Consider the following 57,671-nt stretch of genomic DNA (forward strand, 5'->3'; position numbering starts at 1 on the left):
AGATATCCCATTCTTAGTGAAGTAAACCCCCTTGAAGACGACGAGGTAGATAGGGCAGAGGTGGAAGTGTGGTAACACATGGAGCTGACTGTTACTAATCGGGTGAGGGCTTGACCAACAAGCCGAGGAAGCGGACAGGATGTAACAGAAATGGGGCGGAACAAGCTTGCTTGTGGAGAACCATTTATGGTACAGACTGAACATTTGCGAAGCAAATGACATCGAACGACGGAGTCGTGAGATGACCACCGCTGGAGTATCGGTACGCAGGTTAGAATTGATTCAAAGAGTTTGATTAACGATCAACAGGCATGTATGTAGTTTTTAAGGTACAAACCTTAATTAAATATTTAAGTAATCCTCCTTAGCTCAGTCGGTAGAGCATGCGGCTGTTAACCGCAGTGTCGTTGGTTCGAGTCCAACAGGGGGAGTTTTTTTATGCCTGTAAACAAGGAATTGTTTACAGGCACTTTTTATATGTTTGTATAAATATCCGTTATATATATCGTAATATTTGACCGAATCAAGTAATCCCCTATAGAATGTTTTCTGATAACAGACTGGAAACTATTTCGAAATCATGCTAGAATGAAATTGGTTTGGTTAAGAAAGAATAATTTATGAGAAAGAAGCAGAAAAATGGAATTATTTGATATCATAGATGAAAACGGAAATCCCACTGGAAAGATCGTAGAACGGAGTATTGCTCACGCAGAAGGAATCCCTCATCGTACTGCTCATATCTGGATCATCCGTCGGAGGAATGAAAAAACAGAGATCCTTCTTCAGAAAAGATCCAGAAACAAGGACTCCTTTCCTGGAAAATTTGATACTTCATCTGCAGGTCACATACAGGCGGGAGATGAACCAATGGAATCGGCATTACGGGAACTGAAAGAAGAACTGGGAATCCATGCGGAATCAGCTGATCTGCAGTTTGCAGGAAAATTCCCCATATCTTTTGCCAGAGAATTTCATGGAAAAATATTCCGGGATGAAGAAATCGCTTTTGTTTATATCTACGATCACCCGGTAGAGATCAATCATCTTACACTTCAAAAGGAAGAAGTAGAAGAGGTACAGTGGTTTGATCTGGAAGAAACGTATCAGCAATGCAGTCAGCACAGAGATAAATTCTGTGTTCCGCTGGGAGGTCTGCAGCTTGTACGTCAATTTATAAAAAGTAACGGCAATACAATAAAGGAGTGAAAGATCATGAGAAAAGATTTCGGAGCAAAGCCTTACACTTATCCACAGCCGGTATTAATGATCGCTACATATGGTGAGGATGGAAAACCGGATGTTATGAATGCAGCCTGGGGAGGAATCAGCGATGATAAGGAAATTTCCATCTGTGTCAGTGAAAATCATAAAACAACTGAAAACATCCTGAAAAAAGGCGCTTTTACAGTAAGTATGGCAGATGTGGAGCATATGACAGCCTGCGACTATGTAGGAATTGTTTCCGGAAACAAAGAGCCGGATAAATTTGTAAAAGCCGGATTTACAGCAGAAAAATCTGAAAAAGTAGATGCACCTATTATCAAAGAGCTTCCAATCTGTATAGAATGTAAGCTGAAAAGCTATGACAAAGACACCTGCCGGCTGATCGGTGAGATCGTAAATGTCAGCGTGGATGAGAGCGTTCTGGATGAAAATGGAAACGTAGATGTTGCAAAAGCAGCACCGATCACTTTTGATCCGTTCAACAATGCATATATCCGTCTTGGCGAAAAAGTCGGCGATGCTTTTAAAGCCGGAACGGCACTGAAATAAATAATATCTACTGAAATACAGAAAGTCTCTTTCACAGGTACAGATAAAAAATTATCTTCTGGAAGAGACTTTCTATTTGTTATAAATATTCTTTAATTCAGAACTCCCAATTCTTTAAAGGCCTGAAAAATCCCGTCCTGATCATTACTCTTTGTTACAAAAGAGAAATGTTTTTGCAGCTCAGAAGGTGCATTTCCCATCAAAACTCCACATCCTACTGCCTCCAGCATTTCCAGATCATTATAATTATCTCCGAATGCAATAGTACTGGTAAGAGGGATTTTTCGAAGATCACAAAGATATTTTACAGCTTCCGCTTTGTTTATGCCGCCAGCCATGATCTCCAGAAGAGAATCGGAAGATCTTGCAATAGATAATTCCGGAAAATATTTGCGAAGAAGTGTTTCTGACGGTGACATATATTCAGAATCGCACATACACAGGATTTTATCTACCATAAGCGTATCTGAGAGAGACTGAAGGGATCCCTCTATAGAGGTAGTTTCCACAACCGTTTCTTCATGGATCACATGAGGGTCTGTCCGGTCTTTTACGATCCAGTCTTCTGAGGTAAAAACATTCCAGGTCACGTGAGGACATTTTTTTTCGATCACATCAATGATTTTGGAAGCGTCAGAAATGCTTATTCCTTTTTCGTAAAGGATATTTTGATCTTCATCCAGGATTAGTGCACCACTGAATGCAATGGTACAACAATGGAAATCATTTTTTTTAATAATAGGACGGATGCCGGAAGGGCTTCGTGCTGAAGAAATAGTAAATAGAACGCCCTGATCTGTCAAAGTATGAATGGCGGAACTAGTCAGCGGAGATACCACATGTTCTGAGGTTAGTAAAGTGCCGTCAATATCGCTGAAAACAGCCTGTGGCTTAAATGAAGATAATGGTTTCATATTCGAGATCCTTTCTGTAAAAGATGAGTATAGGTGTTTCTGTATATAAAATAGCACATAAATAACAAAATAAAAATATATCCAGATTTCATTATGACAAAGCTTTTTTTGGAGCCAGTGCAGTAGATGCCTCTTTTGGAGCATCGGCCACTAGAGAGATCGAAGCAGCTGTGAAACGCTGCGTGTATGCCAATGCAGAGGAAAGCTATCTTCTGGCGGACCATACCAAGTTTGGCAAAAAAAATCTCATAAAATATAATGATGTCAGTGAGTACCAGTTGATCTTTACCGACGAAGAATTGGAAACGGAGCAGAAAAATAAAGTGATCCGACAGGGTGGAAGATTTTGTGAATAGCAAAAATACAGAAATCTGTTGACAGAAGATAAATCTGCAGATTATATATAAATATAACAGATTCACGAAAAAACCTCGGATTATTCAGAAAATTCATGCTTGTAGGTGAATATAGGATATGATAACATAAAAAATATCATTTTTGTAAAAACGCAAAAAAGGAGGTGCTGACATGCGCTCAATGAGAAAAAATGCATATAGGAGAGCTATATCTTCCTAATGATGATGAGATCATCCAGGATCAGATCAAAAAGCTGGATCGACTTTATGATTTCAATATGACACGTCCCACACAGTTGGATAAAAGAAATGCTGAAAGAGATACTACACTATGATATAAGAGTGGAAGGAATGTCCGGCTTTTGAAAAATCAAAAAGAAGCAGGTTGATAGGAACAGGAATGGATGAGGACCTGTCTGATGCTGAAAGAAAAGAGGATAAATTATGGGAATGAATGAAACACCGTCAGCAGACCGTGTACATATCGGTTTTTTTGGCAGAAGAAATGCAGGAAAATCCAGTATCGTAAATAAGGTGACAGGCCAGGAGCTGGCTGTGGTATCCGATGTAAAGGGAACTACTACAGATCCGGTAAGTAAGGCCATGGAACTACTCCCTATGGGCCCGGTGGTGATCATAGATACACCAGGTATTGATGATGAAGGACATCTTGGAGAACTTCGCGTCCGCAAGGCGAAACAGGTGCTGAACAGAGTGGATGTAGCAGTTCTTGTAGTAGATGCCACTGTGGGAAAAACCAGTGTGGATGAAGAATTGATCCATATTTTTAAAGAGAAGGAGATTCCATATCTGGTTGTTTATAACAAGGCAGATCTGCTGAAAACAAAAGATGGGAACCGGCTTTCTTCAGATAATAACTTAAACCGGAATACCCATGGTGCGGTCAAAGAGAGCAATGTCAGCCAGAAACAGGATCATGAAAACCAGAACACAGAGCAATCTATTTATGCCAGCGCCGCCACCGGTCAGAATATCTACGAATTGAAAGAAAAGATCGCTTCTCTGGCAGTAACGGATGAACTGAAATTGCGTCTGGTAGGGGATCTCCTTGAACCATCAGATTTTGCGATTCTTGTAGTTCCCATAGATAAAGCTGCACCAAAAGGGCGTCTGATCCTTCCGCAGCAGCAGACGATCCGTGATGTGCTGGAAGCCGGAGCAGCAGCCATCGTGATCAAAGAGGATGAGCTTTCCAATACACTGGAAACCCTGGGGAAAAAACCAAAGCTTGTGATCACAGACAGCCAGGTCTTTGCCAGAGTCAGTGAAGAAACTCCAGAAGACATCTGGCTTACTTCATTCTCTATTCTGTTTGCCAGATTTAAAGGAAATCTAAAGACAGCGGCAGCTGGGGCAGCAGCACTGGACCGGCTGAAAGACGGTGACAAGATCCTGATCTCAGAGGGATGTACCCACCACAGGCAGTGTGATGATATCGGAACAGTCAAGCTTCCACGCTGGATCCGTAATTATACGGGGAAAGAGCTGGAATTTGAGTATTCCTCCGGAAGAGATTTCCCGGAGGATGTGACGAAGTACAGTCTGATCGTGCATTGTGGCGGATGTATGCTTAATGAGAGAGAAATGCGTTACCGTCAGAAATGTGCATTGGATCAGGAGATTCCTATCACCAATTACGGAATTGCCATTGCCTACATGCAGGGAATCCTGAAACGTTGTGTGGAAATGTTCCCGGATGTGAGGAAAGAACTGGAACAGTAATTTTTTTCAGGTGTTTACATTTTTTCCGAAAAATGATATAGTAGCGATTGTTCATTTTATAAATTTGCAAAAGGTGACGATAAGGAGTTGCAGATACAATGATCGATCAGACACTTTCACAGGCCCTGCAGAAAGAAATTCCAATACTTACAGCTCAGATCCGAAGTCTCTATGCAGAATTCGATAAAAAATTTCATCTTAACGGAGCAAAGATCCCTATAACTTTTGGCATGGAGCCGGATCTGCTGGGATCTTATACAAGAGGCAGCTGCCACGAAAAAGAGCATTTCCATTTTTCTCTGCTGTTTATTGGCTATGCGGTAAAAAATCCTCTGAAAAAAGAAGACCGACTGGATCTTTACAAACATGAATATGCCCACTATATGCAGTATAATTTTCACATTCCCTCAGAGTATCAGTGGCAGCACGGAACCCACGGAAGCGCCTGGAAATACTGCTGTTCCCTGACTGGTGCGGCACCAACGCCATATTATAAGGCAGGGGAAGCTCTGATGAAACACAACTATGAGAAAAAACTCCGAAGCCCGATCCATGACCGTACTGTAACGGTGCGGGATACTTACAGAAGAGAGCAGCAGCACAGGAATACTCAGAACAGTATTGTACGCTATGAGATCGGAGAGGATGTCAGTCATCCGAAATTCGGAACCGGAAATATTGAGCATGTAGAGCAGCTTCCGGGTTCTGTAAGGCTTCACATCCGTTTTGGAGAAGAACTGAAAGTGATCGATCAGAAATGGCTTCTTCGGACAAAATATAAAAAGAGCTGAATATAGTTTTATAAAAATAGACATCATCCTGGATATCAAAATAGATATCATATGGAGATGTTTATTTTTTTTATATCATTGATACAGTATAAAAAAATTCTCCGGTACAGAAAATCTGTGTTCCGGAGAATTTTAAGTCAGGCGGATATTTGCGATCCGCATTTAGCCAGTTGCCTGATTCGGTTAAAATCAGCTTATATTACTCAGAAACCTTCACAAACTGGCTGTTATAAAGCTTCTGATAGAATCCGCCTTTTGCCATAAGCTCTTCATGGCCTCCCTGCTCGATGATGCTTCCGTCTTTCATGACAAGAATCTCATCTGCATTGCGGATGGTAGAAAGACGGTGTGCAACGATAAAGCTTGTTCGCCCCTGCATCATCCGGTCAAATGCCTCCTGGATCAGCATTTCTGTTCGGGTATCAATACTGGAGGTTGCCTCGTCAAGGATCAGCATTGGCGGCAGACACAGCATGACACGGGTGATGCAGAGAAGCTGCTTTTGTCCTTGACTTAAGCTGTCTTCATAAAGAATGGTATCCAGGCCATTTGGAAGACGGCGGATAAATTCCCAGCTGTGGGACATTTTAGCTGCCTGGATCACGTCCTCATCAGAAGAATCCGGCTTTCCGATACAGATGTTGTCACGGACAGTTCCATGCTTGATCCAGGTATCCTGGAGAACCATGCCATAGCTTCCGCGGAGGGCATGTCTGGAAACATCGGTGATGGGGGTTCCGTCCACGGAAATACTTCCACCGGTGACGTCATAGAACCGCATCAGCAAGTTGATAAAAGTTGTCTTGCCACAACCGGTAGGGCCTACGATGGCAATACGTCTGCCTGGTTCTGTATGAAGATTAAAGTTTTTAATGAGAGGTTTGTCCGCTTCGTAGCGGAAGGAAACATTCTGGATATCCACTGCACCTTTTACATCGACAAGAGTTCCGGACGGATCCGGGCTTTCTGGCTCTTCCTCCAGAAGATCAAAGATCCTGGTAGCGCATGCCAGAGCGTTCTGAAGCTCTGTGATCACGGAGCTGATATCGTTGAAGGGCTTCATATACTGGTTTGCATAAGCCAGCAGTACGGAAAGTCCACCGACAGTCAGATGACCGCCCGGGATCAGAAAGGCACCTGCAAGAGCTACACCTGCGTAAATGATGTTGTTGACACATCGTGTGGACGGGTTGGTGAGGCTGCTGTAAAAAACAGCCTTCTGGCTGGCATCACGGAGTTCTTCATTGATCGCAGCAAAACGTTCGGAAGAACGATTTTCGTAACCAAAGGCCTGAACCACTTTCTGATTTCCGATCATTTCCTCGATCAGTGCAGTCTGACGTCCACGGGCATCACTCTGCGCACGGAACATCTGGAAGGAATGGGAGGAGATGAATTTCGCCACAAAAAAGCTTACAGGTGTCAGGACAATGATCATCAGAGTGATCCACACATTTTTGGAGAACATGAAGAGCAGGGTTCCGATGATGGTGATGACACCGGAAAACAGCTGTGTAAATCCAAGGAGCATACCATCGGAAAGAATATCCGTATCTGCGATGACACGGCTGATGATATCACCGGTGCTGTGTCCGTCCAGGTAGGACAGAGGAAGCTTCTGGATATGGCGGATGGATCTTGCACGGATATCCTGTACTGTGCGGTAGGTCATACGGTTGTTGATGACACTCATGATCCAGGTGGCAATGCCGGAAAATACGATCATGACAAGAATACGGGAAAGATAGAATCCCATTCTTGTAAAATTAACTTCGTGGGCAGCAACGACCTCATCAATGGCATAACCAAAAAGTACGGGGACATACAGCTGCAAAATTACAGTGACTGCTGCCAGGATCACACTTAATACGAGAAGAAAACGGTATTTTCCAATGAAACGTAGTACCTTGAAAAAGGTTGCCATGCTGTTTTTGTTTTTGGCGGTTGTATCTGTTTTACTCATGACAGGACCTCCTTTCCAGTCGCTTTTTCATATTTGGTACGCTCTTCCGGGAACTGTGAGAAAAAGATCTCACGGTAGGTTTTACAAGTAGAGATCAGCTCCTGATGGGTTCCTTTTCCGGCAAGCTGACCGTCATCCAGTACCAGGATCAGATCGGCCTGGCGGATGCTGGCGGCTCTCTGGGATACCAGGAAGGTGGTGGTGTTTCCACCAAGCTGGTGAAGGGATTTCCGAAGTGCCGCATCTGTGGCAAAGTCAAGAGCACTGGCACTGTCATCCAGGATCAGGATCTCTGGTTTTTTCACAAGGGCGCGGGCAATGGTAAGTCTCTGACGCTGGCCACCGGAAAGATTCCGGCCGTTCTGTTCCAGACGGAAATCCAGCTGACCGTCCTTTTTCTCTACGATTTCACGAGCCTGAGCGGTGGTAAGTGCTTCCCACATTTCTTCGTCCGTGGCATCTTCCCGTCCCCAGCTTAAGTTATCGCGGATGGTTCCCTGGAAAAGTGCTGCTTTTTGAGGAACTACGCCGATTTTTTCCCTGAGTTCCTGCCTGGAATAGGTCTGTATATTCTGACCATCGAGGGTAATGACTCCGGAGGTTGCGTCGTAGAAACGGGCGATCAGATCCACAAGAGTGGATTTACCGCTTCCGGTACCGCCGATGATTCCGATCGTAGAGCCTTTTTTTGCGGAAAAAGTGATATCAGAAAGGCTAGGTGCGCCAGTTCCTGCATAGGAGAAACTCACATGGTCAAAGGCAACTGCATAGTCACTGTTTTCCGCAGTCGGTAAGGAAGCTTTGTCCGGGTAAGTCATGGTGGAATCGACTTTCAGGATTCCGGCAACGCGATCCGCACAGGCCATGGATTTGTTCAGGGTGATGATCAGGGACGCAAGCTTGATCAGTTCTACGATCATCTGTGCCATATAGTTGTAAAGAGCAACTATTTCACCCTGCTGCATGTTTCCGAGGTTTACCTGTACACCTGCAGTCCGGATCAGGATTACTGTTGCGATATTGATCAGTACATAAGTTGCAGGATTTAAAAGTGCAGAGATTTTTCCGACAAATTCGTTCAGTCTGGTAAGTGCAAGATTGCTTTCGTCAAACTCCGCAACGGCATCAGCTTCACGGCAAAATGCACGGATCACACGGACACCGGTCAGGTTTTCTCTGGTAAGACGGGTGACGGAATCCAGACGTCCCTGTACTTTTTTGAAAAGCGGGATACTTAAAAACATGATCACAAAGACAACCAGGAACAGTACCGGAATGGCAACTGCGAAGATCAGTGCACAGCGCACATTGATGGTAAAAGCCATTACCATAGAGCCTAGAACAATAAACGGGCTTCGAAGAAGAAGACGGAGTCCCATGTTTACTCCGTTCTGTACCTGATTGACATCGTCTGTAAGACGGGTGATCAGCGTGTCAGTGCCAAGGGTGTCCAGCTCCGTATAGGAAAGCTTCTGGATATGGTCAAATACAGCCTGACGCACTTCTGTGGCAAAGCCTACGCTGGCTTTTGCAGCAAAAAACTGTGCAGTAATGCTGACTGCAAGTCCTGCAGCAGCCATCAGTATCAGGATAAAAAACTTCTGAACGATATAGCCGTGGTCATTATTTGCAATTCCCACATCGATGATCTGGGCGATGACGACAGGCACCAGCAGATCAAATACAACTTCCAGAAACTTGAAAAAAGGAGCCAGAACGCTTTCTTTTTTGTAGTTTTGAAGATATTTTGCAAGTGTTCGCATTTCTTTTTCTTCCTCCGTTTCCTTATTTTTCTATAATAAACCTCTGTTATTATACTCCTATGGAGATAATACGTATAATATTGTTTTTAATGTATGATAATATAATTTTGCTATTGCCTGGGACGGAAATCTGTGGGATGATAGAAGTATGGTTTTTCGGATAATTGCGTGGGAAAGATATTCATAGTATTTACAAAGTATTGCAGATATAGTATTTCTTAACCGAATTAAGAAAGTACTCTGTGGGACAGCGAAAAGCAATAAGCAGTAGATGGGTTTTGCCTGTGTTATATATCAGATAAAGAAAGAAGGATTTATATATGGAAATCAGACAGCTGGAATATTTTCATGAGATCGCAGCAACAGGAAGCATCAATGAAGCCGCAAGGAGACTGAACATGTCCCAGCCGCCGCTGAGCTATCAGATCAAGCAGCTGGAAGCAGAGCTGAAGGTGAAGCTTTTTGAGCGGACCAGGGCAGGCGTGACACTGACAGAAGCCGGAAAGCTTCTTTATGACAGGACAGAGAACATTTTGAGCTACGTTCGTTCCACAGAACTGGAAGTATCCAAAGCAGGGAAAAAACAGGTTTTACGTATCGGGATCACGCCAACCACAGTGACCACCATTATGCCTTATATTTCCAGATTTTCCAGGGAAAATTGTGATGTAAACTTTGAGGTAAGGGATGCGATCACCTTTACACTTCTGAATTATCTGATGGATGGGATCATTGATGTTTCGGTAGTGCGTACACCTATCAAGCTGGAAGGTTTAAATTATCTGGAACTGGATGAGGAACCCATGATCGCGGTCCTTCCTCCGGAGATCCCGGAAAATGAGACAAAAAAAGAGGGCATCAGCCTTAAAGAGCTGACCGGACGCCCTCTCATTATTTACCGGCGGTACGAAGAATTTCTGATGAAAGCTTTTGGAGAAAAAAATCTTCAGCCGGATATTTTCTGTGTCTGCGATGATCCCAGAGACGCCATGCTCTGGGTGCAGGAAGGTCTTGCAACCGCCGTTTTTCCAAGATCCATGGAAGATCTCTGTACAGATCTTCCGATCCGGATCATTGAAGAAGAGAAGCTGAAGACCAGGATCCTTCTTGCCTGGAAAAAGGATCGCAGGCCTTCTGCCGTGATGCAGGATTTTATCAATATCTGTGAGAAATATGCAGGAAACCCTGCAATCTGATCATGGACCTGGAAAGGGGATGTACGCAGAAATCAGTCTTTGAGATGCTCTTCCTTCCAGTGCTTCCATTTCTGAACAGCTTCCGGATTCTGCTTTTCCAGCCGTTCTTCCAGCTTTTTCCGGCGCTGTTCCAGCCGTTCTAGGACTTCCGGATGCTCGGCAAGGATTTTTTCTTTCAGCTTGCCACGGCGCTTTTCCAGAAGATGAAGGATCAGTTTCCGGTCGGAAGTTAATTCCTCAGGCAGCTCATCCATATGTAATTCAATTCTTCGAAGCAGTTCATCCTCATCCAGAACACCCAGCCCATGCCAGTTATCCAGAAGCTCTTCCAGACCTTCTTCGGAGAGACGTTGGATATCCGGGATCTGATGCAGCTGTTCAATAATGTGATGGACAGATTCTTCGATCTCTTTTACTGCATCATCACCAAAAGCCCAGGCGAACTCTTCCAGGGTATTTTCTTCCTCTGCCGGAAGAAAAGCGATACTGCGGCGCAGAAGCTTTGTCTCGTCTTCCTTTGGAACATCCAGTTCATAAGGGGCTTCGATCCCTGCGTCATGCAGAGCAGCAAGAATGGTACGGCGGACCATACCGTCCTTGATCATATGACCGATGCCGAACTGACGCAGCTGGTCATTGATCTGGGTGGAATGCTCTGTGAGGTAAAAACGGATCCCACGTTTTTTCAGGCTTGCGGAGATGGCATCCAGACGGTCTGCTGCTGTGACATCAATGCTGTTGATAGCACTGGCATCTACGATCACTACCCTGGTGTCTTTTCGGATGCTGTTCTCAATATCTTCCTGAAAAATCTTTATATTTGCAAAAAACAGGTTTTCACTGAAACGGTAGATCACAACGCCCTTAATAGGGTAGGCGAAACGGTTTTTGGACAGATCAAAATAAGCATCTCTTCCAGGGATCATACCACGGAAGGAGCGCGGCGGGTTGGTGGCCTTCAGGATCACAGCTACGAAAGAGAGCAGGATACCAATGATAACCCCATAAATGGTTCCAAGACAGAGCACACTGAAACCGGCAGCCATGAAGATGTAGAATTCTGTACGGCTTACTTTGAAAAGACGTACAGCCAGATGGGTTTCCACCACATCCATCAGAGCAGAGATCACAATGGCTGTCAGTACAGGAACCGGAAGATATCCGATAAAACCGGTGCCGAAAAGAAGGATCAGAGCCATGGTGATCCCGGCAGTGATGGAAACCGCCTGAGATTTTCCACCGTACTGTTCATTGAGGGAGGTGCGGGAGATACTGCCGTTTACCGGGCAGCAGCCTACTGCGGCGGCAGCAATATTTCCGGCGGCACAGGCCAGGATTTCCTGACGGTCGTTCAGCTTATAATCATTGCGGAACGCAAAGGTATTCTCTGCAAGAAGAGTTTCTGCCATAATGACAACAGCAACCATAAGACCGCGGCCTGCCGCCTGGGTCAGATCAACATTTCCGAAATCCGGGATCACCAGGGAGGGAAGTCCACGTTCTACAGACTGCAGGAGGACTACGCCTTTTTCGTCCACATGAAAAACAACGGTGGAAAGAACACCCAGAGCCATAATAACGATAGCCATGGGGAATTTCGGCGCCAGCTTTTTAAATGTGCGGATCAGCACCAGAGCACCAAGCCCCATGAAGAGGGAAAGCCAGCTGATATTTTTGGCAGCAGCAAAGATATGCTCTGCCAGTTCCAGGAGCTCTCCGGATCCTGCAGGACTTCCCATAAGTTTCGGGATCTGCATCAGGATGATGGTAACTGCGATACCGCTGATAAAACCGCCCATAACAGGTGTGGAGATAAAGTCCACGATCTTATCTGCGTGAAGCAGAAAGAAGATAAACAGCCACAGACCTGCAAAAAGTGCGATGGCAGGAACATAATCCATGGCAGCTTCTGACTCTGCAGCAATGCCAAGAGTAGACAGTGCACCACCTACAATGGCAGCAGGTGCCGCATCAACTCCAAAGATAAACTGTCTTGAAGTGGAAAATAGAGCAAACAAAAGGATCGGCAGAACAGAACCGTACAGTCCGTATACCGCCGGGATCCCGGAAATCTGGGCATATCCCATGGAGATAGGGATGGAAACAGCTGCTATGATGATGCCGGAGAAAATATCTTTGGGAAGGTATTCCTTCCGATATCCTCGCAGCGTGGAAAACAGGGAAAGCTTCATATAGTCACATCCTTTTCTGAAAAATATTTTCTATTATATACCAAAGAGAGCCTGCAGGAAAGAAGCAAAGCAAAGGTTCCGGGTGAAAAATCGTGGACAAAGAATAACTGCCATATTATAATAAATGCGAAATTGCAGTAACCGTAAGAGAATACAGGCTGCAAAGCTGAGAAATCATCAATCATCAGGAAAGGTTAAGATATAAATGAAAAAAGCGATCATAGCAATGAGCGGCGGTGTAGACAGCTCCGTGGCAGCTCTTTTGACAAAGGAATCCGGTGACGAGTGCATCGGCGCTACCATGAAACTTTACAACAACGAAGATATCGGTGTCCACAGGGAAAAGACCTGCTGTTCCCTGGACGATGTTGAGGATGCCAGAAGCGTAGCCTATCAGATGGATATGCCTTACTACGTGTTTAATTTTACCGCAGATTTCCATACAGAGGTTATGGACAGGTTTGTAGATGCCTACGAAAACGGCTGCACCCCTAATCCATGTATCGACTGTAACCGATATCTGAAATTTGATAAAATGTTTCACCGCATGCAGGAGATCGGCTACGATTATATTGTAACCGGACATTATGCAAGAGTGGAGTACGATGAGAAACGGGACCGCTACCTTCTGAAAAAAGCAGCGGACGATACAAAGGATCAGTCATACGTTCTCTATATGCTGACCCAGGAACAGCTGGCACATGTAAAGCTTCCGCTTGGAGGTCTCCGGAAGGACCAGGTTCGTGTCATTGCCGAAAAACATGGCTTTATCAATGCCAGAAAGCATGACAGTCAGGATATCTGCTTTGTGCCGGACGGCGACTATGCGAAATTTATTGAGAAGTACACAGGCAAAAAAACACCGGAGGGTGATTTTGTAGATAAAGAGGGAAACTATATCGGACGCCATAAGGGGATCATCCATTACACGATCGGCCAGCGCCGCGGCCTTGGCATTCCGGCGGCCAGCCGTCTTTATGTCTGTGAGATCTCTCCGAAGACCAATACGGTAGTTCTCGGGGACAACGCAGATCTTTTCAGTAGTGAACTGGAGGCAGACAGTGTAAATCTGATCTCTGTGGACTGCTTAGCTGAGCCGAAAAGAGTGACTGCCAAGATCCGTTACCGTCACAAAGAGCAGCCTGCCACTGCATGGCAGACACCGGATGGCATCCTTCATGTGAAATTTGATGAACCGCAGAGAGCTATCACAAAAGGTCAGGCTGTGGTGATGTATGACGGAGATGAGGTTGTAGGCGGTGGCGTTATAAATAAAATCTATAGCCAGTCATAAATAAAGGTGAGAACCTAAATAGATAAACCCCATTGACATACTAGGAAAAGGGTGATATGATTGCATCATCAAAAAACGGAGCACACAAAACAAGGTGAGCAACGTGATGATTAGGAGGAAATCATGAAGGTTTTACAGAAGTCAACAAGGGTGTTTATCGAAGAAAAGCGAATGTGTTGTTGTCGCTGATAAGCAGATGATTATAAGATAAGCAATTACTATTTTACCGAATATAAGAATAAAAGAAAAGAGGACAAACACATGAGCAAAATTACAAGAGATCAGAGAAAATTCAAATTTGAGACATTACAGCTTCACGTAGGACAGGAACAGCCGGATCCGGTTACAGATGCAAGAGCAGTACCAATCTACCAGACATCTTCCTATGTATTCCGCAACTGCGATCATGCAGCAGCACGTTTCGGACTTGCAGATGCCGGTAACATTTACGGACGTCTTACAAACCCGACAGAGGACGTATTTGAGAAGAGGATCGCAGCACTTGAGGGTGGCTCCGCAGCACTTGCAGTAGCATCCGGTGCAGCAGCTATCACATACACGATCGAGAACCTTGCACAGCAGGGAGATCACATTGTAGCAGCCAAAAATATTTACGGCGGTACAACAAACCTTCTGGAGCATACGCTTCCGGCATACGGAATCACAACAACATTTGTTGATGTATTCAATCTCGAGGAAGTGGAGAATGCGATCCGGGAGAACACAAAAGCTGTTTATATTGAGACTCTTGGAAATCCAAATTCTGATGTTGTAGATATTGAGGCTCTTGCAAAAATCGCTCACAAACATAAAATTCCGCTTGTTGTAGATAATACATTTGCAACACCATACCTCGTAAGACCAATTGAGTACGGCGCAGATATCGTTGTTCATTCCGCAACAAAATTCATCGGTGGCCACGGAACTACTATCGGTGGTGTGATCGTAGAGAGTGGTAAGTTCGACTGGGAGGCATCCGGCAAATTTGCATCTCTTACAGAGCCAAACCCAAGCTATCATGGCGTAAGCTTCACAAAAGCATGCGGACCGGCTGCATTTGTTACAAAGATCCGTGCGATCCTTCTTCGTGACACAGGAGCAACAATTTCTCCGGTGAGCTCCTTTATTTTCCTTCAGGGACTTGAGACACTGTCTCTCCGTGTAGAGCGTCATGTTGAGAACGCACTGAAGGTTGTACAGTATCTGAATGATCATCCGCAGGTAGAGAAGGTTCATCATCCGTCTGTATCCACAGATCCAAGCCAGCAGGAGCTTTATAAGAAATATTTCCCTAACGGCGGCGGTTCCATCTTTACATTCGAGATCAAGGGAGATGCACAGAAGGCAAAAGATTTCATTGATAACCTTGAGCTGTTCTCACTTCTTGCAAACGTTGCAGATGTGAAATCCCTTGTTATCCATCCGGCTACTACAACACACAGCCAGTGCACAGAGGAAGAGCTTCTTGATCAGGGAATCAAGCCAAATACGATCCGTCTTTCCATCGGAACTGAGAATATCGATGATATCATCCAGGATCTTGATGAGGCATTCAAGGCTGTCCAGTAAATAAGACAATTAAATAAGAAGAACACTTTCTGAAATCAATAGCACAGAAAAATCTGCTCCGGAACATATGAGAACATAGTCCCGGGGCAGATTTTTTGTGTGCTTATCTGGAGAATTCAAAAGTGGGAAGATCCGTGTCGATGGCACTGAGGATGCATGGATCATGTGCGATTTTTTTCAGGCGGATTCCGATGCCACAAGTTCTTCTAATGTTCCGAAGGTATATCCCATCTCTTCCCATTTTGTCAGTAGCTCATCCAGAATGGAAGCATTGGTGGAAGAGGTGCTATGCAGCAGCACGATGGCACCCGGATGGATCCGTCCCAGAAGCTTTTCAAAAGCTTCTTTTTTCGAAGGCTGCTTATCCTGATACCAGTCCACATAAGCCAGACTCCAGAAAAAGGTGTGGTATCCCATCTCTTTTGCCATCTCTAAATTTTCCACGCTGTAAATGCCCTGGGGCGGGCGATAAAATTTTGTCATTTCTTTTCCGGTGGTTTCCTTATAAAGAACCTCCACATCTTCAAGCTGCTTTTGAAAGGCTTCCTTTGTGGAGATGCCGGACATATCCGGGTGTGTCATGGTGTGGTTGCCTATGGTATGGCCTGCATCTACGATCTCACGGATCAGTTCCGGTTTTTCACGGATCAGAGTCCCCACAACAAAAAATGTGGCATGTACCTGATGCTTATGTAAGGCATTCAGAATGGCAGGCATATTTCCATTGTCATAGCCTGCGTCAAAGGTAAGATAGATTTTTTTCTCATCGCTATCGGCTGCATACCAGGCATTGTATTTTTTTAATTCTTCCATAGAAGCATTTCCTGTGGGCCGTTTGCCTTCTTCCTGAAAACCGAGCCCCCAGTTTTCATTTTGGAATGTCATAGAAGCAGAAGAGGTCTGGCTGTTTTTGGTAGAATTCGGATCGGATCGTGGGTCGGAAGTAAAATGAGAATAGATCTTTCCTACAAGACTGCCAAGAGCAAAAGCCATGACAAAGAAAAAAATAAGACGGTAGATGTGTTTTTGTTTCATGGGAACCTCAGAGAAAATGGAGTTATTAATATGTTTATGAACACGAAGCAGAAGATATGAAAGCAGAAGATCATGAGATCATGTCTGTGAGACAGAGGTCAAAATAAGCAAAAAATAAGAGTCATCAGCGATTGATTTCTTCTGCCGATGACTCTTTTAATTTTCATTATCCAATGGAATATACCTCTCATTTCTTAGATTTAAAACTTATACGGAATTAAAATTTACGTTCTCGGTGGTCCGTACCTCCTTGTTTTAATTATAATGGAAAATCGTTAAATCTTCTGGTGGACTGTACCTCTCTTTCTTAGATTATGGGAAGTAAGTTATGTTTTCGGTGGGTTCACGCTCCTTTTTGATTTAGTTTTTTGTTTTCCGTTTGTTTTATTTGATGGTTAAACTATAACAGATAAAATGGAAAATGTCAACACTAAATTTTAAAAATAATAAAAATATATTTAAAAAGAAAAATAATAAAAATAAAACAACAAAAAAATCAGATAATATCGAAACCAGATAAAAGGTATAGACCAAAACCTTTTCGGACAAGATACCTTTATGAACATAAGAAGAGAATCACAAAGTGCAGGAGATCATAAACAGTATTATTATTTTCAAGGAGGGAAAAACTTATGCTACGTTATCTGCCTGTTCGAAAAGTTCATGCAAGACAGGTCCTTGATTCCAGGGGGAATCCTACAGTGGAAGCGGAAGTGACGGTAGGTGAAGGAATTGTGGGGATTAATGGATACACAGGAAGAGCCATGGTGCCGTCCGGAGCATCCACAGGTAAATTTGAGGCTGTGGAGCTACGGGACGGAAACCGGGAGGAATATCTGGGACAGAGTGTGAAAAAAGCAGTGGAAAATATCAATACACGTCTGGCAGATGCCATTATCGGAGAGAATGCCCTGAACCAGGCATGGATCGATCATCTTTTGATCGAAACCGACGGAACGGAGAACAAAAGCAGTGCAGGAGCCAATGCCACGCTGGCAGTATCTCTGGCAGCAGCCCGCGCAGCAGCCGGGGCCCTTCGGCTTCCTCTTTATCAGTATCTGGGCGGCTGCCATACCATGCAGCTTCCGGTACCGATGATGAATATTTTAAACGGGGGAAAGCATGCGGACAATACGGTAGATCTTCAGGAGTTTATGATCATGCCAACAGGAGCTTGCTGTCTGGAAAAGGGTATCCGTATGTGTGCGGAAGTCTACCAGCACTTAAAGCTTCTTCTCCGGGAAAAAGGACTCTCCACAGCGGTTGGAGATGAAGGCGGCTTTGCTCCGGATCTTTCAGATTCGGAGGAAGTGCTTACCCTGATCGTTCATGCCATAGAAAAAGCAGGATATAAGCCAGGAGAAGAGATCACCATTGCCATTGATGCAGCCTCCAGCGAGCTTTATGATGAGGAAAAGGGCGTATACTTTTTCCCTGGGGAGAGCCGCATGAAAGGAGAAAAGATCTACCGGGATGCCGGTGAGATGACAGAGTATTATGAAAAACTGGTGGAAAAATTTCCCATTGTTTCCATTGAAGATGGTCTCTGGGAGGACGACTGGGAAGGCTGGAAATATCTGACGGAACACCTGGGAAAAAAGATCCAGCTGGTAGGCGACGATCTGTTTGTCACCAATATCAAACGGCTGCACTGTGGCATCGGACTTGATGTTGCCAATGCTATCCTTATTAAAGTAAACCAGATTGGAACTCTCACGGAAACTCTGGATGCGGTGGAGATGGCTCAGCATGCCGGGTATCGTGCAGTGATCTCTCACAGGTCCGGGGAAACAGAGGATTCCTTTATCGCAGATCTTGCAGTTGCCTGTGGGGCGGGACAGATCAAAACAGGCGCACCCTGCCGTTCGGACCGGAACGCCAAGTATAACCAGCTTCTGCGGATCCACGAACAGCTCGGAGCTCTTGGAAGATATAAAGATCCTTTTGCAAAAAAATCTCAGAAAAAGCCCTGCATAAAATAAACGGAAAATGGTTGAAATCCCGGTTTAGCTATGGTAAAATAACCTCTAGTTGATTAGGAGGTGTAACCGCGTGAACATTTTGAAGATTATTCTGACTGTAATTTATGCAATAGATTGTATCGCTCTGACTGTTGTCGTACTGATGCAGGAGGGCAAGCAGCAGGGTCTTGGCTCTATCGCCGGAGTAGCTGATACTTACTGGGGTAAGAATAAGGGCCGTTCCATGGAAGGTGGTCTTGTAAGAGGTACCATTATCATGGGAGTTATTTTCTTTGTACTGTCAATCGTACTGAACATTATCTGATCTGCCAGGGGCAGAACAGAAGTTGGTAACACTCTTGCTGCGTTAGCATGCAGAAGAAACTCGGATGGGGACTTCTTTTGTTAATCAGCAGGAGTGTTTTTGCGTTGATACAGGGGCACGGGTGAGCCTTCCTCCGGAATGATAACAGGCTAAAAATGAAATATAAATATGAAACAGGAGAAAATGTGAAAAAATCGAAAAATTTTGAAAAAAGAAAAAAGTTTATAATGGAGCTTCTGGGAGATCCGCTGTATAAGCCCATGCGCCTGCGTGAGATCGCATCTCTTCTTCAGCTGGATAAGAGTGAGAAAAAAGAGCTTTTTGACGTGCTGGACGAGCTTTGCGCCCAGGGCAAGGCTGAAGTAGATAATAAAGGAAGATACAGCAAGGTTTCCGGCAAGCGCAGAGACAGACGAAAGAATAAAGAAGCTCTGAAGGCAGAAAAGCCGGAGCGTGGCCGTAAGGGAAGAGAACGCAGAGAGAAGAATCATGAGGAATATCGTTTCTCCGAGAAGGACGGAACCCTCATGGAGGGAACTTTTATTGGCCATTACAAGGGCTTTGGCTTTGTGGAAGTGGAGGGTCAGGAACAGGATATTTTTATTCCGGAAAATGACACGGGAAGCGCCATGCATCAGGATAAGGTGCAGATCCTTGTACGGAACGGACATAAAGAGGGAAAACGTCAGGAAGGCGTTGTGCTGAAGATTCTGGAAAGGGGAATGCCTTCAATCGTGGGAACATACCAGAGCAGCCGTGATTATGGCTTTGTGATCAGTGATAACCCCAAATTTTCCAAAGATATCTTTATTTCCAGAAAAAACTCCATGGGAGCAAAGGACGGAGACAAGGTAGTTGCAGAGATCACAGATTACGGCTCCAGAAACCGGAAGCCGGAAGGAAAGATCACGGAGGTGCTGGGAAACTTACGTTCACCTGGAACAGATATCCTTGCTATTGTGAAGAGCTTTAACATACCAAGTGTATTTCCTGACAAAGTACTTCGTCAGGCTGACCGTGTGCCGGATCATGTACAGGAAGCGGATCTGGATGGAAGACTGGATCTCAGAAATCTTGTTACAGTTACCATTGACGGTGAGGATGCAAAGGATCTGGATGATGCCATTTCCCTGACAAAGGAGGATGGAATCTACCATCTGGGTGTGCACATCGCAGACGTGAGCAACTATGTTCAGGGCGGCAGTGCCCTTGACAGAGAGGCACTGAAGCGCGGAACCTCCGTCTATCTTGCAGACCGTGTCATTCCCATGCTCCCGGAGCGGCTTTCCAACGGTATCTGTTCTCTGAACCAGGGACAGGACCGTCTGACCTTAAGCTGTCTGATGGATGTTAATGAAAAAGGAAAGGTGATTTCCCATAAGATTGCAGAAACCGTGATCCGTGTAGATGAGCGTATGTGTTACACAGATGTGAAAAATATTCTGGAGGATACCGACGAGGTGGCGAAGAAACGCTATGAAGCTCTGATCCCCATGTTTTTCCTGATGAAAGAGCTTTCCGGGATCCTGCGCAGCCGTCGTCATACAAGAGGTTCCATTGATTTTGATTTTCCGGAGAGTAAGATCATCCTGAATGCGGCAGGAAGAGCTATTGATGTGCAGCCCTATGAGGCCAATGTGGCAACCAGGATCATTGAGGATTTTATGCTTCTTGCCAATGAAACTGTGGCACAGGAATACTGCACCGGAGATTATCCCTTTGTATACAGAACACATGAAAATCCGGATCCGGAAAAGATTGAAAGTCTTTTGATGCTTCTTCATAATGAAGGAGTCAACATACAGAAATCCGGACAGGAGATCACGCCTGGTGAGATCCAGGAGATCCTGGAAAGTATTGAGGGAATGCCCAATGAGGCACAGATCAGCCGACTGACCTTGCGTACCATGAAACAGGCAAAATATACTACGGAATGCAGCGGACATTTCGGACTTGCAGCGAAGTATTACTGCCACTTTACTTCTCCGATCCGAAGATATCCGGATCTTCAGATCCACAGGATCATCCATGACCGTCTGAGAGGCAGACTGGTAAGGGAAGGACGTACCGAGCATTACAAGGAGATCCTGGATGAAGTGGCGCGTCAGTCCAGTGTGTGCGAACGGCGTGCAGACGAAGCGGAAAGAGAATCCGATAAGCTGAAGAAAGCAGAGTATATGTCCTATCATCTCGGAGAGGAGTATGAGGGGATCATCTCCGGCGTTACAGGATGGGGACTTTATGTGGAGCTTCCGAATACCGTAGAAGGACTGATCCATATCAATACATTACGAGATGACTATTATGTATTTGACCAGGATGCATATGAACTGCGGGGAGACATGACAGGAAAGATCTTCCGTCTTGGGCAGAAGGTCCGTGTCCGTGTGGCAGATGCGGATAAAATGCTGAAAACCGTGGATTTTGTCCTGGCTGAGGAAGACTGAGGGAGCGCGAAATGGCAAAAAAAACAGGAATGAAACTGATCGCAAATAATAAAAAGGCTTTTCATGATTATTTTATCGAGGATACTTATGAGGCCGGGATCGCACTTGCAGGAACCGAGGTGAAATCCTTACGTTCCGGTAAATGCAGCATCAAGGAGGCCTTTGTCCGTGTAGAAAACGGAGAAGTTTATGTATATGGAATGCATATCACTCCTTATGAGAAAGGAAACATTTTTAACAAAGATCCTCTTCGTGTGCGTAAGCTTTTGCTGCATCGTTACGAGATCAATAAGATCGAAGCTAAATTAAAGGAAAAAGGATTGACTTTGGTACCACTGAAGGTTTATTTCAAGGACAGCCTGGTAAAAATAGAGATTGGCATGGCACGTGGTAAAAAGCTTTATGACAAGCGCCAGGATATTGCAAAGAAGGATCAGAGAAGAGAAGCGGAGCGAGACTTTAAAGTAAAAAATCTTTATTGATCGACTGGTTTCAATTGAAAAAGTAAAAGTATGATAAAATGCGGGGAATGAGAAATGACAGAGGTACAGGAAAGACGTAAAAAAACGGTAGAAGCATCGATGACGGAGCAGGTTCATCTGATCATGCAGCAGCATCTGAACGGAGGCGGAAGACTTTTTGGCGGAGCACTGATGCAGTGGCTGGATGAGGTTGCCGGAGTGGTAGCTATGCGTCATGCGGAGACATATCGGGTGGTAACTGCGGCAGTGGACAATCTTCAGTTCAAGCATGCGATCTATGAGGGAGAGATCGTAGTACTTAAGGGATATGTGACTTATGTGGGAAGAACTTCCATGGAGGTCGAGATCGATACGTATGTGGAACAGCCGGATGGCATGCGTCATACTGTAAACCGGGCATTTTTTGTGATGGTGGCTGTAGATGAAGACCAGAAACCGATCCAGGTGCCGGAACTGATCATTACCACAGAAGCGGAAAAAGCCCGGAATGAAGCTGCGAAAATGCGCCGTGATATGCGCAGACAGCGAAGGGAAAACGGGTTCTGACCTCAGCTGTTCCAATTTTTGACATAGTTTAAAATATCTAAAGATTCTGTGAAATTCAGAACGGTCAGGTTGACAAGAAAGTGATACTCTGTAATAATAGAAAAGGAAAACCTGACAGCGAATAGGACCATTTTATATGGAGGAGATATAATGAAAAAACGTTATTTGATTCTTGCCGGAATTCTTGCAGCGAGCATGCTTGCAGCCGGTTGCGGAAAGAAGAACTCTGTGGCACCGGAGCAGAAGGTGGAGGCAACGGCAACCCCGACGGTAACGGAAGCTGCGAAAACGGATGTGGTGGAGATGCAGACCTCTACGGATGAAACAGCAAATATCAAGAACGTAATGGGAACCAAGAGTGAGACCACTACCAGTATTGTATTTACCAATAAGATGAACTCCACGATTTCTGCAATTTATGTCCGTCCTACCAGAGATGATGGCGATGACAGTGATGAGACCTGGGGAAGCGATCTTGTAAATAGTAAATTCACACTGGCTTCCAACGACAAGGCTGTTTATTATATGGAGAAGAGTCAGAAGGACGATAACGGAGATACAGCAACAAGCTTTGATGTAAAGATCACATTTACTGACGAAGAGCAGAATGAATGTTTCTTCCGCCAGCTGCCGCTTCTGACGATCTCACAGCTGAGCCTGTGCATGGATGGTGAGGGTGAAGACGGAATTCCATATGCTACATATCTGGCGAGCGGAAGCACCAAGGAGGTGTCTACCCTGAAGGATGTAAAGGCAAGGCTTGGCATTGAGGATGACAGTGAAAGTGACAGTGACAGTACAGATTCTTCAGACAGTACGGCTGTGACTCCGACTCCGGAGAGTTCTGATGATAATGGAGACAGTACAGACAGCAGTTCGTCCGGCAGTTCGGACTCCACATCCACACCGGATCCAACATCTGCACCAGCTTCCTCTGATTCTTCCGATGCGGATCCTACGGAAGCACCATCCGGCGAGGATGATCCGGCATCTGTAGCAGCAAGATATATCGGTCAGTCCATGTCTGAGCTTGAGAATGCATGTGGCAGCCCAAATGGCAGTGATTATGAGGACGAGCCGGAGTCCGGTAAGACAGGTTATTATTATTATGATACGTTTACGGTATCCACAACTTTTGACAATGACGGCAATGAAGTTGTATCCGGCGTATGGTAAAGGAGAATAAACATATGAAAAGAGTGTTACTGAAATTAAGCGGAGAGGCTCTTGCAGGAGAGCAGAAGAGAGGCTTTGATGAAGCAACTGTTACAGAGGTTGCCAAACAGATCAAGACGATCGTGGATGAAGGACTTCAGGTTGGTATCGTGATCGGAGGTGGAAACTTCTGGAGAGGACGTACCAGCGGAGCCATGGACAGAAGCAAGGCGGATCAGATCGGCATGCTTGCTACTATCATGAACTGTATCTATGTGTCTGACATCTGCAGATATGTGGGACTTAAGACAGAGGTGTTTACCCCGTTTGTATGTGGTGCATTTACCACACTTTATTCCAAGGATGCTGTAGAAGAGAGCTTCGCAGAAGGAAAGGTTGTATTCTTTGCAGGTGGTACCGGCCATCCGTATTTCTCTACAGATACAGCTACTGTACTTCGTGCTGTTGAGATCGGCGCAGATGCCATTCTTCTTGCCAAGGCTGTTGACGGAATCTATGACAGTGATCCGAAGGTAAATCCGGATGCCAAGAAGTATGATGAGATTTCCATCGATGAAGTAGTTGCAAAGAAGCTGGCAGCTATGGATCTTACCGCTTCCATCATGTGTATGGAGCAGAAGATGCCGATGCTGGTATTCGGTCTTGATGAAAAGGATAGCATCGTCAATACCGTACATGGCAAGTTCTCCGGAACAAAGGTAACCGTGTGATCAAAAGGGAATAATAAAAAAAACCATACAGGGAGATATGTGAAATGGATGAGAGAATTCAGGTATACGAAACAAAAATGGGAAAAACACTGAATGCTTTGGAGAGTGAGCTGACAACCATCAGAGCCGGCCGTGCAAACCCGCATATTCTTGACAAACTTACCGTAGATTATTATGGAGCACCGACTCCGCTCCAGCAGGTTGCAAACATTTCTGTACCGGAGGCACGTATGATCCAGATCCAGCCGTGGGAATCCAGCATGATCAAAGCGATCGAGAAAGCGATCCTTTGCTCTGATCTGGGATTAAACCCGAGCAACGATGGAAAAATGATCCGTCTTGTTTTCCCGGAGCTTACCGAGGAGCGTCGTAAAGAGCTGGTGAAGGACGTTAAGAAAAAAGGCGAGGGTGCCAAGGTTGCAGTAAGAAATATCCGTCGTGATGCCAACGATGCATTTAAGAAACTTGCAAAACAGGATGTTTCTGAGGATGAGATCAAAGAGCTTGAGGATCAGATCCAGAAACTTACAGATAAGTACATCAAGGAAGTTGACAAGGCGATCGAGAACAAGTCTAAAGAGATTCTGACTGTATAATTGTAAGAAATACGAGGATAGAGAGGGCTTCTTTGAAGAAGCTCTCTTTCTGTATGGAGGAGATTTATGAACGTACCAAATCATATCGCGATCATTCTGGACGGAAACGGACGTTGGGCAAAGGAACGAGGAATGCCGAGAACCTACGGACATGTAAAGGGATGCGCCAATCTTGAAAACATTTGTTATGATATCAAAGACCTTGGGGTGAAATATCTTACGGTTTACGCTTTTTCCACAGAAAACTGGAAACGCTCCAGAGAAGAAGTGGAAGCACTGATGAAACTGTTCCGCGGTTATCTTAAGAAATGTATCAAGATTTCCAAGAAAAATAATATGAAGATGAAAGTCATCGGAGATGTTACTGCCTTTGCACCGGATATCCAGCAGAGTGTCCGGGAACTGGAGGAATATTCCAAAGATTTTGACGGTATTTATTTTCAGCTGGCATTAAATTACGGAAGCCGTGATGAGATCCGCCGTGGAATGCAGAAGATGGCACAGGATGTAAAAGACGGAAAAGTTGAGCCGGATGGCATTACAGAAGATACGATTGAGAGCTATCTGGATACTGCAGGTGTACCGGATCCGGATCTTTTGATCCGCACAAGCGGTGAGCAGCGGCTTTCCAATTTCCTGCTTTGGCAGCTTGCCTATTCCGAGTTTTATTTTACACCGGTTGCATGGCCGGATTTCAATAAAGAAGAGCTGATCAAAGCCATCGAGAAATACAATCAGAGAGACAGACGCTACGGTGGCGTCAAGGAGGAGTAGATCATGTTTAAGACAAGACTGATAAGTGGTATCGTCCTTGTCATTATTGCCCTGGCAACTATCATTTCCGGAAGCTGGATCTTATTTTTTACACTTCTGGCTGTTTCACTGATCGGAATGAGAGAGCTTTACAAGGTAATGAAGGTAAGCGATGAGCATGTTACTGTGCTGGAACTTGTAGGATATCTTGGAGCAGTGCTTTATTATATTGCCATGAAAGCTGATTTTGGAAATTACGGAACAATGGCGATCATCATCAGTATGATCCTGATCCTGTTTGTTTATGTATTCGGTTATCCGAAATACCATGCAGAACAGGTGATGGCAGCATTTTTTGGAGTTGTATATGTTGCTGTGATGCTTTCCTTTATCTATCTTACCAGAAGCCTTCCGGACGGAAAATTCCTGGTATGGCTGATATTCCTGTGCTCCTGGGGATGTGACACCTGTGCTTACTGTGTGGGAATGCTTATCGGAAAGCATAAAATGGCGCCGGTTTTAAGCCCGAAGAAATCCATCGAGGGAGCTGTAGGAGGCGTTGCGGGAGCGGCGCTTCTTGGAGTGATTTATGCAGCAGCAACACAGGGAAAAATGGCTGAGTATGCCTTGATCTGCGCAGTTGGAGCTCTGATCTCCATGGTGGGTGATCTGGCTGCATCTGCGATCAAAAGAAACCAGAACATCAAGGACTATGGAAAGCTGATCCCGGGCCATGGAGGAATCCTGGACCGTTTTGACAGTGTGATCATCACAGCCCCTGTTATTTACTATCTTGCAAAAATGATTCTTGGAATTTAGGAGACATTAAAATGAAGAATATTGCAATCTTAGGTTCTACCGGCTCCATCGGGACCCAGACACTGGATGTGGCAAGAAAAAACGAAGACCTTCGTGTTGTTGCAGTCAGTGCAGGCAAAAGTGTGGAGAAGCTGGAAGAGCAGATCCGTGAGTTTCATCCGCTTCTGGCAGCAGTCTGGGATGAAGAAGCAGCCCGGGATCTGAAAACGCGTATTGCGGACACGGATACAAAGGTAGTCAGCGGAATGGAAGGACTTCTGGAGCTTGCGTCCATGCCGGAATCAGAAATTCTTGTCACCGCGATCGTGGGAATGATCGGGATCCGTCCTACCATGGAGGGAATCCGTGCCGGAAAGGACATTGCCCTGGCAAATAAGGAAACCCTTGTCACAGCCGGTCATCTGATCATGCCCATGGCAAAGAAATATGGCGTATCTATCCTTCCGGTGGACAGTGAACACAGCGCTATTTTCCAGGCTATCCACGGAGAAGAAAACAAAGAGATCCACAAGCTTCTGATCACGGCATCCGGTGGTCCCTTCCGCGGACGTACCACAGAAGAGCTGCGAAGGGTCACTGTTGCAGATACTCTGAAGCATCCAAACTGGGTAATGGGACGAAAGATCACCGTAGATTCCGCAACCCTGGTAAACAAAGGGCTGGAAGTTATGGAAGCCAAATGGCTGTTTGACATGGATCTGGATCATATTCAGGTGGTGGTGCAGCCGCAGAGTATCATCCATTCCATGGTGGAGTTTAAGGATGGTGCGATCATGGCACAGCTTGGAACTCCGGATATGAGACTTCCGATCCAGTACGCTCTGTACTATCCGCACAGACGATATCTGGATGGAGACCGCCTTGATTTCACGAAGCTTCATGAGATCACATTTGAGGTTCCGGATATGGAGACATTCCGGGGACTTCCTATGGCGATCCAGGCATCCCGGGAGGGCGGAAGTATGCCGACTGTCTTTAATGCAGCCAATGAGCTTGCAGTAAAGAAATTCCTGGAGGAAAAGATCGGCTTTCTGGATATTTATGAGATTATTGCACAGTCTATGGAAAGACATAAAAAAATCGCACATCCGGATCTGGATGAGATCCTTTCTGTAGAGCAGGATACTTATCAGTGGATCGAAAGCAGGTGGTAAATTGAGATTTGTGATTGCTGTAATTATTTTCAGTGTTGTGATACTGATCCATGAGCTGGGACATTTTCTTCTGGCAAAAAAGAACCATATCGAGGTATTGGAATTTTCTCTTGGTATGGGACCCAGGATCATAAGTACGGTAAAGGGCGGCACACGTTATTCCGTGAAACTGTTTCCTCTTGGAGGTTCCTGCGCCATGGCCGGAGAGGATGCGGAAGATGACAGTCCGGGAACCTTTAATTCGGCTCCTGTGTGGGGCAGGATCGCAGTGGTTGCTGCCGGTCCGATATTTAATTTTCTGCTGGCATTTGTTTTGTCTGTGATCATTGTAGGCTGTATGGGCTATGATCCGGCAACCGTATTAGAAGTAACCCAAAATTCTGCTGCGGAAAAGGCCGGATTGAAAAAGGGCGATGTGATCACGGAATATCAGGGCTACCATATTGATCTGGGGAAAGATCTTTATGTATATTCGTATCTCAACGAACTGAAAGAGGGAGATACCATCCGGCTGAAAGTAAAACGTGATGGAAAGGAACAGGAGATTTCCTATAAACCAGATGTAAATGTGCGGTATCTTCTTGGCTTTAACCGTTCCGATGTAAATTCCATGACAGTGGAATCACTGATCAAGGGAATGCCACTGGAAGAGGCAGGTCTGGAAGCAGGCGATGTGATCACGAAGATCAACGGTGTGGAGGTTCCGGATGGAAATGCATATGAAAAATACATCGAGGAGCATCCGTTATCCAAGAAACCTGTGACGATCACCTATGAGCGTAACGGACTGGAATATGAGGCAGAGATAACACCAAGGGAATACAGAACACCGGTTTCCGGTTTCGGATATAACACATACAGTGAAAAAACTTCCGGCTTTAATGTTCTGAAATATGGTGCTGTGGAAGTGAAATACATGATCCGTACTACGATCTTAAGCCTGAAAGAGCTTGTGACCGGTCACCTTGGAATGAAAGACTTAAGTGGTCCTGTGGGTATTGCGGATGCCATTGGCGACACTTACGAACAGTCCAAGAGTGAGGGAACGCTGATGATCTGGATGAATTTGCTGAATATGGCAGTTCTTCTTTCTGCAAACCTGGGAGTGATGAACCTTCTTCCTCTTCCTGCGCTGGATGGAGGAAGGCTGGTATTTCTGGTGGCAGAAGCGATCCGGAGAAAACCGGTAAACCGTCAGGTAGAAGGCATGATCCATTTTGCAGGGCTGATGCTTTTGATGGCGTTGATGGTTATCGTTATGTATAATGATATTCTGAAGATATTCTGATGAGGATTATGAAGTAAAGATATATAAAAGATGGAATGGTCAGGAAGATGTCCGGATTGTTCCATCTTTTTTTAATGAAACATATGAAACCAAGATGAAACACATGAAACAAGATTGACATTCTATTTGTAACTTTGTACAATCAAAAATGTAGATAGCGATATTAAATCGTGCAAAATACTAAAAGAAATAAGGAATAAATCTCAAATAATAAGAAAAAATCACATAAGGAGATGAGACAATGGCAGGTACAATCAGAAAGGTTGCACAAATGGCACATGTGTCTCCAGCAACTGTTTCAAGATATTTTTCAGGACAGAATGTAGTGAGTGATGAATTATCCAGAAGAATTGAGGAGGCAGCTAATACGGTTGGTTATGTGCCAAATCATCCAACACGTAAGTCAGATGGTGTGATCGTAGTTCTGATTCCTAATCTGGAATTTGGATATTTCAGTGAATCTATAAAGGAGATTATCCGGCAGATGCCAAAATACAAATGTAGAGTGATATTTCTTCCTACATTTCCGGGAGATGATAGTTATAAGAGTATCCTGAAGGAATTGTATGTGATGGGAGTTATTTATCTGGAGGAGGAGATTGACCGTGAGGTGATACGATATATCCGGGCAAAGAATATCAAAGTGGTTATGCTGGGAGGCGCAGCTTTTGACAGCAGATGCGATATGGTACACATTAACGATATGATGGCTGCTTACGAGGGAATGAAATATCTTCTTGAAATGGGACACAGGGAGATACTGATTCTGACTGATCTTTCTACAAGCATCAGTTCAGGATTCCAGCGGTTAGTTGGCTGTAAGAAGGCAATGGAGGAATATGGACTTATGTTCAGTGATGACATGGCAGAATACGGTCAGCTTACCTTCGAAAAAGGCTATCGATCTATGAACAGTGCATTGCGAAAGAAAAAGAAGTTCACTGCAGTGTTTGCTTTTTCCGATGAGACTGCGGTAGGAGCAATTACAGCGCTAAATGAACATGGTTTGAAGGTTCCGGAAGATGTATCCGTTTTGGGATTTGATGGATTAAGTATATCAGAGCGGGTGGTTCCTAAACTTACTACGATTTATCAGCCACTGGATAAGATGGTGGAATGGACTCTTGAGATTTTGTGTAACAAAAGTAGAAACAGAGAAGAAAATATAGAGTATACACTACCCTATAAATTATTGGAAAGAGGAACTGTACTCAGAAGGGAGGAAATATAAAATGGGGGGGAAGAGCTTTAAAGATATTCTTTGGAAAATATTTAGATTTGTTTTCCTGGGATTTATGGCACTGATTTCAGTAGGACCATTAGTATGGATCGTGATGTCATCCTTTAAATCCAATAAGGAGATCCTATCATCTGCATTTGCACTGCCTACATCATTAAGCTTTAATGGGTATAAGGCTGCATTGGATTTGGCTCCAATTTTTAAGTTTTATGGAAACAGTGTTGTGATTTCTTTCACAAGTACCCTGCTAAATATCCTGATTGTTTCCATGGCTGCCTATGTGTTGGCCAGATATACGTTTAAGGGAAGTACCTTTATCACATTGCTTTTATCTGCGTCTCTTCTTGTACCTACTTCAGCACTTCTGATGCCAATCTATAAGATCATGATGGGAATCGGAATGTTTGATACAAGGTCAGGGCTTGTACTTGTGTATGCGGCACTGGGACTTCCTACTTCACTTTTCGTATTCAAAAGCTATTTTCAGGGTATCCCCAAGGAACTGGAAGAAGCTGCCTATATTGACGGAGCCGGGTTTTATCGGACATTCTTTGTAATTGTATTTCCATTGGCTAAATCAGGACTTGCAACAGGGGCAATTTTACAGTTCCTGACGTCATGGAATGAGTTCATGTTCGGACTCGTTCTTACCAAAAGCACAGAAGTAAGGACCCTTCCTCTTGCTCTGAATTATTTTACATCTCAGTTTTCGTTTAACTATACAGCGATGTTTGCGGCATTGACTATGGTAATTCTACCAAGTATCGTAATCTATGTATTGCTGCAGGAACAGGTTACTACCAGTATGGTAGCAGGATCTGTCAAAGGTTGAAGATGAAAATTTATAAATTATATAAAAGGAGGCAATTAATATGAAAACAAAAAAGGTGATGGCCACAGTATTGTCAGCAGTGACAGCATTATCCATGGCAGGAGGCATGGCCACAACAGTAAAAGCGGATGATGTGACAGAAATCACATTTCCTACATCCTGGGTTGGTGTCAGTGTTAATACAGAATGGTTCCAGGATCGTCTGGAAGCTTTTAATGAGGAGTACGGTGACAGTATCAAGGTCAATGTGGAAGAAATCGCAGGTGATCAGAACTATGTGGATAAGCTGAAAGTTCTGTATTCTTCCAATTCTCTTCCGGATACATTCAGTACAGGTGGATATAATCTGATTGATTCAATGAAGGATCAACTTGTCGACCTTACTGATTATGTAGATGATGACTGGAAAAAACTTGCAACTGATGCATGCTGGGATGTAAACTCCCGCGATGGTAAGATTTATGGAATTCCTTATACCAGACAGGTAATAGGATACTTCTACAACAAAGATCTCTTTGCTCAGGCAGGAATTGAGAAACCGGCAAAGACATGGGACGAGTTCTTTGAGCAGTGTGACAAGCTTCTGGATGCAGGCATTACACCGCTTTCCATGGATACTGCAGATTCCGGTTGGGTAACTTCACTGATGCTTGGTGCTATGATTGGTGAGAGCGATGAGGGAGAACAGTTTATGAATACCATGCTCCCGACAGATTATAATACAAAAGAATTTATCGATGCAGCAACCAGGATTCAGACCATGTTTCAGAAATATACAACTCCGGATGCAGTTGGTGGAAAATATGAGAATGCTGCAAGCAACTTCTTTATGGGACAGACAGCTATCATTGCAAATGGTCCTTGGATGATTAGCGATTTCTATGATACTTCTATGGTTGAAGATGGATTTGCAGATAAAGTCGGTACTGCAATGTATCCTGGTGATGTTATGTATAACAGTGGAAAAATTGGCTTTAATGTTGCTTCCAAGGATGAGAAAACACTGGATGCAACTCTTACATTTGTAAAATTCCTCACAAATGAGGAGAGCCAGCTTAAAATGCTTGAAATTACAGGCGATATTCCGGCTATGGAGGGTCTTACATCTGATAATGTAAAGCCACTTGTAAATGAAGTCATCGCAAACGGCGATAAAGCAGCGCACAGTATTAATGATTTCCAGAGCCTTTGGTATGCAAATGTAGTGGATGAGATCAGTATTCAGTATCCGCTTCTTGCGCAGGGTGAAATTACTCCGGAAGAGTTCGCACAGGCTCTTACAGACGCTGCACAGAAAAACTGATAATTATATGATTTCCGCGGCTTCGGCAGGACATACCTTCTTCTGAAGTCGCCGGAGGCTAAGAACAGACTGAAACAGGAGAGATGAGAAATGAAAGTTAAAAAATGGAAACTGGCAAGCTTTCTTTTGCCGTGTCTGCTCCTTTTTGCATTGATTTACCTGGCTCCGATGTGTATGGTGTTTGGAAGTTCATTTTTTGAATGGAAAGCAGGCGGTGTATTTAAATTTATTGGACTGGATAATTATATCAATGCTTTCCGGAACGACGCACGAATGCTTACAGCACTGAAGAATACGGGAATCTGGGTTGTGCTTCAGTCTGTTGTGCATGTGATGCTAGGAACTGTGATCGCGTTTATGCTTTCAAAAAGAAAAAAAGGTTGGAAAGTCCTCAGAACTATCTATATGATCCCGAATGTGGTATCTGCAGCGGCACTGGCTGTTATTTTCCTGAATGTATTTAATGCGCAGTATGGTATTATCAATTCTTTTGTAAAAACAGTAACCGGGAAACCATTTATGAAAAACTGGTTCTTTGATCAGAACAGTGCCTTTATCACAGTTACATGGAGCTGGCTTCTGTATACAGGAATGATCATCATTCTTGTGCTTGCAGGTGTTCTGTCCATTCCCGAGGATGTTGTGGAAGCGGCCAAGATCGATGGTGCTACAGACATGCAGATCAATATGAAGATTCGTCTCCCACTGATCCGTACTATTATTGGAACCTGTGAGATTCTGGCGGCAACCAGTATGCTGAGAGAATTTGAACTCATTTATCTGACAACCAACGGAGGGCCGGGAGATACAACACTGAATCTTCCACTATACCTGTACAAAACATCTATGACAGATAATAATTATGGTTATGCCAACATGATGGGAGTAATTCTTATTATTGCAGGGGTAATTGTAGTAAGTGCCATTAATCGGTTGTTTAAGATGAATGAGGCAGACTACTAAAAAGACAGAAAGAGGAGGAATTACAGATGAAAATAGCAGTAATCGGCGGTGGTGGAGTACGTTCCATGTTTTTGGCAAAAAGCCTTGCTCAGAGCAGTTTGGAATTGGGGATCAACCAAGTGATTTTTATGGATAATGATCCAAAGAAGCTTAATATCTATGGTAAAATGGCACAGCAGGTTGCAAAACGTCTGCAGCCAGACTTGCAGCTGGAACTTACCGGCGACCCTGTAGAAGCCATTAAAGATGCAGATTATATCATAACAACGATTCGTGTTGGAGAGGATGATATGCGTATCCAGGATGAACGAGTAGCTCTGAATCTGGGGGTTCTGGGGCAGGAAACTACCGGTGCGGCAGGGTTTTCTTTTGCTATGCGTTCTGTGCCGGCTCTGGTAAAATATTGTGAGCTTGCAAAAAAATACGCTTCTCCGGATGTAAAGATCTTTAACTTTACCAACCCAGCGGGAGTAGTATCTCAGACTCTGCGTGATATGGGATATGATTTTACCTATGGTATCTGCGATGCTCCAAGTAGTCTTCTCCATTCCTTTGCAAAAATGTATAAGGTTCCGCAAAATTCTGTGACGGGAGACTGCTATGGATTGAATCATCTTTCTTTTTTTGACAGTATTAAGCTGGATGGAAAAGAGATTTTGCCGGAGCTTTTAAAAGATGAAAGATTGTATACGGATACAGATATGCGTTTCTTTAAAAAAGATCTGGTAGAGCATATGGGATGTATTCTTAATGAATATTTGTATTATTTTTATTACAGAGAAGAAGCAGTTCAGCATATTTTGGATGCGGGTATCACCAGGGGAGAAGTGATCCGTGATGTGAATATCCATATGACGGAGGAACTGTCACACATGGATGTCGAAAATGATTTTGAAAACTGCCTGAAGGTTTATGATAAGTGGTATGGCAAACGTGAAGATGCTTATATGGCAAATGAGACCGGCGTATCCAGAGCAAAAGAACCCTATCATTTTGATGTTTATGCAAAGGATGATGGAGGCTATGCAGGTGTTGCCCTGAAATATATCCGTTCCAAATTAAGTGGAAAAGACAGTGAGATGATCCTTTGTGTACCGAATAACGGAGCAATTCCGGGACTCCTTAATACAGACATTGTGGAAGTTACATGTGATCTTAAAGATGGTGAGATGATTCCGCATAAAGTCCCAAATCCCGGGGAATTGCAGATGGAACTTATTCGCAGGGTGAAGATTTACGAAAGGCTGGCTTCTGAAGCAATCCGTACAAGAAGCATTAGTAAAGCAATTGACTGCCTTATGGTGCATCCTCTTGTCAATTCCTACTCACTGGCCAAGAAACTGGTGGAAACATATTTAGCCACAAATAAAGACTATATGGAGGAATGGAACTGATATGAGTTTTGTAGGTGGCGTAGGCTATTCCAATATTGATCTGATCTATTCTGGTCTTGATAGACTGCCTGATAAGGGAGAGGAGATTTTCGCCAGAGGATTTTCCATGCAGTTTGGTGGTGGGATTCCGGCTACCATGATCAATCTTTCAAGGCTTGGAGTTGAGTCCAGAATTATTACTTTTGCAGGGCATGATCTTTTTTCGGAATTTGTGAAAAAAACACTGAATAGCTATCCGGTAAAAACTGTGAATCTTTATAAAGGAAACAAGATGCCGGTGGTGCTGTCTTCCACCTTGCTATATTGTGGTGACAGAAGTTTTATTTCATATACAGACGGAATGGATCTTAATGATGCTGTTATGGATGAAGTTTATGAAAATCTGAAAGGTGCATATGTGGTAGATATGCATGTTGGATTTTTAGATGTGTATAAAAGACTGAAAAAAGATGGTTGTATCCAGATTTTTGATACGGGATGGGAAGATGATCTGACATTGGAAAAATACAAGGATTATCTGGAAATTGCAGATTATTATATTCCCAACCAGAAAGAGGCCATGAAGATTACAGGAACGTCCAGTGTGGAAGAGGCTGCTGACATTCTGTCGGAATTTTTTTCTGACGTGACGATCAAAATGGACAAGGAAGGGTGCCTGCTTAAAAATAAGGATGGAATAAAAATCATATCTTCTGTACAAAATGTAAAAGCTATTGATGCAACAGGAGCAGGAGATGCATTTATGAGTGGCTTTATTTATGGACTTTATCATCATTATCCAATTGAACAGTGCATTAAGTTTGGAAATGTAACAGGAAGTGCGTGTGTTCAGGGAATGGGCTGTATCAGCAATTTTGTCAATGAAGAACAGCTCTTGGAAATTGCGGGAACGCTAGAAGTCAGAGAACTTTGAAGAGGTGGAAAAAATTTATAATCTGTAACTGAAAAAGGTGTCTCTTATTTGTATATCAGGTAAGAGACATTTTTTTTATGCAAACATATACTAGCAGAGAACCAGTGTGCTTTCAGGCACAAAAAGGAGCCTCTGTTTATGAAAAATCATTCTTATATTTCCATGCAGCAGGATATGCCGGATCAGGGACAGCTGCAGGTGACGGTGCTGGACAGTGCCAGTAACCGTCCTGTGGAAAATGCTACAGTGCGGATCTCGTACACAGGAGTCCCGGATAATGTGATCGAAGAAATCCGTACGGATTCCTCCGGAAAAACGCCCATGCTGGAGCTGGCAGCTCCTCCACTGGAATACAGCATGAAACCGGTGGAGCAGCAGCCTTATGCAGAATATACAGTTCGGATCAGTGCAGAGGGTTTTACACCAAAAGAAGTTGCCGGGACAGAAGTTCTTCCCCATTCCATTGCCAGGCAGGGAGCATCCCTTAGCAGACAGCAGGGTAGTGGAGAGGACTATCAGCGGATCGTCATCGGACCCCATACGCTTTTTGGGGAATATCCTCCCAAAAATCCGGAAGCAGAGATCAAGCCGATAAATGAAACCGGAGAGATCGTATTAAACAAAGTGGTGATCCCGGAGTATATCGTAGTCCACGACGGGCCAATAGGGGATACCTCTGCACAGGATTATTATGTAAGATATAAGGATTATATCAAAAACGTGGCCAGCAGTGAGATCTACGCAACTTGGCCGGAGGACACGATACGTGCCAATGTTCTGGCAATCATGTCGTTTACTCTGAACAGAGTTTATACAGAGTGGTACCGGAATAAGGGTTATGATTTCACCATTACATCCTCCACAGCATACGACCACAAATGGATCCATGGCAGGAATATTTTTGAGAGTATAGACCGGATCGTGGATGAACTTTTTGAAAACTACCTTTCCAGACCGGATGTACGTCAGCCGATCCTGACCCAGTACTGTGACGGACACCAGGTGCAGTGCAGGAATCGGGGATGGATGACCCAGTGGGGAAGCAAAGCTCTGGGAGATCAGGGATATTCCGCCATTGAGATCCTGCGGAGCTTCTATGGAAACGATATGTATATCAATGTGGCGGAAGCAGTTTCCGGGATTCCCGCATCCTGGCCGGGATATGACCTGACTATCGGTGTTACTGGAGAAAAGGTACAGCAGATCCAGGAACAGCTTAATGCCATAGCAAAAGCCTATCCTGCCATCCCGTCAGTGATCGTGGATGGTATTTATGGTCCGGCTACTGCTGCATCTGTAAAAAAATTCCAGAATATATTCGGGCTTCCTGCATCCGGAGTGGTGGATTATCCAACCTGGTATAAGATACAGGACATTTATGTAGCAGTGACCAGGATAGCGGAGCTGCAGTAAATATAAAAATAATAAAAATGTTCCTGGCCATTTTCGGAGTGATCTGATCGGGGCTGGGAGTGTAATGTGTGAATATGATTTCAGAAAAAAATATTTGACGTTTCAGAATAAACCAAGTATAATGGCTGTTTGTATCTTTGAACGTAAATTGTAAAGAGATTGCGTTTATGAGCATGTGAAAAAAGCGAAATGAGAATGTCTGCTTTACAAAAGGAGTGATGAAAATGACATTTTATCAGGAACTGCAGTTAAGCTCAACCGGATCAAAACAGCTGATCAGAAATACCACAGACAAAAAGGAGAAAAGAAGGCATATTCTGATCTATAATTTTAAAGTGTATCTTGTCATGGCATTTTGTGTGGCGGTTGTGACATTGTACAGTAAGATAACCGGCAATGACAACAGTGTTGTAGGAGTAACCGTACTGCTGGCAGTGCTGGTTTTAAGACAGGCGGATTTCGGGATCCGGACGTCCCACGGATTGTTGTCCATTGCCGGGATTTTCTGTATTCTGATCGCAGGACCGAGATTGTCCAATATGGTTTCACCGGTACCGGCATTTTTTGTTAATGCGATAAGCATCCTGTTACTGATGATCCTGGGATGCCATAATGTAATTATGTATAACCATTCCACATTTGTTCTCGGATATCTGCTTCTGATGGGATATGACGTAACCGGAAAGGCGTATCTGCTTCGTGTAGAGGGGCTTTTGGCCGGAATGGTTCTCTGCATGGTAGTTTTTTATAAGAACCAGAAAAACCGCCCGTATCGCAGGACGTTTCTGGACCTGTTCCGGGAATTTGACCTGCATTCCGCAAGAGGCAGGTGGTATTTAAGACTGACGCTGATCGTTTCCAGCGCTATGCTGATCATGTCTCTTCTAGGACTCCCAAGAGCAATGTGGGCCGGAATTGCTTGTATGTCCGTGTGCTTGCCGTTTACCGAGGACTGCAAGGAAAGAGCCGGAAAAAGGGGGATGTTCAATATCGTTGGCTGTATTTTGTTTGCAGTGCTTTATCTGATACTTCCGGAATCTATGTATCCCTATATTGGAATGATCGGAGGAATCGGTGTGGGATATTCCGCAGGTTATGCGTGGCAGACTGCATTTAATACATTTGGAGCACTGTCCATTGCATCAGGACTGTTTGGAATGCCTGCAGCAGTGCTGCTCCGTATTGGAGCCAATGTATTTAGTTCAATTTATACTATGCTCGCAAATAAGCTTGGGGATAAGCTTGTGCAGCATATGTGGGTACGAAAGAGTGCAGAAATCTGAGATATTGCCCTGAAAAAAGTTTTGCCGTATAATGGGTAATAGCATAACAGCCTGGATATTACCGGGCCGACAGAGGAGAAGATTATGTACGAAGAAACAACAGAAAAACTGCTGGAATTTATCAGTAAAAGTCCTACAGCCTTTCAGGCGGCAGAGGAAACAAGAAGACGTTTTTTGGAGGAAGGCTTTACAGAATTGAAGGAAGAGGAGCGCTGGGAGCTGGAAAAGGGCGGAAAATATTTTGTCATGAGAAATCATTCCGCGATCATCGGATTTTCCATTCCTGTCAATGACTGCAGGAGATATCATATCATTGCAAGTCACAGTGACTCTCCGTCTTTTAAAATAAAAGAAAATCCGGAGATGTCTGTAAACGGAGCTTATGTGAAACTGAATGTGGAGCGGTACGGAGGAATGATCCTTTCTACCTGGTTTGACCGTCCCCTTTCTGTGGCAGGCCGCATGATCGTCCACAAAAACGGAAAAATTCTGGAAAAGCTTGTAGATATTGATAGAGATCTGGTCATGATCCCGAGCCTTGCGATCCATATGAACCGAGATATTAACGGAGGCTATCATTATAATGTCCAGAAGGATATGCTTCCATTGTACAGTGGCAGTGGCGAAAAAGGAAACTTCATGCGGATGCTGGCAGAAGAGGCAGAGATCCGTCCGGAGGATATCCTGGGCCATGATCTGTTTCTCTATAACCGGATGCCCGGAACGATCTGGGGGTCCAGGAATGAGTTTGTTTCCAGTCCAAGATTAGATGATCTGCAGTGTGCTTTCGCTTCACTGGAAGGCTTTCTCCAGGCAGATAAGAAGAAGGTCATTGCAGTCCACTGTGTACTGGATAATGAAGAAGTGGGAAGCACTACCAGGCAGGGAGCTGCATCCACATTTCTTAAAGATGTACTGTTTCGTATCAATCTGGCCCTTGGCGGAGACCAGGAAAGTTATCTGATGGCCCTTGCAGAGAGCTTTATGATCTCTGCGGACAATGCACATGCATTACATCCGAATTATACAGACAAGGCAGATCCTGTAAACCGTCCGGTGATGAATGGTGGAATTGTGATCAAATATAATGCCAATCAGAAATATTGTACTGATGGGATTTCTACAGCAATCTTTAAGGAACTCTGCAGAGAAGCAGATGTGCCATATCAGACATTTGTGAACCGTTCCGATATTGCCGGTGGTTCCACTCTGGGAAATATTTCCAATACCCAGGCGGCCATGAATACGGTCGACATCGGTCTGCCGCAGCTGGCGATGCATTCCGCTTATGAAACAGCCGGAGTGAAAGATACGGAAAGCCTGATCCGTGCGGCAAAGGTATTTTACAGGTGATATCGGAGGACAGGAAAATGAGCAGAAAAGCAGTATTTTTTGATGCGGACGGAACAGTCTGTGATATGAAAAAAGGAGTGCCGGACAGTGCCATAGAAGCCATCCGTGCGCTGGTAGATAACGGACATGAAGCGTGGCTCTGCACAGGAAGAAGTCGTGCGTTTGTATCCTGGTATCTGGAGCAGATCCCTTTTACGGGAATGATCAGTGCCTGCGGATCCACCATTGAGAAGGACGGGAAGAGACTTTTTAATAAAGAGATGACGCCGGAGGTTGCAAAGCTTTCTGTGGAGGTTCTCAGAAAATACGGACTGATCCCGGTAATGGAAGGCGCGGATTTTATGTATTATGACAAAGAGGAGTATACCGATGAAGTGAACTGGTATGCCAGTCTGATCACAGAATCCCTGGGCGATAAATGGAGGCCTATCCGTGGAAATGAGGATTGTATGCGGATCAATAAGATCAGTGCAAAAATGACTGAGGGATGTGATGCGGAGGCAGCGTTATCCATTTTATCAGAATACTATGATATCATCCGCCATGAAGGCAGCAGTTCGTTTGTGGGAAATACCATTGAACTGGTGCCAAAGGGCTTTAACAAGGCTGTTGGGATCGCAGCTGTGATCCGCCTGTTTGATATTCCGTGGGAGAATACCGTTGTTTTTGGAGACAGCAACAATGATCTTGCCATGTTTGAATACGCTGCAACAAAGGTTGCCATGGGAAATGCTTCTCCGAAGATCAAAGATCTGGCAGATTATGTTACGTCTGATATGTTCCACTACGGCATTCGGGATGGCTTGAAATATCTGAAGCTGATCTGAGAGAATGCTTCGTTTGTTTTGTAGGCTATGAGATTGTAAGAACAGAAACATCCACATCAGAAATGATAGCTTTATGTGAATATGCTTTTATAAAAAAATGCTGTAAGAACCAGAAATCGTAGTTCTTACAGCATTTTATGTTACAGATTTTTCCGGGTAGATAATATGCAGAAGCTGCAATATCAGATCAGTCCCAGACCTTTGCAGATAAACAGCCAGAGTGTCAGGGTAAAGGCACTGAATAATGTGGTAAGAAGCACGACTCCCGAAGAAAAGGAGCCCTCATGTCCCATGTTTTTTGCCATGACAAAGCAGGTAACGGTGCTGGCCGACCCCAGCATGATGATGATGGAAACCAGCTTGTCCTTTGTAAAACCGCAACGGATGGCAAGAGGAAGAAAAAGTGCTTCATAACCGACAAGTTTCATAAATGTACAGGCAACAGATGCTTTCAGCCGGGAAAAGGCTTTTCCGAAGTGCAGAGATCCGCCCATAGCCATGAGGCCAAGAGGAGTGGCGGTTTTTGCAAGATTGCCTGCCGTAGAGTCCAGGATCTTCGGAAATGGAAGACGAAGAAGGGACCAGAGTGTACCGGCTGCAATGCCGAGAATGATGGGATTGGTGACAATTCCCTTTAAAGTGTGCTTCAGAACGGTACCATCTATTTTTCCCTGACCTGGTTTAAAGACAGAGAGAACTACAACAGCCATTACATTGTAAAGAGGGACGCTGGCAATGATCATCAGTGGTGTCATACCTGCATTTCCGTAAAGGTTCTGGATAATGGCGATACCAAGGATCGCTGCGCTGCTGCGGTAGGATGCCTGGATAAACTCGCCCCGGATATCGGAAGGGTGGAGAAAACGGGACAGGAGCACGGAGATTATAATACTGAGCGATGTGATCGCAAAACAGAAAAGAACCATCTTGGGATCCCAGGCCTCATAGATATCGATTTTAGCGATGTCCTGAAACAGAAGCACAGGCAGGGGGATGACAAACACAAATTTGTTCATACGATTGACAAATGTTTCATCAAACAGTCCGATCCTCCGGAAAAAATATCCCAGGAGCAGTGTAAGAAAGATGGGCACGGTAACATTCAGACAGAAAATAAGATTGTCCATAAAAGAAAACCTCCCTGTGGTAAAATTTCTCTGTTTATTATATCCAAACTACGAAAATTGTCAAACGAGGTATACGGGACTGGAGATTTCTGGTATGATAAAAAGTGTTGCGAAGAAAGCAGCACAGGGGTTGAGAAGGAGAAAGGAAAGAAAATGAGATACGGAAAAATACGGATCGAAGATGGCTTTTTTGTGTTTACCAGACATATGATGCTCAACAGTCTTCCGTGTAAAGATATTCTCTGGGCGTACATGCGCCGTGAGGGAACCGATAAAACCGGTGAAAAGCAGCTGATCATCAATTATCTGGTGATCATAACCAGACGTCAGAAGCGTTATAAATTTGATATGACAGAGCAGGAGGTACAGGATTGCCTTCAGCTTCTTAAAGTACTGAATCCGGATCTTGCGGTTGGTTTTCCAAAAGGAAGCAGGCTTCCGCTTCAGAATCTTCCGAATACAAGAGATCTGGGTGCATTGATGACAGTAGACGGTTCGCATATTCTTCCCAGAAAGCTTTTGCGCAGCGGAGAAATCTATCATGCTTCTGCTGCAGACAACCGGATCCTTTCAGAAGAATATAATGTAAAAACAGTGATTGATTTCAGGTCAGCTGCAGAAGTAAAGAAAAAACCGGATGATATCATGGCAGGAGTGGAGTATTATCACATTCCAATCCGGGATGAGGACAGCAGTGGAAACAGCTTTTTTGAACATGTGATGTCCTGCTATGGTGATGTAGACCGGTATATGCAGGACTGGTACCGGAATTTCGTTACGGATGAGTATTCTCTGAAGCAGTATGCACGTTTTCTAGATGTCCTGCTTCATGTAAAGAATGGAGCTGTTGTTTTTCACAGTGCCACAGGAGAAGACCGGACAGGAGTCGGAACAGCACTTTTGCTCTTTGCTTTGGGTGTACCTAAGGAAACGATACGAAGGGATTATATGCGGTCAAATCCATGTCTGGAAGATGAACTGAAATATATGCGCAGGCTTTACCGGGCAGACCGGCCGGAAAACAGCCGGAAGCTTGCAGATCTGAAAGCCTTCTATCAGGTGAAGGAGTCCTATATCAATACAGTTTTTGATGTCATCGAAAAAGAAAACGGAGGAATTGAAAGATTCCTTCGGAAAAAACTTTATCTGACACCAAAGGCATCCGAGGAGCTTAAGAAAAAATATCTGATCTGAGGATAAAAACATTTCTTATCATCCTGAAGGAATTTTGCAGGAAATTTTGATTGACAAAATTTTCGAAGTTGTTATAATGGTAAGAAAGCAAGGGTTTATTAGATTAAAGCGTTAACTGACGAAGTCGGTTTTCTATACATAAAAGTGTTGAAAGCAGGTGTATTATGGAAAAGAGAATACTATCCATCCTTGTGGATAATACCTCCGGAGTCCTTAGCCGTGTGGCTGGTCTTTTCAGCCGCCGTGGATATAATATTGACAGCATTACCGCAGGAGTGACTGCAGATCAGAGATATTCCCGTATGACAGTTGTCTGTGAGGGAGATGATCAGATGCTCCAGCAGATCACTAAGCAGCTGGCGAAGCAGGAAGATGTACGGGATGTTAAGGTCCTTGAACAGGACGACAGCGTTGCCCGTGAGCTGATGCTCGTCAAGGTTGCTGTGAAGCCGGAACAGAGACAGGGAGCTCTTTCTGTTGCAGATATCTTCCGTGCCAAGGTGGTGGATGTAAGTAAGGATTCTCTTATTATGGAGATGACCGGAAGCCAGAACAAGCTGCAGGCGTTTGTGGAGCTGATGGCTGACTATGAGATCCTTGAGCTTGCAAGAACAGGAATCACAGGTCTGTCACGAGGCAGTGACGATGTCCGTTACCTGTAAATTTTTTACATATGTTTGCTAGGAGAGCAGCTACTCTCTTAACGATAAATAATTTTTATGAAGAAGATGTTGTAAACATCAGAGGAGGAAAGTAAAATGGCAAATAAGATTTTTTACCAGGAAGACTGTAATCTTGGATTATTAGATGGTAAGACAATTGCGATTATTGGATACGGAAGCCAGGGACATGCACATGCACTGAACCTTAAAGAGTCCGGATGTAATGTAATCATCGGCCTTTACAAAGGAAGCAAATCCTGGAAAAAAGCTGAGGAGCAGGGCTTCGAGGTATATACATCTGCTGAAGCAGCTAAGAAAGCAGATATCATCATGATCCTGATCAACGATGAGAAACAGGCTGCACTTTACAAGAACGATATCGAGCCGAACCTTGAGGAAGGCAACATGCTTATGTTCGCTCATGGCTTCAACATTCATTTCGGATGCATCAAACCACCAGCATATGTTGATGTTACAATGATCGCTCCGAAAGGACCTGGACACACAGTAAGAAGCGAGTATCAGGCTGGTAAAGGTGTTCCTTGTCTGATCGCTGTAGAGCAGGATGCTACAGGTAAAGCTCAGGATATCGCACTTGCATATGCACTTGGAATCGGCGGAGCAAGAGCTGGTGTTCTTGAGACAACATTCCGTACAGAGACAGAGACAGACCTCTTTGGTGAGCAGGCTGTACTTTGCGGTGGTGTTTGCGCACTTATGCAGGCTGGTTTCGAGACACTTGTTGAAGCTGGTTATGACCCAAGAAACGCATACTTCGAGTGTATCCATGAGATGAAACTGATCGTTGACCTGATCTATCAGTCAGGATTCGCAGGAATGAGATATTCTATCTCCAATACAGCTGAGTATGGCGATTACATCACAGGACCGAAGATCATCACAGAGGATACAAAGAAAGCAATGAAGAAAGTTCTTTCCGATATCCAGGATGGTACATTCGCAAAAGAGTTCTTGCTCGACATGTCCGATGCAGGTGCACAGGTACACTTCAAGGCTATGAGAAAATTAGCTTCTGAGCATCAGTCTGAGAAAGTCGGCGAGGAGATCCGTAAACTCTACAGCTGGAACGGCGAGGATAAGCTTATTAATAACTAAGCAAAATTTATTGCAGGTGCAATAAATTTTGCGCTACTCGAACGAAGCGCAGCGAAGTTTGAGTCAAAAAAGTCACACACGTAATACAGTGGTAGGAAACTTTTTTGAAATTTAAAATTCCCATCTGGTCGCAATGATCAGATGGGAATTTTTTTTACATTCCTTTATTTATCCGGATGCTCTGTTTCATCATCAAAAAATGGCGCGATCAAAGCCGAATCAGCATCTTTCTGTCTGCATACAAACCCGATCTCACGCAGCGGAAAAGAAAATCCTACCGGTACTTCCACCAGAGTTCCTTCTTCCAGCTCTTTTTTTACAAAATCACGGATCACACATGCAATCCCAAGACCAATTTCCGCAAACTGGATCAGAAGATCCATAGTTGTTACTTCCAGAATATGACTTAATTCCACATGATGTTCTTTCAGCTGAGTGTTCACGGTCTGACGTGTAATATTGTCCTCATCCAGCATCATGAAAGTTGCTGCCTGGATCAGAGGTTCATCCGGATAGAGCTTTTTCTGATTTTCCAGATACTGCTGTGTACAGACAAAGGTATCCTGGATTTTCAAAAGAGGCTGAAAATAATATCCCCGAAGCTTCTGCGGCCGTCCGATGAGTCCCAGATCGATTTTTTCCTCATCCAGAAGCTGCAGCGTCTGATAAGTAGACTGGCAGGAAATTGTGATACGTACATGAGGAAAACGTGCAATATAGTTTTCCAGGTGGGAGAGCAGTACATATCTGGTAAGAGTAGAACTGGCGCCCAGACGCAGCTTTGGAATGTCCCGGGAACGGTTATGGCGAATGGAATTTTCTCCTTCATCCAGAAGTGAAAGAGCTTCTTTTACTTTTTCAAAAAGAAGCTCACCGTCCGGGGTCAGAGTGACACCCCGAGAACTGCGTTTAAAAAGAACGGTATCCAGATTCTGCTCCAGCTTCTGGATCGCCTTGCTGATAGCAGGCTGACTGATATAAAGGTCCCGGGAACTGTGGGAGATACTGCCGGTACGTGCTACCGTATAAAAAATATGATAAAGAGACAGATTATCCTGCATGCAAAACCTTCCTTTCGAAAAATAGTAAGGTAATAAAGGTAATAAAAAAATCCGAAGTCATCAGACCTCGGAAATCCTTGAATTTGTTAGAAATATCGGGGCAACAGGATTTGAACCTGCGACCTCACGGCCCCCAGCCGTGCGCGCTACCAAGCTACGCCATACCCCGCAACGCATATAACTATAACATAAACGAATTGTAAATGCAACCATTTTTTGAGGAGAAAGATGGTTGTATGGATGATAATAAAGAGTGTAATCCCTTGATACTTTCATAGGCTTCACACTCTTTACATGATATGATCAGGCTGTCTGTATTGTGTTACCTGGGTCAGGTAAAATACCTCTTCCCTGAAGTACAACGACAAGAGTTTCTGTTGTGTCCTGTAAATTCTTGATATCTTTTCGGATATCCCGTTCTGCAAGCTTAACATCCAGTGAAAGATCGTCCAGGCGTTTTCTGTTGGTATCACATTTCAGATCGATCATTTCAAGTCTGTTTTCTACCCGGTTGAAGCGGGCATCTATTTCATCAAAACGAACATCCATAGCATCAAGACGAGCGTCGATACCGTCAAAACGAACATCCATAGCATCGAGACGAGCGTCAATACCGTCGAGACGAGTATCCACTGCATCCAGTCTGGCGTCGATACCATCTAATCGGTTATTTATATTGCCCAGCTGGACATTGATCGGGTTTATCATACCGGCTAATAATTCCAAATCTTTCTGATCTAGCATATGCGCATCCTCCCACAAAAATTGTACCGCATATTTCTCTGTGCGGATATTGTATCATGTTTCGAGTGTGAAGTCTATGAAATTATCAAAGAACAAAATGGACGGGAACAATAAGTTCTTGACTAGTATAATATATATAATAAGAAAAAACAAGACATATTTTTATATCTTTAATAATAATAGAAAATGCAGGCGAACTACCTGAAGAATAAAAAAGGAGGCCGGGAGTTGTGCTGACTCCCGGCAAAAAAGTATGAAAAAGAAAAAGATTGTTTAGCATTTGCTATCTACAGTTAATAATATAGTAAAAAAATGTGTGCATTGTGTGAAAGGAAAATGAAGAGAATGTGAAAACTGCCGCTTAATGTTAGATTAAGCGACAGTAATTTTTTCGGATTATTCTGTTGTTTGATCCAAGATTTTGAACCATATGTAATGATAACATCCGCTTTAATGCTTGTCAAGCGATCTGAAACTGCCATAGCGGTCCAATTATGTCGCTTTTTGTGCCGTTTTATGCAGCTTTTTATGTAAGTATAATTCGTTCGGCGGAGGATGTCCTGTGAAATTATATCAGTTTATTTAATTTTTCAATAATTTCTGTAAGTTCTTCTCTGGAATATCCGCCGAAGCTTACCAGCGCACGTAATGGCATGGAGTCGGTCATGGCTTCTGTCATTTCTTCAGTGATAGCTTCGGAAGCGGCTTCAGAAGAGGACTCTTCACCAACGTTCATGGCTGAGATATATTTTGCTGTCAGTTCTTTTGCTGTTTCGCTTGTTTTCGGGTTGCGGAACAGTTCGCCCAGAGTGGTGTTCATATGAACATGCATCGGAAGTTCCTGGCTGCTGTTCAGATGGATCCTGCCTTCAAGATGGATATCTCTGGAAGAGGTACCGACAAGGAGCTTATATTCGCCGCTGGCTGCGAACCAGTCGTGAAGCTCTGTATTGTACCATGCGAAGCTTCTCTTATCCAGCTCCATGGTTACTGTTTTGGTCTCGCCTGGGTTCAGGAAAACCTTTTCGAAGCCCTTGAGCTCTTTTTCCGGACGGATCGCGGAATGGGTGCAGTCTTTGACATAGAGCTGTACGACTTCTTTTCCTGCCATATTTCCTGTGTTTGTTACATCAACCGAAACGGTGATGGTGTCTTTGTCTGTAGGATTTTCATTGGAGATCTTCAGGTCGCTGCAGGCAAAGGTAGTGTAGGAGAGTCCATAGCCAAACGGATATGCTACATCCATTTCTTTTGTATCATAGTAGCGGTAGCCTACGAATACGCCTTCACGGTATTCAACCTTTTCACCACCGCCGAAGTTCAGGTAGGATGGATTGTCGGAGAGCTTGAGCGGTATTGTCTCGGCAAGCTTGCCGCTTGGATTTACTTTTCCGTAAAGAATGTTTGCGACAGCGGTACCGCCTGCCTGACCGCCGAGGTATGCTTCCAGAAGGCCTTTTATATCATTGAGCCATGGCAGCTCCACGGGGGAACCGTTGTGAAGGACGATCACGGTATTCGGCTGTACTTTAAGGATCTCAGTAATGAGACGGTTCTGGCATTCAGGAAGCCTCATGTGAGAACGATCGTATCCTTCAGATTCAAAGCTGTCCGGAAGTCCGGCGAAGATCACAACCTTGTCAGCGGCGGCAGCAGCTTTGATCGCTTCAGCTGCAAGTGCATCATCGTAGAGATCTTTGTCTGCAGGAAAACCTTCTGCATAAGTAACCTGTGCATCGGAAGGAACGGAATCCAGTGCGTTTGTGATCTTGAAGCAGTTGATATGAGAGCTTCCGCCGCCCTGGAAACGAGGCTTCTTTGCAAAACCACCGATGAAAGCAATTTTCTCGGATGCTTTCAGAGGGAGGATCTGCTCATCGTTTTTCAGAAGAACCATAGATTCTTCGGCAATGTGGCGTGCTTTTTCATGGTCTTTTTCCATGGTGAATTCCTGCGGTGCCCGGTTGTCTGCATATTCAAAAATTATGCGTAAAATGCGTTCAACAGCCTGGTCAAGAATGTCTTCCTTGAGGGAATCGTCTTTTACGGCCTGTACGATGAGGGCATCGTTGACCCCATTGGAGGAAGGCATTTCCAGCTCAAGACCTGCCTTAAGACCTTTGACGCGGTCATTGACTGCACCCCAGTCGGACATTACATAGCCCTTGAAGCCCCAGTCGCCGCGGAGAACGTCTGTGAGAAGCCATTTATTCTCAGATGCGAAAGTGCCGTTAATCTGGTTGTAGGAGCACATGAAGGTGTATGGCTGAGCTTTTTTTACTGCGGTTTCGAATGCAGGGAAATAGATCTCACGTAAAGTGCGCTCATCAGCCTCGGAAGAATTACTCATGCGGTGATATTCCTGGTTGTTTGCTGCAAAGTGCTTGATAGAGGTTCCTACATGCTGGGACTGTACTCCGTTTATAAAAGCGGCTGCGATCTCACCTGCGAGATATGGATCCTCGGAATAATATTCGAAGTTTCTTCCGCAGAGAGGAGAACGTTTGATGTTTACGGCCGGTCCGAGAACTATGGATACATCGTTGGCCTGAGCTTCTTTTCCGATGGTTTTGCCCATTTCTTCCATCAGCTTGCGGTCAAAGGAGCAGGCGCTTAAAGCGGCCGGCGGGAAGCAGACGGCTTTGATGCTGTCATTCATTCCAAGATGATCGCCCTTGTCATCCTGCTTACGAAGTCCGTGAGGGCCGTCGCTGACCATTACTTCCGGGATCCCCAAGCGTTCCACATGTTTCAGATGCCAGAAATCAAGACCTGAGCACATGCCGGCTTTTTCTTCCAGTGTCATCTGGCTTACGATTTTTTTCAGATCACGTTTCATTAAAAATACCTCCGAAATGTTTTTCTTACTATGAACTATAGCATGTTTTGCTGGTAAAATATAACAAAAATTTGTTAAAAATAAAAAATATTGCAGTTTAGCCGAATCAAGTAAGTCCCCTGCTTCAATTGCGAATATCCGCATGACCCTCACATTTTCAGGAATATAAAAACGATATGCAGGTCGATTGACAGAGCGGTGAGAGATATCTTTTTCTGGCTTTTGTGGGAAGAGTGTAGTAATATAGGTAGGAATAATGACAGAGCTGCCGGACAGAAGAATGGTCGACTGTCTGGCTTATGTGAAAGGACTTATAATGAAAGACATCATATCAAGTATTATTACAAGTGTACTGACAGCTTTGTACCAGCCATTTTGGTTTTCTGTGATCCTGTCTGTGATGGTACTGTTTTTTTATCTCTTTGCCTACCATAATGAGACAGGTGGAAGGGGAATCAGGGGAGCTTTTTCCGTGTGGTGGCAGTATTTCAGAGGAAATGCTTTTTTTCGGAAGCTGTTTTTTCTGACCTTTTATACAACCATGATCTTGTTTCGCACGCTGCTGAACCGGGATATGTGGATGAATCCCCTTTCGGATGTGATGGCGAACTGGTGGATCTGGAAATATGGAGAGGATGGTACCAGATATCTCACAACTGAGTGTATTGAGAATCTGATGCTGTTCATTCCGTTCACGATCCTGCTGTTCTGGACCGCAGGAAAGAAAATATTGAAAAAAACAACATTCTTGAATATTGTGTGGACCGGACTTAAGATTACCTTTGTATTCTCACTGTCCATTGAACTTCTGCAGCTTTTCCTGAGGCTTGGGACGTTCCAGGTTTCTGATCTGACATATAATACTCTTGGAGGAGGTATTGGCGGGGCTGTGTACTGGATTGGTCATCAGCTTTCAGTCAGGCGGGGAGCCGAATAATGTCTGCCGCAGATAGCAGGAAGACAGAGAAAAGAATCAGCCCGGATTTCTGTTCGTGAGTGATGCACTGAAATTTTTGCACGGTGCATCGCTAAAATTTCGTTGACAAATCTTCCATAACGTGTTAACCTAATACCAGTTTCAAAAAGAAAATGCGTAGATGAGGAATAGTACACAAGAGAACGGAGCACAGAGAGTTGCTGGCCGGTGAGAAGCAGCGGAAGGGATTTGTGGAACTCGCCTCGGAGCATCTGCCTGAAATCTTTATATATTATATAAGAGAGTAGACGCAGACGGTGTCCGCCGTTATCCGGAGAGGATATAAGGATGTATATACATTCCGTATCTGTCAAGTGTGTGAATTTTTATTCATGAAATAAGAGTGGTACCGCGTAGGACAGCAGTTGTCTTTCGTCTCTTGCAGAATCTGCAGAGTCGGAAGATTTTTTTATGTCTTTATATCAAAAACAGAAACCAAAGAGAAATTTTAATGGAAACAGAAAGTGGAGGAAAACAAAATGATGACACCATCCAAGTACAAACGTCAGTATTACATGCCGCCGGTGAAATGTATGAAATGGGCGGAGAAAGAATATGTGGATAAGGCCCCGATCTGGTGCTCTGTAGACCTTCGTGACGGAAATCAGGCACTTGTGATCCCGATGAGCCTGGAGCAGAAAGTGGAATTTTTCAAGCTTCTTGTAAAGATTGGTTTTAAAGAGATCGAGGTTGGATTTCCGGCTGCTTCTGAGACAGAGTATGAGTTTCTCCGTACGCTGATCGAGCAGGATCTGATCCCGAAGGATGTAACGATCCAGGTGCTGACTCAGGCAAGAGAGCATATTATCCGTAAGACTTTTGAAGCTGTTAAAGGCGCCCCAAAAGCGATCGTTCATGTATACAATTCCACATCCGTATCTCAGAGAGAGCAGGTATTCAAAAAATCAAAAGAGGAGATTCTGAAGATCGCAGTAGATGGCGCTGCACTTCTGAAAAAGCTGGCTGATGAGACAGAAGGCAATTTTCAGTTTGAGTACAGCCCGGAGAGCTTTACGGGAACAGAGCCGGAGTATGCACTGGAGGTGTGCAATGCGGTTCTGGATGTATGGCAGCCCACTGCAGATAACAAAGCAATCATCAACCTGCCTGTTACGGTTGAGCATTCTATGCCGCATGTGTATGCAAGTCAGGTGGAATACATGTGTGATAATCTGAAATACCGTGAAAACGTGATCGTTTCTCTTCATCCGCACAATGATCGTGGATGTGGCGTTGCAGACTCCGAGATGGGTCTTCTTGCAGGTGCTGACCGAATTGAGGGAACTTTGTTCGGAAATGGTGAGCGTACCGGTAATGTGGATATTGTAACGCTTGGTATGAATATGTATTCCCAGGGTGTGGACCCGAAGATCGATTTTTCTGATATGCCGCATATTTGTGAGGTTTATGAGAAATGTACCGGAATGCAGATCTATGAAAGAAGTCCGTACAGTGGAGCTCTTGTATTTGCTGCATTTTCCGGATCGCATCAGGATGCCATCGCAAAGGGTATGCACTGGAGAGAGAACGGAGATCTGGAGCACTGGACTGTTCCGTATCTGCCGATCGATCCGACAGATGTGGGAAGAAACTACGACGCAGATGTTATCCGTATCAACAGCCAGTCCGGAAAGGGCGGTGTAGGCTATATACTGGAGACAAAGTTTGGCCTGAACCTTCCTCCGAAAATGCGCGAGGCTATGGGCTATGCAGCCAAAGCAGTGTCCGATCACAAGCACAAAGAGCTTCATCCGGACGAGATCTTCAGTCTGTTCAAATCTACCTTCGAAAATGTGGTTGAACCATACAGCATCAATGAGGTTCATTTCCAGCAGAAGGAAGACGGCATCGTAACACGGGTTATTTCTACATTCCGTGGAAAAACCATCGTTACAGAGGCTTCCGGAAATGGTCGTCTGGATGCGGTAAGCAATGCACTGAAGAAAGCTTACGAACTGAAATACACACTGGAGACTTATCAGGAGCATGCTCTGGAGCAGAGTTCTTCCTCCAAGGCTATCGCTTATGTGGGAATCCGTAAACCGGATGGAACGCTTGCCTGGGGAGCGGGTGTTGATCAGGATATCATCCGTGCCTCTATTGATGCACTGGTAACTGCGATCAACAATCGATAAGCATCCGGTTCCGGATAGGTTTACAAAAAAATGAGAAGCTGCCATAAAACGCAGCTTCTTTTTTTGCCGTGCAGATGCTATAATAGTGCGGAATGTGAAAATAACAGTGAGTAAGAGGGATATTATGAAAAATAAGAAAAAAAACAGGAGCTCATACAGCCTGTCTGCAGAGCTGAAAAACGCTCTGAAATATATGTTGATATGGGGAATGATCCTGATCTTTTCCGCATATCTGCTTAGTGATTCGGAGATCCTCGGAAATGTAAAGCAGCAGGCAAGACCGGATACCTGGTCTATGATCGGTGTGGGAGGAAGCTTTGAAGAGGAGTTTACCTGCAAAACGAACCGTCTGTCCGGTGTGGAGCTTTTTCTTTCTACAGAGAGTGCATCGGTTGCTGGAACGTTTCAGGTAACGCTGTATCAGAATGAAAGGGAAATCCAGAGCTGGCAGGCCAGCAGACTGACCATATCGTCGGGGGATACCACGTATTTCCGGCTTGACCAGAAGCTTACGGAATGTAAGGGGCAGAAATTCCGGATCGTTTTAGATGGCGCAAAAGGGGATACCGGAGTGGCAGCAGGGTTGGTGAGCCAGAAGGATGATACACAGACACTTGCCTATCGGATCATTTCCAGGCCATTTCCAAAATCACTGGTGTTTCTGGTGATTGGAGCGGCGGCAGCTGTGATGCTGGTGATCTTTGCATTCCTGAAACGCAGACGGCTCCGGGCAGAAGTGGTGTTTGCCGTTGTTTATATTTTTATGAGTATCTGTACGCTGGCGGCGGTTCCGGCCTTTAATTCGCCGGATGAGTATAGCCATTATCTGAGAAGCTATGAGGTTTCCAGAGGATATCTGACGTCGGAAGGCAACGGAGGAAACGACTTATTCTCATATGGAAGGACGTTTAACAGTGGTCTGGTTCCGGAATTTTCCGCCAAGGATCATGTATCATTATGGGATATCGGAGAGAATGCAGATCAGCGTATCGACCGGGAAAAAACACAGTTTTACGGATTTGGAAATACAGCTTTGTATGCACCTACTTCGTATCTTCCCCAGGCAGTAGGGATCCGCATTGCAGATCTGTTTACGGACCGGCCGATGGTTCTTGCCTATGCGGGAAGGATCGCCAATATGCTTATGTTTGGACTGTTCTTTTTCTTTGCCATTCGTCTGACGCCTGTTGGGAAAAATTTCCTCGTACTTCTGGGACTGGTACCTGTGAATATCCAGTCAGCAAATTCCATGTCAGCAGATGCCCTGGCCCTGGCTCTGACAGTTGCTCTGGCTGCCTTTGTACTGGCTATGCGATATAAACAAAAAGAAGTGATGAGTAGAAGACAGCTGATATGGATGTACGTGCTGACCGGATTCCTGTGCCTTTGCAAAGTGGTTTACATGCCGTTTTGCCTGCTCCTGTTCCTGATTCCGAAAGAACGGTTTAAAAGCAGGAAAAATTACTGGTTTCATGTGGTCTGTGCAGGAGCTGTGATCCTGATCTTAAGTTTCGGCTGGCTGGCCATTGCGTCCCGATATCTCTGTGAGTCACAGCCAGGTGTGGATACAGCTGCACAGCTTGTGGGGATCCTGAAGGATCCGGCTGCCTTTGTCCTGACTTTTGTGCGGAGCCTGGATAATTTTGGTGTGACCTATCTTACAGAAATGATAGGAAGTAATCTTGGATGGCTGAACATTCCTGTCTGTGCCCTGCTGGCAATAGGATATCTTCTGATCCTGGTCCTTCAGGTTTCCGGGAATGATGATATATCGGGAATCCGTCTGGATCTTCCGGCAAAGGGCATTCTGGGAGGAGTCAGTCTCCTGGTATTTGCGCTGATCTTTGTAACGTTATATGGACAGTGGACAGCCTATGGCTACGATAAGATCCTGGGCGTGCAGGGACGATATTTTCTGCCACTTCTTTTTCCACTGATTCTTGCGCTGAAGCCCAAACGGTTTGCCGAAGGAGCCGGGGAAACACCATGGGGAATGTTTCTGGGAGCCTGGAGTATCGATCTGTGTGTTTATGCGACACTTTTCGTGCAGGCATTGTGCCGTTTTGCATAAGGTGTCGGATCTGGTCGAGCAAAAATCCTTGACTGGCTGAAAACAAAATATTATAATCAAATCTGTAAATAACAGAAGAAAAAACTGTTCTGAAAAAGGATAAACAGGCAGATAGAAGTACGATTTCCGGAAAGTGGGTGTACAACATTGGACGGAGATGGAGACGCTATCTGCCTTTTTTTCTGAAATGAAATACGGCATGAGTGTGGATAACTCTGCGGTTTTATGTGGATTTTATGTGGAATACATGTGGATAAGGTGTGGATAAAACACAAATACCGCCGTTGAAGCGTTAAATACGGGAAAAAGCTTGACATATTCAATATTATTAAATATAATTTTCCCATACATTACAAAAATGTTACAAACATGTAAAGGAAATCGTAATGATCCGTATTTATCCGGAAAGCGATGATAATGGGGGCTGTGATATCGCATCGGAGGATTATGGGCTGTTACAGAAAATGAAACGCAAGGAATGAGATTATGAAAGTTGAGAAAGATTTACGCGAGGCTGACGGAGTGCAGGATGAACGTAGAAATGGAAAAACCGGAGGAAATTCCGCGCGCAGTTTTGCAGTGCTGACATTATGTGCAGTTTTGGCGATGGTTATTTCTCTGGGGACAAGGACATTTGCAGAAAGTGAGGGAGGCAGGGTTTATGCAGCCTCAGATGGAGGAGAGGGCTCTCCCTATGAAGAGGTTGCTGTTCCTACCGGGATCGCAGGTGTGGTTTCAGGAGTTACGGATACACCATTATCCGGAAGCACGGTTACAAGGATCGGAAGCTCCTGTGAGCAGGTGATTGTAGGCCAGAGAGTACAGAAAGTAACCAATACTGCTGCAGATCTTAATGTAAGCTCCTCTATGGAAAACAAAGTAAATGAACTTGATGCAAGGTCGATCACACTGGCAGAAAATCCCACACTGATGTCAGATGAAGACTATGATACACTTCTGAGGATCGTGGAGGCAGAAGCAGGAAGTGAAGATATCAAGGGCCGTGTTCTGGTGGCTAACGTCATCATGAACCGTGTAAAAAGCGAAGATTTTCCGAATACGGTGACAGAGGTTGTCTGGGATAACAGTGACGGCGTTCCGCAGTTTTCACCGACCTATGATGGCAGGATCAATGAAGTTGCAGTTTCCGATGAAACAAGGGAAGCGGTCAAGCAGGCGCTGAAGGGTACGGATTATTCTGAAGGTGCACTGTTCTTTATCCAGAAATCTGCAGCAGAGGAACATAATGTGAAATGGTTTGAAAAGGACCTGAAGAGGCTCTTTAAATACGGGGTCCATGAATTTTATACATATAAATAGGAAGAACTGATGCAGTACAGAAGGAACCAACCGCCGGCAGAAACAGACCGGCGGTTTCTTTTTATCCGAAAGCTGTGAATATCTGTCTGATCATAGGGTGGGATTGGGCAAGACAGATTCTTTTTTAAAAGTGGTGGCATTTTCCATAATTCCATGCTATAATGTGATAACGTTGAAAAGAAAACGAATATCTTACAATAGAAAGGCGGAACACCAATGCAGGTATTGTACAAGAGCACCAGAGGAAAAGAGCAGGCAGTTACAGCGTCTATGGCCATACTTAAGGGCCTTTCTGAGGACGGCGGACTGTTCGTGCCTGAAAGCATTCCACAGCTGGATGTACCAATGGACAAGCTGGCACAGATGACCTACCAGGAGACAGCATATGAGGTAATGAGCCGTTTCCTTACAGATTTTACCGAGGATGAGCTTAAGAACTGTATCAACAAAGCATACGACAGCAAATTTGATACAGAAAAGATCGCGCCTCTTCATGAAGCGGATGGGGCATATTTCCTGGAACTGTTCCATGGCGCGACCATTGCATTTAAGGATATGGCACTTTCCATTCTTCCGCATCTGATGACAACTGCAGCGAAGAAGAATAATGTTAAGAATGAGATCGTGATCCTTACCGCAACATCAGGAGATACCGGTAAGGCTGCCATGGCAGGCTTTGCAGATGTGCCGGGAACGAAGATCATTGTATTTTATCCGAAGCATGGTGTCAGCCCGATCCAGGAGAAACAGATGGTAACTCAGAAGGGTGCCAACACTTATGTGGTAGGTATTACCGGTAACTTTGATGATGCCCAGACTGCAGTTAAGAAGATGTTCAATGATCATGAGCTGGCAGCAGAGCTGGATCAGGCCGGCTTCCAGTTTTCTTCTGCAAACTCTATTAACATCGGTCGTCTTGTTCCTCAGATCGTATATTATGTATATGCCTACGCATCACTGGTACGCGACGGCAGGATCAAAGACGGACAGGAGATCAATGTGGTAGTTCCTACCGGAAACTTCGGAAATATCCTTGCTGCATACTATGCGAAACAGATGGGACTTCCGATCCACAAGCTGATCTGTGCATCGAATGAGAACCGTGTTCTTTATGATTTCTTCCGCACAGGAACCTATGACAGAAAGAGAGATTTCATCCTTACGACATCTCCTTCCATGGATATCCTGATCTCCAGCAATCTGGAAAGACTGATCTATCGTCTTACCGGAGAAAATGCTGAAAAATGTGCAGAGCTTATGAAATCCTTAAGTGAGGGCGGCGAATATACCATTACTGACGATATGAAAGCACAGCTTGTTGATTTTTATGGTAATTTCTGCAGTGAAGATGAGACTGCACAGGCCATCAGTGATATCTACAAAAACAGCAATTATGTGATCGATACGCATACTGCAGTTGCAGCCGGCGTATATAAGAAGTATGTAAGTGAGACAGCGGATCATCTTCCGACAGTGATCGCCTCTACTGCAAGTCCGTATAAATTCACAAGAAGTGTTATGGAAGCACTTGGTGAGGAGCATAAAGATCTGGATGATTTTGGCCTTGTAGATGCATTAAGTGCGCTTTCCGGAGTACCTGTTCCACGTGCAGTTGAAGAAATCCGTACTGCTCCGGTTCTTCATGACAGGGTGGTAGATGCAGTGGATATGCCGGCAGCAGTAAAGGATATCCTTAAGATCAAATAATAATTGATAATAAAATCAGTAAGAAAATGTATTTTCTGTTGAAAAAGCACAAATACTGGTTTATAATAAAAACAACGAAAACCGAATCCTGGAATGTTCGATCCCCCTTTTCTTTTTGAACCTACATTGACATTTTGGGAATCCAAAATCGCAGGTTGGATGTCAGACCTCACGTCGTGGTAGGCAGAAGACACTGTTGAGGATACCCACCTAGCATCTGCTAGGCGTCAAAAATAAGGGAACGGCATCCCGGGATTAATCGGTTAAAGACATAGAGCCGGTTAGTGGCTCTTTTTTCATATATGGGAGGAATTACAGCATGAGTGTTTCTGAAAGGAAATTTGGGACA

General features: G+C 44.4%; 49 protein-coding genes, 2 tRNA genes, 1 rRNA gene, 1 other RNA gene and 1 other annotated feature (1 of these 54 running past the window's edge). Of the genes, 43 read left to right on the forward strand and 10 right to left on the reverse strand.

The window, feature by feature from the left end:
* The 4 genes from DMI82_RS13610 to DMI82_RS13625 form a co-directional block, all read left to right on the forward strand.
* Window positions 1-118, forward strand: a 23S ribosomal RNA gene (locus DMI82_RS13610); the annotation flags it as partial.
* A 240-nt stretch (window positions 119-358) separates the two neighbouring features.
* Window positions 359-431: transfer RNA gene (locus DMI82_RS13615), tRNA-Asn, on the forward strand.
* A 208-nt stretch (window positions 432-639) separates the two neighbouring features.
* Window positions 640-1,209, forward strand: a complete 570-nt coding sequence (locus DMI82_RS13620; protein WP_022426119.1) for an NUDIX hydrolase — start codon at window positions 640-642, stop codon at window positions 1,207-1,209.
* A 6-nt stretch (window positions 1,210-1,215) separates the two neighbouring features.
* Window positions 1,216-1,776 carry a flavin reductase family protein gene (locus DMI82_RS13625; RefSeq protein WP_015526817.1) on the forward strand — a complete coding sequence of 187 codons (561 nt, stop codon included), beginning with the start codon at window positions 1,216-1,218 and terminating at the stop codon, window positions 1,774-1,776.
* Window positions 1,777-1,868: 92 nt separating this feature from the next.
* On the opposite strand, the gene DMI82_RS13630 is transcribed toward DMI82_RS13625, so the two are convergent.
* Window positions 1,869-2,690: a Cof-type HAD-IIB family hydrolase gene (locus DMI82_RS13630; RefSeq protein WP_015526816.1), complete on the reverse strand. Its 822-nt coding sequence runs from the start codon at window positions 2,688-2,690 to the stop codon at window positions 1,869-1,871.
* Between the two features lie 77 nt (window positions 2,691-2,767).
* On the opposite strand from DMI82_RS13630, the gene DMI82_RS13635 reads away from it, so the two are divergent.
* The 4 genes from DMI82_RS13635 to DMI82_RS13650 all read left to right on the forward strand — a co-directional run bounded on the left by DMI82_RS13635 (window position 2,768) and on the right by DMI82_RS13650 (window position 5,580).
* On the forward strand, window positions 2,768-3,046 hold the full coding sequence (locus DMI82_RS13635) for a hypothetical protein (protein WP_092070922.1): 279 nt from the start codon (window positions 2,768-2,770) through the stop codon (window positions 3,044-3,046).
* A 191-nt stretch (window positions 3,047-3,237) separates the two neighbouring features.
* On the forward strand, window positions 3,238-3,381 hold the full coding sequence (locus DMI82_RS13640) for a maltose acetyltransferase domain-containing protein (protein ID WP_110103615.1): 144 nt from the start codon (window positions 3,238-3,240) through the stop codon (window positions 3,379-3,381).
* Between the two features lie 109 nt (window positions 3,382-3,490).
* On the forward strand, window positions 3,491-4,789 hold the full coding sequence (gene hydF / locus DMI82_RS13645; protein WP_110103616.1) for a [FeFe] hydrogenase H-cluster maturation GTPase HydF: 1,299 nt from the start codon (window positions 3,491-3,493) through the stop codon (window positions 4,787-4,789).
* Between the two features lie 98 nt (window positions 4,790-4,887).
* A complete protein-coding gene (locus tag DMI82_RS13650) occupies window positions 4,888-5,580 on the forward strand; it encodes a hypothetical protein (RefSeq protein ID WP_021652967.1) in 693 nt (230 codons plus the stop codon).
* A gap of 199 nt (window positions 5,581-5,779) precedes the next feature.
* On the opposite strand, the gene DMI82_RS13655 is transcribed toward DMI82_RS13650, so the two are convergent.
* Together DMI82_RS13655 and DMI82_RS13660 are read right to left on the reverse strand one after the other, a co-directional pair.
* Window positions 5,780-7,543 (reverse strand): ABC transporter ATP-binding protein, encoded by a 1,764-nt coding sequence (locus tag DMI82_RS13655; RefSeq protein WP_110103617.1) that lies wholly within the window; start codon window positions 7,541-7,543, stop codon window positions 5,780-5,782.
* The gene (locus DMI82_RS13660) at window positions 7,540-9,306 is read right to left on the reverse strand and encodes an ABC transporter ATP-binding protein (RefSeq protein ID WP_110103618.1); all 1,767 of its coding nucleotides are present in this window, start codon (window positions 9,304-9,306) and stop codon (window positions 7,540-7,542) included. The genes DMI82_RS13655 and DMI82_RS13660 overlap by 4 nt, the downstream gene beginning before the upstream one ends.
* A gap of 320 nt (window positions 9,307-9,626) precedes the next feature.
* Here DMI82_RS13660 and DMI82_RS13665 point away from each other — a divergent pair, with 320 nt between their 5' ends.
* On the forward strand, window positions 9,627-10,502 hold the full coding sequence (locus DMI82_RS13665) for a LysR family transcriptional regulator (RefSeq protein ID WP_110103619.1): 876 nt from the start codon (window positions 9,627-9,629) through the stop codon (window positions 10,500-10,502).
* A gap of 32 nt (window positions 10,503-10,534) precedes the next feature.
* Here the strand turns inward: DMI82_RS13665 and DMI82_RS13670 are convergent, their stop codons facing one another.
* On the reverse strand, window positions 10,535-12,694 hold the full coding sequence (locus DMI82_RS13670; protein WP_110103620.1) for a SulP family inorganic anion transporter: 2,160 nt from the start codon (window positions 12,692-12,694) through the stop codon (window positions 10,535-10,537).
* A 205-nt stretch (window positions 12,695-12,899) separates the two neighbouring features.
* Between DMI82_RS13670 and mnmA the strand changes: the two genes are divergently transcribed.
* Window positions 12,900-13,988: a tRNA 2-thiouridine(34) synthase MnmA gene (mnmA, locus tag DMI82_RS13675; protein WP_110103621.1), complete on the forward strand. Its 1,089-nt coding sequence runs from the start codon at window positions 12,900-12,902 to the stop codon at window positions 13,986-13,988.
* A 261-nt stretch (window positions 13,989-14,249) separates the two neighbouring features.
* Entirely contained in the window at window positions 14,250-15,557 is a 1,308-nt protein-coding gene (locus tag DMI82_RS13680; protein ID WP_059086385.1) for an O-acetylhomoserine aminocarboxypropyltransferase/cysteine synthase family protein, read from the forward strand.
* Window positions 15,558-15,734: 177 nt separating this feature from the next.
* On the opposite strand, the gene DMI82_RS13685 is transcribed toward DMI82_RS13680, so the two are convergent.
* Window positions 15,735-16,592 carry a polysaccharide deacetylase family protein gene (locus DMI82_RS13685; RefSeq protein ID WP_110103622.1) on the reverse strand — a complete coding sequence of 286 codons (858 nt, stop codon included), beginning with the start codon at window positions 16,590-16,592 and terminating at the stop codon, window positions 15,735-15,737.
* Window positions 16,593-17,224: 632 nt separating this feature from the next.
* Here DMI82_RS13685 and eno point away from each other — a divergent pair.
* From eno to DMI82_RS13795, 22 genes are all read left to right on the forward strand, one after another.
* Entirely contained in the window at window positions 17,225-18,574 is a 1,350-nt protein-coding gene (gene eno, locus DMI82_RS13690) for a phosphopyruvate hydratase (protein ID WP_110103623.1), read from the forward strand.
* Window positions 18,575-18,644: 70 nt separating this feature from the next.
* A complete protein-coding gene (gene secG, locus DMI82_RS13695) occupies window positions 18,645-18,878 on the forward strand; it encodes a preprotein translocase subunit SecG (RefSeq protein WP_021652956.1) in 234 nt (77 codons plus the stop codon).
* 155 nt (window positions 18,879-19,033) lie between these two features.
* Entirely contained in the window at window positions 19,034-21,325 is a 2,292-nt protein-coding gene (rnr, locus tag DMI82_RS13700; protein ID WP_110103624.1) for a ribonuclease R, read from the forward strand.
* A gap of 11 nt (window positions 21,326-21,336) precedes the next feature.
* Complete coding sequence (gene smpB / locus DMI82_RS13705; protein ID WP_021652954.1) at window positions 21,337-21,807, forward strand: SsrA-binding protein SmpB; 471 nt, start codon at window positions 21,337-21,339, stop codon at window positions 21,805-21,807.
* 54 nt (window positions 21,808-21,861) lie between these two features.
* Window positions 21,862-22,353, forward strand: a complete 492-nt coding sequence (locus DMI82_RS13710; RefSeq protein WP_021652953.1) for an acyl-CoA thioesterase — start codon at window positions 21,862-21,864, stop codon at window positions 22,351-22,353.
* Window positions 22,354-22,503: 150 nt separating this feature from the next.
* Window positions 22,504-23,529 (forward strand): hypothetical protein, encoded by a 1,026-nt coding sequence (locus tag DMI82_RS13715; RefSeq protein ID WP_110103625.1) that lies wholly within the window; start codon window positions 22,504-22,506, stop codon window positions 23,527-23,529.
* A gap of 14 nt (window positions 23,530-23,543) precedes the next feature.
* Entirely contained in the window at window positions 23,544-24,239 is a 696-nt protein-coding gene (pyrH, locus tag DMI82_RS13720; protein WP_021976283.1) for a UMP kinase, read from the forward strand.
* Window positions 24,240-24,283: 44 nt separating this feature from the next.
* Window positions 24,284-24,835 (forward strand): ribosome recycling factor, encoded by a 552-nt coding sequence (gene frr, locus DMI82_RS13725; RefSeq protein WP_015526785.1) that lies wholly within the window; start codon window positions 24,284-24,286, stop codon window positions 24,833-24,835.
* A gap of 66 nt (window positions 24,836-24,901) precedes the next feature.
* Window positions 24,902-25,609, forward strand: coding sequence for an isoprenyl transferase (locus DMI82_RS13730; RefSeq protein WP_015526784.1), 708 nt, complete (start codon window positions 24,902-24,904; stop codon window positions 25,607-25,609).
* A 3-nt stretch (window positions 25,610-25,612) separates the two neighbouring features.
* The gene (locus DMI82_RS13735) at window positions 25,613-26,407 is read left to right on the forward strand and encodes a phosphatidate cytidylyltransferase (protein WP_015526783.1); all 795 of its coding nucleotides are present in this window, start codon (window positions 25,613-25,615) and stop codon (window positions 26,405-26,407) included.
* A gap of 11 nt (window positions 26,408-26,418) precedes the next feature.
* Window positions 26,419-27,561: a 1-deoxy-D-xylulose-5-phosphate reductoisomerase gene (gene dxr / locus DMI82_RS13740; protein ID WP_015526782.1), complete on the forward strand. Its 1,143-nt coding sequence runs from the start codon at window positions 26,419-26,421 to the stop codon at window positions 27,559-27,561.
* 10 nt (window positions 27,562-27,571) lie between these two features.
* Window positions 27,572-28,849 carry an RIP metalloprotease RseP gene (gene rseP, locus DMI82_RS13745; protein ID WP_286188030.1) on the forward strand — a complete coding sequence of 426 codons (1,278 nt, stop codon included), beginning with the start codon at window positions 27,572-27,574 and terminating at the stop codon, window positions 28,847-28,849.
* Between the two features lie 241 nt (window positions 28,850-29,090).
* Complete coding sequence (locus tag DMI82_RS13750; protein WP_021652946.1) at window positions 29,091-30,080, forward strand: LacI family DNA-binding transcriptional regulator; 990 nt, start codon at window positions 29,091-29,093, stop codon at window positions 30,078-30,080.
* A 1-nt stretch (window position 30,081) separates the two neighbouring features.
* Window positions 30,082-30,921, forward strand: coding sequence for a carbohydrate ABC transporter permease (locus DMI82_RS13755; protein ID WP_021652945.1), 840 nt, complete (start codon window positions 30,082-30,084; stop codon window positions 30,919-30,921).
* A 40-nt stretch (window positions 30,922-30,961) separates the two neighbouring features.
* Complete coding sequence (locus DMI82_RS13760; protein ID WP_021652944.1) at window positions 30,962-32,224, forward strand: ABC transporter substrate-binding protein; 1,263 nt, start codon at window positions 30,962-30,964, stop codon at window positions 32,222-32,224.
* Window positions 32,225-32,314: 90 nt separating this feature from the next.
* On the forward strand, window positions 32,315-33,187 hold the full coding sequence (locus DMI82_RS13765) for a carbohydrate ABC transporter permease (protein WP_110103627.1): 873 nt from the start codon (window positions 32,315-32,317) through the stop codon (window positions 33,185-33,187).
* A gap of 26 nt (window positions 33,188-33,213) precedes the next feature.
* Complete coding sequence (locus DMI82_RS13770) at window positions 33,214-34,581, forward strand: family 4 glycosyl hydrolase (protein ID WP_021652942.1); 1,368 nt, start codon at window positions 33,214-33,216, stop codon at window positions 34,579-34,581.
* A 1-nt stretch (window position 34,582) separates the two neighbouring features.
* Window positions 34,583-35,494 (forward strand): carbohydrate kinase family protein, encoded by a 912-nt coding sequence (locus tag DMI82_RS13775; protein WP_021652941.1) that lies wholly within the window; start codon window positions 34,583-34,585, stop codon window positions 35,492-35,494.
* A 138-nt stretch (window positions 35,495-35,632) separates the two neighbouring features.
* Window positions 35,633-36,907 (forward strand): peptidoglycan-binding protein, encoded by a 1,275-nt coding sequence (locus tag DMI82_RS13780; protein WP_044962381.1) that lies wholly within the window; start codon window positions 35,633-35,635, stop codon window positions 36,905-36,907.
* A 224-nt stretch (window positions 36,908-37,131) separates the two neighbouring features.
* Window positions 37,132-38,190 (forward strand): FUSC family protein, encoded by a 1,059-nt coding sequence (locus DMI82_RS13785; RefSeq protein ID WP_044962378.1) that lies wholly within the window; start codon window positions 37,132-37,134, stop codon window positions 38,188-38,190.
* Window positions 38,191-38,274: 84 nt separating this feature from the next.
* On the forward strand, window positions 38,275-39,543 hold the full coding sequence (locus tag DMI82_RS13790; RefSeq protein WP_021652938.1) for a M18 family aminopeptidase: 1,269 nt from the start codon (window positions 38,275-38,277) through the stop codon (window positions 39,541-39,543).
* A gap of 17 nt (window positions 39,544-39,560) precedes the next feature.
* Window positions 39,561-40,370: a Cof-type HAD-IIB family hydrolase gene (locus DMI82_RS13795; protein ID WP_110103628.1), complete on the forward strand. Its 810-nt coding sequence runs from the start codon at window positions 39,561-39,563 to the stop codon at window positions 40,368-40,370.
* A 182-nt stretch (window positions 40,371-40,552) separates the two neighbouring features.
* Here the strand turns inward: DMI82_RS13795 and DMI82_RS13800 are convergent, their stop codons facing one another.
* A complete protein-coding gene (locus DMI82_RS13800; RefSeq protein WP_110103629.1) occupies window positions 40,553-41,497 on the reverse strand; it encodes an AEC family transporter in 945 nt (314 codons plus the stop codon).
* Window positions 41,498-41,650: 153 nt separating this feature from the next.
* Between DMI82_RS13800 and DMI82_RS13805 the strand changes: the two genes are divergently transcribed.
* From DMI82_RS13805 to ilvC, 3 genes are all read left to right on the forward strand, one after another.
* The gene (locus DMI82_RS13805) at window positions 41,651-42,691 is read left to right on the forward strand and encodes a tyrosine-protein phosphatase (protein ID WP_021652934.1); all 1,041 of its coding nucleotides are present in this window, start codon (window positions 41,651-41,653) and stop codon (window positions 42,689-42,691) included.
* 164 nt (window positions 42,692-42,855) lie between these two features.
* Complete coding sequence (gene ilvN, locus DMI82_RS13810; protein ID WP_021652933.1) at window positions 42,856-43,353, forward strand: acetolactate synthase small subunit; 498 nt, start codon at window positions 42,856-42,858, stop codon at window positions 43,351-43,353.
* Window positions 43,354-43,449: 96 nt separating this feature from the next.
* Window positions 43,450-44,469 (forward strand): ketol-acid reductoisomerase, encoded by a 1,020-nt coding sequence (gene ilvC / locus DMI82_RS13815; RefSeq protein WP_015526773.1) that lies wholly within the window; start codon window positions 43,450-43,452, stop codon window positions 44,467-44,469.
* A 164-nt stretch (window positions 44,470-44,633) separates the two neighbouring features.
* Here ilvC and DMI82_RS13820 read toward each other — a convergent pair whose 3' ends face one another.
* The 4 genes from DMI82_RS13820 to DMI82_RS13835 all read right to left on the reverse strand — a co-directional run bounded on the left by DMI82_RS13820 (window position 44,634) and on the right by DMI82_RS13835 (window position 49,113).
* Entirely contained in the window at window positions 44,634-45,530 is an 897-nt protein-coding gene (locus DMI82_RS13820) for a LysR family transcriptional regulator (protein ID WP_021652931.1), read from the reverse strand.
* A gap of 95 nt (window positions 45,531-45,625) precedes the next feature.
* A tRNA-Pro gene (locus DMI82_RS13825) sits at window positions 45,626-45,699 on the reverse strand.
* A 134-nt stretch (window positions 45,700-45,833) separates the two neighbouring features.
* Window positions 45,834-46,274, reverse strand: a complete 441-nt coding sequence (locus DMI82_RS13830) for a hypothetical protein (protein ID WP_021652930.1) — start codon at window positions 46,272-46,274, stop codon at window positions 45,834-45,836.
* Between the two features lie 568 nt (window positions 46,275-46,842).
* The gene (locus DMI82_RS13835; protein WP_110103630.1) at window positions 46,843-49,113 is read right to left on the reverse strand and encodes a glycoside hydrolase family 3 C-terminal domain-containing protein; all 2,271 of its coding nucleotides are present in this window, start codon (window positions 49,111-49,113) and stop codon (window positions 46,843-46,845) included.
* A gap of 256 nt (window positions 49,114-49,369) precedes the next feature.
* On the opposite strand from DMI82_RS13835, the gene DMI82_RS13840 reads away from it, so the two are divergent.
* The 7 genes from DMI82_RS13840 to DMI82_RS13870 form a co-directional block, all read left to right on the forward strand.
* Entirely contained in the window at window positions 49,370-50,050 is a 681-nt protein-coding gene (locus DMI82_RS13840) for a VanZ family protein (protein WP_227589151.1), read from the forward strand.
* 148 nt (window positions 50,051-50,198) lie between these two features.
* Window positions 50,199-50,472 (forward strand) — a binding site (T-box leader).
* Window positions 50,473-50,568: 96 nt separating this feature from the next.
* Entirely contained in the window at window positions 50,569-52,224 is a 1,656-nt protein-coding gene (locus DMI82_RS13845) for a 2-isopropylmalate synthase (RefSeq protein WP_173776119.1), read from the forward strand.
* A 124-nt stretch (window positions 52,225-52,348) separates the two neighbouring features.
* The gene (locus DMI82_RS13850; RefSeq protein ID WP_110103631.1) at window positions 52,349-54,295 is read left to right on the forward strand and encodes a DUF2142 domain-containing protein; all 1,947 of its coding nucleotides are present in this window, start codon (window positions 52,349-52,351) and stop codon (window positions 54,293-54,295) included.
* A 486-nt stretch (window positions 54,296-54,781) separates the two neighbouring features.
* On the forward strand, window positions 54,782-55,615 hold the full coding sequence (locus DMI82_RS13855; protein WP_022427220.1) for a cell wall hydrolase: 834 nt from the start codon (window positions 54,782-54,784) through the stop codon (window positions 55,613-55,615).
* Between the two features lie 216 nt (window positions 55,616-55,831).
* A complete protein-coding gene (thrC, locus tag DMI82_RS13860) occupies window positions 55,832-57,322 on the forward strand; it encodes a threonine synthase (RefSeq protein ID WP_059086358.1) in 1,491 nt (496 codons plus the stop codon).
* An 82-nt stretch (window positions 57,323-57,404) separates the two neighbouring features.
* A non-coding RNA gene (ssrS, locus tag DMI82_RS13865) (6S RNA) lies at window positions 57,405-57,582 on the forward strand.
* Between the two features lie 59 nt (window positions 57,583-57,641).
* Window positions 57,642-57,671, forward strand: partial view of an aldose epimerase family protein gene (locus DMI82_RS13870; RefSeq protein ID WP_059086357.1) — the beginning only. The gene runs 1,029 nt beyond the window's last position; the window shows 30 of its 1,059 coding nt (coding positions 1-30); the start codon lies at window positions 57,642-57,644; its stop codon lies beyond the right edge, outside the window.

The sequence above is a fragment of the Blautia sp. BCRC 81119 genome, assembly GCF_003184505.1.
In the GTDB taxonomy this organism is placed as follows: domain Bacteria; phylum Bacillota; class Clostridia; order Lachnospirales; family Lachnospiraceae; genus Blautia_A; species Blautia_A fusiformis.

Coding starts and splice junctions, on each gene's coding strand:
- DMI82_RS13620 (WP_022426119.1), top strand. CDS start 640: ATGGAATTATTTGATATCATAGATGAAAACGGAAATCCCACTGGAAAG.
- DMI82_RS13625 (WP_015526817.1), top strand. CDS start 1,216: ATGAGAAAAGATTTCGGAGCAAAGCCTTACACTTATCCACAGCCGGTA.
- DMI82_RS13630 (WP_015526816.1), bottom strand. CDS start 2,690: ATGAAACCATTATCTTCATTTAAGCCACAGGCTGTTTTCAGCGATATT.
- DMI82_RS13640 (WP_110103615.1), top strand. CDS start 3,238: ATGCATATAGGAGAGCTATATCTTCCTAATGATGATGAGATCATCCAG.
- hydF (WP_110103616.1), top strand. CDS start 3,491: ATGGGAATGAATGAAACACCGTCAGCAGACCGTGTACATATCGGTTTT.
- DMI82_RS13650 (WP_021652967.1), top strand. CDS start 4,888: ATGATCGATCAGACACTTTCACAGGCCCTGCAGAAAGAAATTCCAATA.
- DMI82_RS13655 (WP_110103617.1), bottom strand. CDS start 7,543: ATGAGTAAAACAGATACAACCGCCAAAAACAAAAACAGCATGGCAACC.
- DMI82_RS13660 (WP_110103618.1), bottom strand. CDS start 9,306: ATGCGAACACTTGCAAAATATCTTCAAAACTACAAAAAAGAAAGCGTT.
- DMI82_RS13665 (WP_110103619.1), top strand. CDS start 9,627: ATGGAAATCAGACAGCTGGAATATTTTCATGAGATCGCAGCAACAGGA.
- DMI82_RS13670 (WP_110103620.1), bottom strand. CDS start 12,694: ATGAAGCTTTCCCTGTTTTCCACGCTGCGAGGATATCGGAAGGAATAC.
- mnmA (WP_110103621.1), top strand. CDS start 12,900: ATGAAAAAAGCGATCATAGCAATGAGCGGCGGTGTAGACAGCTCCGTG.
- DMI82_RS13680 (WP_059086385.1), top strand. CDS start 14,250: ATGAGCAAAATTACAAGAGATCAGAGAAAATTCAAATTTGAGACATTA.
- DMI82_RS13685 (WP_110103622.1), bottom strand. CDS start 16,592: ATGAAACAAAAACACATCTACCGTCTTATTTTTTTCTTTGTCATGGCT.
- eno (WP_110103623.1), top strand. CDS start 17,225: ATGCTACGTTATCTGCCTGTTCGAAAAGTTCATGCAAGACAGGTCCTT.
- rnr (WP_110103624.1), top strand. CDS start 19,034: ATGAAATATAAATATGAAACAGGAGAAAATGTGAAAAAATCGAAAAAT.
- smpB (WP_021652954.1), top strand. CDS start 21,337: ATGGCAAAAAAAACAGGAATGAAACTGATCGCAAATAATAAAAAGGCT.
- DMI82_RS13710 (WP_021652953.1), top strand. CDS start 21,862: ATGACAGAGGTACAGGAAAGACGTAAAAAAACGGTAGAAGCATCGATG.
- DMI82_RS13715 (WP_110103625.1), top strand. CDS start 22,504: ATGAAAAAACGTTATTTGATTCTTGCCGGAATTCTTGCAGCGAGCATG.
- pyrH (WP_021976283.1), top strand. CDS start 23,544: ATGAAAAGAGTGTTACTGAAATTAAGCGGAGAGGCTCTTGCAGGAGAG.
- frr (WP_015526785.1), top strand. CDS start 24,284: ATGGATGAGAGAATTCAGGTATACGAAACAAAAATGGGAAAAACACTG.
- DMI82_RS13730 (WP_015526784.1), top strand. CDS start 24,902: ATGAACGTACCAAATCATATCGCGATCATTCTGGACGGAAACGGACGT.
- DMI82_RS13735 (WP_015526783.1), top strand. CDS start 25,613: ATGTTTAAGACAAGACTGATAAGTGGTATCGTCCTTGTCATTATTGCC.
- dxr (WP_015526782.1), top strand. CDS start 26,419: ATGAAGAATATTGCAATCTTAGGTTCTACCGGCTCCATCGGGACCCAG.
- DMI82_RS13750 (WP_021652946.1), top strand. CDS start 29,091: ATGGCAGGTACAATCAGAAAGGTTGCACAAATGGCACATGTGTCTCCA.
- DMI82_RS13755 (WP_021652945.1), top strand. CDS start 30,082: ATGGGGGGGAAGAGCTTTAAAGATATTCTTTGGAAAATATTTAGATTT.
- DMI82_RS13760 (WP_021652944.1), top strand. CDS start 30,962: ATGAAAACAAAAAAGGTGATGGCCACAGTATTGTCAGCAGTGACAGCA.
- DMI82_RS13765 (WP_110103627.1), top strand. CDS start 32,315: ATGAAAGTTAAAAAATGGAAACTGGCAAGCTTTCTTTTGCCGTGTCTG.
- DMI82_RS13770 (WP_021652942.1), top strand. CDS start 33,214: ATGAAAATAGCAGTAATCGGCGGTGGTGGAGTACGTTCCATGTTTTTG.
- DMI82_RS13775 (WP_021652941.1), top strand. CDS start 34,583: ATGAGTTTTGTAGGTGGCGTAGGCTATTCCAATATTGATCTGATCTAT.
- DMI82_RS13780 (WP_044962381.1), top strand. CDS start 35,633: ATGAAAAATCATTCTTATATTTCCATGCAGCAGGATATGCCGGATCAG.
- DMI82_RS13785 (WP_044962378.1), top strand. CDS start 37,132: ATGACATTTTATCAGGAACTGCAGTTAAGCTCAACCGGATCAAAACAG.
- DMI82_RS13790 (WP_021652938.1), top strand. CDS start 38,275: ATGTACGAAGAAACAACAGAAAAACTGCTGGAATTTATCAGTAAAAGT.
- DMI82_RS13795 (WP_110103628.1), top strand. CDS start 39,561: ATGAGCAGAAAAGCAGTATTTTTTGATGCGGACGGAACAGTCTGTGAT.
- DMI82_RS13800 (WP_110103629.1), bottom strand. CDS start 41,497: ATGGACAATCTTATTTTCTGTCTGAATGTTACCGTGCCCATCTTTCTT.
- DMI82_RS13805 (WP_021652934.1), top strand. CDS start 41,651: ATGAGATACGGAAAAATACGGATCGAAGATGGCTTTTTTGTGTTTACC.
- ilvN (WP_021652933.1), top strand. CDS start 42,856: ATGGAAAAGAGAATACTATCCATCCTTGTGGATAATACCTCCGGAGTC.
- ilvC (WP_015526773.1), top strand. CDS start 43,450: ATGGCAAATAAGATTTTTTACCAGGAAGACTGTAATCTTGGATTATTA.
- DMI82_RS13820 (WP_021652931.1), bottom strand. CDS start 45,530: ATGCAGGATAATCTGTCTCTTTATCATATTTTTTATACGGTAGCACGT.
- DMI82_RS13830 (WP_021652930.1), bottom strand. CDS start 46,274: ATGCTAGATCAGAAAGATTTGGAATTATTAGCCGGTATGATAAACCCG.
- DMI82_RS13835 (WP_110103630.1), bottom strand. CDS start 49,113: ATGAAACGTGATCTGAAAAAAATCGTAAGCCAGATGACACTGGAAGAA.
- DMI82_RS13840 (WP_227589151.1), top strand. CDS start 49,370: ATGACAGAGCTGCCGGACAGAAGAATGGTCGACTGTCTGGCTTATGTG.
- DMI82_RS13845 (WP_173776119.1), top strand. CDS start 50,569: ATGATGACACCATCCAAGTACAAACGTCAGTATTACATGCCGCCGGTG.
- DMI82_RS13850 (WP_110103631.1), top strand. CDS start 52,349: ATGAAAAATAAGAAAAAAAACAGGAGCTCATACAGCCTGTCTGCAGAG.
- DMI82_RS13855 (WP_022427220.1), top strand. CDS start 54,782: ATGAAAGTTGAGAAAGATTTACGCGAGGCTGACGGAGTGCAGGATGAA.
- thrC (WP_059086358.1), top strand. CDS start 55,832: ATGCAGGTATTGTACAAGAGCACCAGAGGAAAAGAGCAGGCAGTTACA.